A 57671-nucleotide genomic window follows, 5' to 3' on the forward strand; every position below is an offset into this window, starting at 1 on the left:
TTGGAGCAAATCGTGTCTTCCCTTTGGTCTGATTGTCTTAATCATTTACAAACGAAAGTATCGCCGACTGATTACAGCACTTGGCTACGCCCTTTGCAGGCAAGTTTTGCAAACGGGGAGCTCACGCTTTACGCTCAAAACCAATTTGTTGAAAATTGGGTAAAAGATAAATTTTTGGCGGAGATCGTCGATCTTGCCCGTTTTTTATCGAAAAATAACGATTTAGCGGTTTCGATTCGCGTCGGGATTAAACCGGCGGAACATAGACCTGTCTCTCCAAGTACGACAAGCAGCAATTCAAAAGAAGAAGTACCAGAAACCAATAAAAATTTCAGAACGGGTTTAAACGAATCGCTTACTTTTGAGAATTTCGTACAAGGTAAATCCAACCAATTAGCCAAAGCGGTCGCCCAGCAGGTGGCGGACAATCCGGGCGAAAGCCACTGTAATCCATTTTCACTTTACGGCGGAACCGGTTTGGGTAAAACCCACTTATTACATGCGGTCGGTAATGAAATTCTAAAACGTAACCCGCAAGCGAGAGTGGTCTATATTCACTCCGAGCGTTTTGTGCAAGATATGGTAAAAGCGTTGAAAGGCAATACGATTGAGAATTTTAAGAAATTCTACCGTTCGCTTGATGTGCTGATGATTGACGATATTCAATTCTTTGCCAATAAAGAAGCATCGCAAGAAGAGTTTTTCCACACGTTTAATTCGTTATTCGAACGTAATAAACAGATTATTTTGGCTTCGGATAACTTCCCGAAAAATATTGAAAATATCGAAGAACGCATTAAATCTCGACTAAGTTGGGGCGTAAGTACCGCGATTGAACCACCTGAATTGGAAACCCGCGTGGCGATTCTGATGAAAAAAGCGGAAGAACGTGGGGTAGAGTTGCCGGAAGAAGTGGCATTTTTCATCGGGCAAAAATTGCGTACCAATGTACGAGAATTAGAAGGTGCGTTAAACCGTGTGATTGCGTGGCGTAACTTTACCAAGCGTCAAATTACGATTGATGCGGTGCGTGAAGCGTTAAAAGATCTGATCGCGTCTTATGATCACTTAATTACGATTGAAAATATTCAAAAAACGGTTGCCGAATATTACAACATTAAAATGTCTGACTTAAAGTCAAAGAGTCGTACCCGTTCGGTCGCTCGCCCTCGCCAAATGGCGATGGCATTGGCAAAAGAATTAACCAATCACAGTTTACCGGAAATCGGGCGAGAATTCGGCGGACGTGATCACACTACCGTGATGCACGCTTGCAAAACGATTAATGAATTACGTGATACCGATAGCGGTATTCAAGAAGACTATACCAACTTAACCAGAAAATTATCGTCATAGGCGATAAGGGATTTTTATGCAATTTACGATTACCAGAGAACAGTTACTTAAGCCTTTACAACAGGTCTGTGGCGTATTAAGCAGTCGCCCGACTTTGCCTGTGATTAATAATATTCTGCTTGAAATCGAAGGCGACCGCTTATCCTTAACCGGAACGGACTTAGAAGTGGAATTAACCACAGTAGCAACCCTTGAAAAAGCGGTCGATTTTACCGGAAAATTTACCATTCCTGCGAAAAAATTTCTCGATATTTGTCGCAGTTTGCCGGAAGATAGCAGTATTTCGGTGCAATTCGAAGAAGATCGTGCTTTAGTTAGAGTGGCTCGTAGTAAATTTAATTTAGCCACATTACCGGCAAGCGATTATCCGAATTTAATGGATTGGAAGCCGGAAGTAGATTTTTCGATTGAACAATCCACCCTTGCTCGTTTGATTGATGCGACCCAATTCTCAATGGCGAACCAAGATGCGCGTTATTTCTTAAACGGTATGAAGTTTGAAACCGAAGGCAATTTATTGCGTACCGTAGCAACGGACGGACACCGTCTAGCAGTTTGTACCATGGCATTAAATCAAGAGTTATTAACCCATTCGGTTATTGTGCCTCGCAAAGCGGTATTGGAATTATCTCGTCTTGTTGCCGTGAGTGATGAAACGGTACGTTTAGAAATCGGCACTAGCAATTTACGTGTATCAATGAACGGCGTAGTGTTTACTTCTAAATTGATTGACGGGCGTTTCCCAGACTATCGCCGTGTATTACCACGCAATGCGGATCGTATTTTAGAAGCGGAAACCGAAGTGTTAAAACGTGCATTAATGCGTGCGGCAATTTTATCGAATGAAAAATTCCGCGGCGTGCGTTTAGCGTTAAGTGAAAATTTATTGAAAATTACCGCAAATAACCCGGAACAAGAAGAAGCGGAAGAGATCATTGACGTGGCATATCAAAGCCCGGAAATGGAAGTCGGCTTTAACGTGAGTTATTTGTTAGACGTGCTGAACACCTTAAAATGTGAGCGTGTGCGTTTCAATTTGGTCGATGCAAGTTCAAGCTGCTTAATTGAAGATTGTGATAATAGCACCGCCGAATATGTGATTATGCCGATGCGTCTTTAATTTGAATGTCACTTTCTTTGCTTCTCCAAAGAAAGTAACCAAAGAAAGGCGACCCCAGATTTTCCTTTTTCTTCCGCTTATTGCTAACTTTTGGGACGAACTTTCCAAACTCGCTTGCAAGCAAGCTCAAACAAGGAAAGTTATCCTCAAAAGTTTACGCAATCGCTCCAGCGGAAAATAGGGGAACAAAACAACATTCCAATTTTGCAAAAAACGGTATAAAAATGACCGCTTGTGAGAGCGATTTTATCAGCGGTCATTTGTGAATTATTGTATCAATCAGAATTGCTTTAGAACACTCGATCTTAGAGAGTCCATGTATGCCCCTATCCAGATTAATTATCAATAATTTCCGAAATCTCCAATCTCTCGATCTTGAACTCAGTCCGAATTTTAATTTTATCGTAGGGCATAACGGCAGCGGTAAAACCAGTCTGTTGGAAGCAATTTTTTACTTAGGGCACGGTCGGTCATTTAAAAGCCATATCAGTAATCGCATCATTCACTATCAAGCGGAAGATTTTGTGTTACACGGTCGTATTGATGAAGGGCAACATCAATGGTCGGTCGGAATTCAGAAAAAACGTTCGGGCGATACGCTGTTAAAAATTAACGGCGAAGACGGTAATAAAATTTCTGATTTGGCGCATCTACTGCCGATGCAAGTCATTACGCCGGAAGGGCTAACCTTATTGAACGGCGGGCCGACTTTCCGTCGAGCGTTTTTAGACTGGGGGCTATTCCATCAATATACCGAATTTTATAGTTACTGGGCGAATTTAAAACGTTTACTCAAGCAACGTAATGCCGCATTGCATCAAGTTCGTAGTTATGCCGAATTAAAGCCGTGGGATATTGAATTGGCGAAATTGGCGGAGATTGTCAGCCAAATGCGTGCGAACTATGCGGAAGCGTTACGACCGGAAATTGAGAAAACCTGTCAGTTTTTCTTACCTGAATTGGAAATAGGGGTGAGTTTCCATCAAGGCTGGGAGAAAGGGACGGATTATGCCGAGATTCTTGCTCAAGGTTTTGAGCGAGATAAAGCCATGGGCTATACCATGATTGGTCCGCAAAAGGCGGATTTTCGTTTTCGGGCAAACGGTTTACCGGTGGAAGACGTACTTTCTCGCGGGCAATTAAAATTACTGATGTGTGCGTTGCGTTTGGCACAAGGCGAATATTTAGTGGCGCAAAAAGAACGTCAGTGTTTATTCCTGATCGATGATTTTGCTTCCGAGTTGGATCCGACTAAACGAGAGCTGTTAGCACATCGTTTACGAGAAAGCGGTTCGCAAGTATTTGTGACGGCGATTACCAAAGATCAGTTAAATCAAATGCAATGGCAAGAGAGCGAACAAGATAGTCTGTTCCAAGTTCAACAAGGTATGCTGACTAAATAAAAAAGGGATGTGTTACACATCCCTTTTTTCATCGGTTTAAATTTATTTAATTATGTTATTTGATGACGCCGCAAGCCATACGCGGACCGCCACCGCCTAATGGAGCCGGGTGATCAGAGTGGTTATCGCCGCCTTCGTGAATCATTAAAGAGTGACCTTTAACTTCATCAAGTTTTTTCAAACGCGGAGCAAGAACCGGATTGGTTGCAGAACCGTCGTGTGCGATGGTTAATGCCGGTAAATCACCTAAGTGCGCATCGTCCGACCACGGATAGCCGTGTTGTTTGGTATCTTTCGGATCCCAGTGACCGCCCGCGCCTAAACCGGCAACCAGTTTACCGTCTTTTTCTTTCGGCTCACAGCTTGGGTTTTGGTGAATATGGAAGCCGTGTAAACCTTGAGCTAAACCGTGTAAGTGCGGAGTAAACACTAAACCGTATGCAGATTCGGTAATTTCTACCGTACCGACATCCTTGTTTCCTTTTACAGGATCAAGTTGTTGTACTTGTACGACAAGTTTTTCCACTGCGCTGTTATCCGCTTTTTTATGATCATGATCCGCATGTGCAAAGGCAACTGCCGATGCGCCGAATAATGTAAAAGCGAGAGCTAGATTTGTGAGTTTCATAGAACATCCTTTTATTTTGGTTAATGGACTGTGTGTATTGTACACTATAGTAAAGAATTTAAATAATATTATTTAAATAGTCTAAAACTAATTGCATTTTAGTAGAAAATCCTGTATTTATCAGATTCTATTTCTCAAAATAAATTCAAACACAACTTAGTAAATTTAATTAGGAGCATAAAATGCAAAATGTAGGTTTTATCGGTTGGCGCGGTATGGTTGGCTCGGTTTTAATGGATCGTATGGTTCAAGAAAACGACTTTGCGAACATTAACCCGATTTTCTTCACTACCTCGCAAGCGGGTCAAAAAGCGCCGGTTTTTGCGGGTAAAGATGCGGGCGAGTTAAAGAATGCCTTTGATATCGAAGAATTAAAAAAATTAGATATTATCGTAACCTGCCAAGGCGGTGACTACACGAACGAAGTGTATCCTAAATTAAAAGCAACGGGTTGGAACGGTTACTGGATCGATGCCGCATCGACACTACGTATGGAAAAAGATGCGATTATCGTATTGGATCCGGTAAACCAACACGTCATCTCAGAAGGTTTAAAAAACGGCATTAAAACTTTTGTCGGCGGTAACTGTACCGTAAGTTTAATGTTAATGGCAATCGGCGGTTTATTTGAAAAAGATTTGGTCGAATGGGTTTCGGTTGCAACTTACCAAGCGGCTTCAGGTGCGGGTGCGAAAAATATGCGTGAGTTACTCTCACAAATGGGCGAATTGGAAGCTTCCGTAAAAGCGGAATTGGCGAATCCGGCATCATCTATTTTGGAGATTGAGCGCAAAGTAACGGCGAAAATGCGCGAAGACAGCTTCCCGACCGATAACTTCGGTGCGCCGCTTGCAGGTAGCTTAATCCCTTGGATCGATAAATTATTAGAAAGCGGTCAAACCAAAGAAGAATGGAAAGGTTATGCGGAAACCAACAAAATTTTAGGTTTAAGCGATAACCCGATTCCGGTGGACGGTTTATGTGTGCGTATCGGTGCATTACGTTGCCATAGCCAAGCGTTTACGATCAAACTTAAGAAAGATCTGCCGTTAGCGGAAATCGAGCAAATTATTGCGGCGCATAACGAATGGGTGAAAGTGATTCCAAACGATAAAGAAACTACTTTACGTGAATTAACACCGGCGAAAGTAACCGGTACGTTAAGCGTTCCGGTCGGTCGTTTACGTAAATTAGCGATGGGTCCGGAATATCTTGCGGCATTTACCGTAGGTGACCAATTATTATGGGGTGCGGCAGAGCCGGTACGCCGTATTTTAGTTCAATTAACCAAATAATTCGGCTGAATTAAAGGCTAACAAGCGGTTGAATTTTACAAAAAAATTGCAAATTTCGACCGCTTATTTATTGCAATAAAAAGGCCCAAGCAATGCTTGGGCTTTGTTGTTTACTATGTCAAATTACCAATAAGCACGGAAACCGACAACCGTCGTATAGTCGCGTGATTTGTTCACGCCGCGAGCTACTTTAGCTTCCGGATGTTTGGTACGAGTCGCTTGCCATTCTACAAAAAGTTTGGTTTTTAACTGATCAACCACTTTTGGTAAATAGTATTCGGTACCCACCATAAATTGGTGTTTTCTCTCGTTATTATCTCGACCGATTGCACGTTCAAGTCTATTGGTTTTATAAGCGTACATACCGTATGCACGCCAATCATCGGTTAAACGATGGTACACAAGGGTACGCACTTCTTTTTCGGTACGTTCGTTGCCCTGTACAGATTGGTTTTCGGTTTTACGGCGTTCTAAATCGACACCGAATGTGGTTTTATCGTAAGTATATGCCGCACCGACCGAATAAGCATTACGGTCATAAGCCGGTGCCGAACCGATACGCTCAAAACGCTCGCGAGAGAAACCGGTCGCCACTTGTACGCTTTGTACGTCGTCAAATTTATGGTTATAAATTGAACCGAAACCCCATACGTCTTTACGATCTTGGCTTAAATCCATATTCGTATTTGAGCGTTGGTTATGACCGCCGTAGTATGCACCGACTTTTAAGCCTTCAATACCTTTATACACATATTGTACTGAACGGCGTGCGCTGGAAACTAATAAACCGTCCGATAAACTTAAAGTATTTGGGATATCGGTTTGTTTTACTTCATCGGTAATTACCGTTTGGTTACCGTAAGTCACTTCACCGTATTGCTTATGACCGAAACCGGCGTAAAGTTGATGAGCATAAATATGATCAAAATCGTGTTGAGAACTTGACACGCCACGCTCATCGGCACCGCGTAAACGCCATTCGACACGGCCTAAAGCGTAAACACCGCTGCCGAGTTGTTGAGTTAAGCGGAAACCGAAACGTGAACCGTTATTTTGTACCGGTTTATTTACGTGATTACGAACCGCCGAACCGTTTTGGTAAGTATCTTTAGTTGAAGTACTTGTCCATTTCACACGTGCAGAACCGATAAATTCCGCTTTAGTGCCGGTTGAATCTAAGTTAAATAATTCAACCGCTGATGCTGAGTTTGCCACAAAAGCAGACGCTAAAAGGGCTAATGCTGTTTTTTTCATTTTCACTCCAAATGAAATATAAATCTGAATTTATAGTTTACTTTGCATAAGGTTTTCAATCAATCTGATTTTATTAGTTTATATTGTGATTAGTTATAATCCGCCTATAATAAAAAGTAACGAATAACGTATGAGAGTTAAATTATGGTAGAAAAAGAAGCACCTTTAATTGCGCTTGTCGCCGGTGAAATTTCAGGCGATATTCTCGGTGCGGGACTGATTAATGCATTGAAATTACACTATCCCAACGCCCGTTTTATCGGAGTTGCAGGCCCTCGAATGATACAAGCCGGTTGTGAAACGCTCTTCGATATGGAAGAACTGGCGGTCATGGGATTGGCGGAAGTGGTCAAACATTTGCCTCGTTTGCTTAAGCGTCGTAAACAAGTGATTGAAACAATGCTGGCGGAAAAGCCGGATATTTTTATCGGTATTGATGCGCCGGATTTTAATTTAACCGTTGAAGAAAAACTCAAAGCGAGCGGAATTAAAACCATTCATTATGTCAGTCCGTCGGTGTGGGCGTGGCGACAAAATCGAGTACATAAAATCGCACGGGCAACCAACTTAGTGTTGGCTTTTTTACCGTTTGAAAAAGCGTTTTATGATCGCTTTAATGTGCCTTGTCGTTTTATCGGACATACGATGGCGGATACGATTGCGCTTAAGCCGAATCGTGCGGAAGCCTGTGTCGGTTTAAATTTGGACGAAGCACAACGTTACTTGGCGATTTTAGTCGGCAGTCGGGCGAGCGAAGTCGGCTTTTTAGCGGAGCCTTTCTTAAAAGCGGCGCAGATTCTGAAGCAAAAATATCCGGACTTACAATTTTTAGTACCGTTGGTAAATGACAAACGAATCGCTCAATTCGAGCAAATTAAAGCGCAAGTTGCCCCCGAGTTGGATGTGCATATTCTAAAAGGTAATGCCCGCCAAGCGATGATTGCGGCGGAAGCGACATTACTTGCTTCCGGTACGGCGGCATTAGAGGGAATGTTATGCAAATCACCGATGGTAGTCGGTTATAAAATGAAAGCGACGACTTACTGGCTGGCAAAACGTTTGGTAAAAACCAAATATATTTCCCTACCGAATTTATTAGCGGATGAAATGCTCGTTCCCGAATTGATTCAAGACGAATGTAATCCAGAAAATTTAGCTTGGTATTTGGGTAATTATTTGGCGGACGATGCAGACCATATAAAACAGCGAAACGAATTAAAACAGCGTTTTACTGAGCTACATAAACTGATCCAATGTGATGCGGACGCTCAAGCCGCTCAAGCGGTTGTCGATGTATTGGAAGCGGACACAAGCGGTCAAAATTAATTTTATTTTTACAAAAGGAACCTTACGGAATGTGGAAAGAAATTCTACTTAATTACGGTATTTTCTTATTGGAATTACTGACGTTGTTCGGCATTGTTGCGGTGGTAGTGATGCTGATTTTGGAAGCTAGAAAACAGCCTGAAAGCGGTGCGATTTCGATTACGAATCTGACTGAAAAATATCAGGAGCAACAAAAGTCTTTAGCGAATTTTTTCTTGAGTGAAGAAGCACAAAAACAAGCGGAAAAAGCGGAGAAAAAAGCGGCGAAAGAGAAAGCGAAGGCGGAGAAAAAACGTCTGAAAGAAGCCGGAGAGCATTCGGAGGAAGTGCAAAAGCCGCGCTTGTTTGTACTTAATTTTATCGGAGACGTTCAAGCGCATGCAGTGAGTTCTCTACGACGTGAAATTGATGCGGTTATTTCTTTAGCGAATAAAGAAGATGAAGTGTTATTAAGATTGGAAAGTCCGGGCGGCGTGGTACACGGTTACGGTTTGGCGGCTTCACAATTACAGCGTTTGCGTGATCATAATATCCCGCTGACGGTGGCGGTCGATAAAGTGGCGGCAAGCGGCGGTTATATGATGGCGTGCGTAGCGAATAAAATCGTATCCGCACCGTTTGCCATTATCGGCTCGGTCGGTGTGGTGGCTCAAGTGCCGAATATTCACCGTTTACTGAAAAAACACGAAATTGATGTGGACGTGATGACCGCTGGCGAATATAAACGCACGGTAACCTTAGTCGGCGAGAATACCGAGAAAGGCAAACAAAAATTCCAACAAGAATTGGAAGAAACTCACCAATTATTTAAACAATTCGTAGCGCAGAACCGCCCGCAATTGGATATTGAAAAAATCGCCACCGGCGAGCATTGGTTCGGTAAACAGGCGTTGGCACTCGACTTGGTTGATGAAATCAATACCAGCGATGATTTATTGCTTAATGCGATCAAAGAAAAAGAGGTGATCGAATTGAAATTTAAACAGAAGAAAAACCTCACGCAACGTTTAGGCGAGCAAGTGGAACTTTCCGTAGAAAACGTGATCGCCAAGTTACTGCATAAGCAACGTTCAAATATGATGTAATCGAGTGTTAAGCAAGCGGTTCGATTTTGTGAAATTTTTGCAAAATCGAACCGCTTATTTTTTTGGTTATGATCTTTACCAAACAAAACGCTAAAACAGCTTGCCCGATTAACAACTAATCTATAAAATTTGATCTCTTAAGTGGGAAAAAGTGGTGTTTTGTGGAATTTTTAGGAACTTTCCCTAAATTAACGAATCTTTTAAATGTATCAATAAGCTTGGCTAGGTTGGCAAAATGTTTCGCGGCGTAACTTCAATCAGTATCGATAATAAAGGACGGATCGCTATTCCGACTCGTTATCGTGCCGAATTGCGTGAACAACACGAGGGCGTTTTGGTTTGCACCGTTGATATTCGCCAGCCGTGTTTATTGCTTTATCCGTTACATGAATGGGAAACGGTGGAACAAAAACTACTTGCGCTTTCCAATTTTGATCCGATGCAGCGCCGTATTCAGCGCGTAATGCAAGGTTTTGCAACCGAATGTGAAATGGATGCTGCGGGCAGAATTTTACTTAGCCCCACACTCAGACAGCACGCACAGCTCGAGCAACAAATTATGTTGGTCGGGCAATTAAATAAATTTGAAATTTGGCAAGATAAACAGTGGCAATCACAAATTGCGGAAGATCTTGCCTTGGGCGGTTCGGCGGAAATGCTGAATTGCGAAGCCTTAAAAAACCTTTCTTTATAAGATAAATAAGTGAGTTGGAAAAATAATGAACGACACAGTCCATAAGCATATTACCGTATTGCTGCATGAAGCCGTTGACGGTTTGGCGATTAAGCCGAACGGTATTTACATAGACGGTACTTTCGGACGAGGCGGTCATTCTCGACTCATTCTCTCAAAACTTTCCGAACAAGGTCGCTTAATTGCGACGGATCGTGACCCACGTGCAATTGCCGAAGCGAATACGATTAATGATGCTCGTTTTCAAATTGTACATACCGCTTTTTCTGCAATTCCCGAAGTATGCGAACAATTAGGCTTAACCGGCAAAATTGACGGTATTTTGCTTGATCTCGGCGTTTCTTCGCCGCAGCTTGATGATTCGGAACGCGGCTTCAGTTTTATGCGTGACGGGCCGCTTGATATGCGTATGGATACCACTAAAGGTTTATCGGCTGCCGAATGGTTGGCACAAGTTTCAGCGGACGATTTGGCGTGGGTGCTAAAAACCTTCGGTGAAGAACGTTTTGCCAAACGCATTGCACAAGCGGTCGTTTCTTACAATAAATCTGCAACGGAAAAAATTTCTCGTACGCTTCAATTAGCGCAAATTATTGCTGATGCCGTGCCTTTCAAAGATAAGCATAAACATCCGGCAACCCGTTCGTTTCAGGCTATCCGTATCTTTATTAACAGCGAGTTGGACGAGCTGGAGAAAGCGTTACAGTCGGCATTAAGCGTATTGGCGCCGGAAGGACGTTTATCGATTATCAGTTTCCATTCGTTAGAAGATCGAATGGTTAAACAATTTATGAAGAAAAACAGTAAGGGCATGGACGTGCCGAAAGGTTTACCTATTTTGGAGGCGGAATTAAATAAAAATATTCCGCTCAAAACCATCGGTAAAGCGATTATGCCGAGTGAGGCGGAAATCGAAGCAAACCCTCGCTCACGTAGTGCCGTATTACGTATTGCGGAAAAAAGATAGAGGATTTAGCGAATGGCAAGTAATGAACGTTATCCGCTCCATCAAATTATTTTGGACGATTTAACCGGACATAATAAGGTCGCTTTACTATTGATTATCGCAGTAGTGGTAACCGCAATCGGTACGATTTGGATTACCCATCAAACCCGTTTATTGACGGCGGAACAAGGGAAGCTCGTACAAGCGCAACGTAAACTTGAAAATCAATATATTCACTTACAATTAGAAGAAAATGCGAAAAGCCAGAAATCTCGAGTAGAAGCGGCGGCGGCAAGTTTCGGTTTACAGTCGATTAAAAAAGAGCAAGAAGTTATTTTGGTTGAATAAAGCATGGCAAAGTCAGTTAAATTAAAGCGTAAACCTGCGGTAATAGAGCTGGTTATAGAGACAAAAAAGCAAACCGCTACGAAAAATGAGCCGAGTTACCTCCCGATTCGTTTCGGTATCGTCGGCGCTCTCATTTTCGTAATGGCGGCGATGCTGATTGCTAAAGCCGCACATATTCAATTATTTGATTCCGAACGTCTTATCAATGAAGCGAATAACCGTTCGTTGCGTACTAAAGAGCTGCCTTTTACCCGAGGACGTATTCTTGATCGTAACGGTCGATTCTTATCCATCAGTGTACCGATGTACTCTCTAACGCTTGACCCTCGCGAATATTTCGACAGCAAATTGCGCCGTACGCCGGAACGTTGGAAGCTGCTTGCGATGGAAATGGGTGCATCCAAAAGTAAAATCGAAAAAAGCGTTAATGATTTCATTGAGAAAAAGAACATCTCGAAAGAAAAAGTAGCCTTTGATCCTCGTTCCATCCTTAACACGAAAAGTGAAGATTACTGGACGCTTTTAGCGCAATCGACCGGGCTGGATTACAATACGTTAATCCAATCGGTGAGAAATAATCCGAGTTCCGCATTCTTAATGCAGGAAATTTCCGCCTCGCAACTCGAACGTTCTAAACTTGAAGCGATTGCCAAAGCAACCGGCGAAAAATATAACGACCTGATGGCGCGTTTATATAAAGCGGCGCGCCAGCGTTTTATCTACATCGCACGCCACGAGCCGGAGAGTATCGCCAATTATGCGCAAGAACTGAAAATCGACGGTATGGTATTGAAAGCCGAATCACGCCGTTTTTATCCGCTGGCGGAAGAAGCTTCGCAATTAATCGGTTTTACCGATATTGATGACGTACACGGTACGGAAGGTTTAGAGCGTAGTTTCGATTCTTTATTAATCGGTAAAAACGGTCGCCAAGTGATTCGTAAAGATGCGCGCGGTAATGTGATTGAAAATATTCGCGATGAAAAACAATACGATCCGCAAGACGTTATGTTGAGTATTGATGAAGAATTACAATCCGAAGTGTATAAAAAAATTAAAGAGGCGGTTATTGCCAATAATGCCGAATCCGGCACGGCGGTGTTAGTTGATGTGCAAACCGGCGAAATTTTGGCGATGGCGAATGCGCCTTCGTTTAACCCGAACAAACGGGACAGCTTTAAGCCGGAATTAATGCGTAACCGAGCGATTACCGATACTTTCGAGCCTGGTTCGACGGTTAAGCCGTTAGTGGTTTTAACCGCATTGCAAAACGGGGCGACTTATCGCGACGAAGTGATTAATACGCGTCCGTTTGTGGTAAACGGGCATACGATTAAAGACGTTGCGCCGCGTGAAAGTTTATCGCTGACCGGTATCTTACAGAAATCGAGTAATATCGGGGTGAGCCGTTTGGCGTTACGTATGCCGTCCACCGCACTGGTCGATACCTATAGCAAGGTCGGTTTCGGTAAAGATACCGGTTTAGGCTTGGGCGAACAAAAAGGGACGAACGGCGATCGTAAACGTTGGTCGGATATTGAACGAGCAACCATGGCGTACGGTTACGGTTTAAATATTACACCGTTACAGCTTGCGCGAGCTTATGCGACCTTGGGAAGTTTCGGTATTTATCGACCGCTTTCGATTACCAAAGTGGATCCGCCGGTTATCGGCGAACGAGTATTACCGGAAAAAATTACTCGTGACGTAGTGCATATGATGGAAAGTGTGGCGCAAAAAGGCGAAGGCGGTCAGAAAGCGATGGTGGAAGGTTATCGTGTGGCGGTGAAAACCGGTACGGCTCGTAAACTTGAAAAAGGGCAATACGTCGAAAAATATATTGCCTATACCGCAGGTGTTGCGCCGGCAAGCGATCCCCGCTTTGCCTTGGTTGTGTTGATTAACGAACCGAAAGCCGGACAATACTACGGCGGTTCGGTTTCCGCGCCGTTATTCTCGAGTATTATGGGCTATACCCTGAAAACGAGAAATATCAAACCGGATAACCTCACCGACACCGAAAGTGCCGTACGAGAAATTAAATTAGAACAAAAAGTAAATTAGAACAGAATAAATTAGGTAACAATATGAAACGTTTACTTCCCTTTCTCACCGAACTTGATGCTTGGGTGACGGAATTAAAACCGCTTAAGCAAATGACGTTGGATTCTCGCCAAGTTGATGAAGGCGATCTGTTTGTGGCGTTAAAAGGGCATCAAGTGGATGGTCGCCGATTTATTCAAAAAGCGATTGAGCAAGGCGCAGCTTTAGTCTTGGCGGAAGCGGACGAAGGGCAGGACGAAATTGAGTTAGATGCGAAATTTGCAAAATATAACTTAGATCGTACCGCTTGTAAGGTGGTTTCAGTGCCGAATTTGGCGCGTATTTTGTCGGAAATTGCCGGTGCGTTTTATGCCAATCCGTCTGAAAAACTCACTCTCGTAGGTGTAACCGGCACGAACGGCAAGACCACAAGCGCTCAATTACTTGCCCAATGGCACAATCTATTAGGCGGAAAATCGGCGGTAATGGGGACGATCGGTAACGGTTTATACGGCAAAGTACAAGAAGCGGCAAATACCACCGGTTCGGCGATTGAAGTACAGCGTAATTTAGCTAGCTTTGTGGAAATGGGCGCTGATTTTTGTGCGATGGAAGTGTCTTCGCACGGCTTGGCTCAATATCGTGCGGAAGCGTTAAGCTATGATTTAGCGGTGTTCACTAATTTAAGCCGTGATCATCTCGATTACCACAAGACAATGGAAGAATATGCACAAGCAAAATTCCGTTTGTTTAGCGAATTAGATACCAAAGCACAAGTATTAAACGCTGATGATGAAGTCGGGCGTGAATGGTTGGCAAAATTGCCGAATGCGGTTGCCGTCAGTACCGATGCGAGCTTTAGTAGCGAGCATAAATTCGTTAAAGCGACCGATGTGAGCTTTAGCTTACAAGGTGTAAAAATTGCGTTTGAATCAAGTTGGGGCAACGGCGAGTTGGATAGCCGTTTAATCGGTGCATTTAACGTCAATAATTTACTCACAGCATTAGCCGGCTTATTAGTGCTTGGTCACGATTTACAAAAATTAATTGAAACTGCACCGCTTCTGCAAGGGGTTGCGGGACGTATGGAATGTGTCGTTTCGCAAAAAAATCCGCAAAATAGGCCGCTTGTATTAGTCGATTACGCTCATACGCCGGATGCGTTGGAAAAAGCCTTGCAAGCGGCACGATTGCATACCGAAGGCGAGCTTTATTGTATTTTCGGTTGCGGTGGTGATCGTGATGCGGGTAAACGCCCGATGATGGCGGCGATTGCCGAAGAACTTGCGGATAAAGTGATTGCGACTGATGACAACCCGAGAACCGAAGATAATGCCAAAATTATGGCGGATATTCTCAAAGGTTTCGTTCAAGTGGAGAAAGTACAAGTAATCCACGATCGTGAACAAGCAATTAAAACCGCAATTGAACAAGCGAATGGAAAAGATGTGATTTTAATTGCCGGTAAAGGGCATGAGGACTACCAGATTATCGGCACGACTAAGCATCATTTTTCGGATCAGGAGACAGCGGCTAAATACCTGTAACTTGTCACTTTCTTTGCTTCGCCAAAGAAAGTAACCAAAGAAAGGCGACCCCAGATTTTCCTTTTTCCTCTGTTTATTGCTAACTTTTGGGACGAATTTTTCAAACTCGCTTGACACGAAAAATTGTCCTCAAAAGTTTACGCAACCGCTTCGGAGGAAAATAGGGGGAATGCAATAAATAGACTGAAGATAGATATTCAATGATAAAACTAACAACAAATGAAATTGCCGGCATTCTTAATGCGCAGTTGATTGGTGATGGCAATGTGGTGGTGGAAACCACCAGTACCGATACCCGACAAGCGGTCGAAAACGGACTGTTTTTTGCATTAAAAGGTGCGAATTTTGATGCGCATCATTACTTAGCTAATGCGGTGGAACAAGGCAGTGTGGCAGTAGTGGTTGAGCGTGAATGTGAGATTTCCGTACCGCAAATTGTGGTGAAAGATACACGCCTTGCGTTAGGCGAGTTAGCCAAATGGTTAAAAGCGAAACTTAATCCGAAAACCGTGGCGATGACCGGTTCTTCAGGCAAAACCACCGTAAAAGAAATGACGGCAAAAATTTTGCAAAAAATGACCGCTTGTGAAGATGAAGTGCTTTATACCTTTGGCAACCTAAATAACGACCTCGGTGTGCCGATGACCTTGTTACGTTTAACGCCGCAACATAAATTTGCGGTGGTGGAACTCGGGGCAAACCATATCGGCGAAATCGCTTATACCACAGCAATCACTCAACCGGACGCTTGTTTAGTGAATAACGTTGCCGCGGCGCATTTAGAAGGTTTCGGCTCACTCGAAGGTGTAGCGCAAGCAAAAGGCGAAATTTATCGAGGCTTAAAAGCCGGCGGTAAAGCGATTGTGAATCAAGCCTTTTATTATCCGCAATGGCAAAAAGAAATCGGTGAGCATGAGCTACAATCCTTCAGCTACACCGGTTCGGATCAAGATTCGTATGCAGATTTTTGGGCGGAAAACGTGGAATTAGGCTTATCCGGTTCTCATTTCACGCTACATTCTCCGCAAGGCGAAATTGAAATTAATTTGCCTTATTTAGGCGCGCATAATGTCAGTAATGCTTTAGCAGCAACTTCGCTCGCTATGGCGGTCGGTGCGGATTTAAATGCGGTCAAAGCCGGATTGGAGCAACGTTCGCAAGTGAAAGGTCGTTTGTATCCGGTTGAAGTTAATCCGCATTGTTTATTGATTGATGATACCTATAACGCCAATGTCGATTCGATGAAATCAGCGGTGGCGGTGTTAAAAAATTATCCGGCGTTCCGTATTTTTGCGGTCGGCGATATGGCGGAACTCGGTGACGAAAGTGCGGCTTGTCACCAACAAGTGGCGGATTTCGTACGCGAGGCAAATTTAGATTTAGTGGTGAGTTTCGGTAAGCAAAGTGCGGTAATCAGTCATGATACGGCACATCATTTTACCGATAAACAAGAGATGCACGATTTCTTATTGCCGATTATTTCGCAAAAAATTGCGGAAAAACAACCGCTTGTGTTATTGGCAAAAGGCTCTCGCAGCCAAAAAATGGAAACGTTGATTTCCGCTTTATGCCTTTCTTTGGGCGTTTCTTTTTAATGTTAAGGTAGATAGCGGTGCGAGCGTTTGCTCGTCGCTATTTAAATATGAATAAAATTTGCGGGTGATTTACCTGCTTAAAATAATTTAACAAGGGTTTTGTTATGTTAGTTTGGCTTGCTGAGTATTTAGTCCAATACAATACGGCATTTAACGTTGTATCTTATATTACTTTCCGTGCGATTATGGCGTTGCTTACCGCAATGGGAATCGGTTTATGGATTGGTCCCGAAGTGATTCGTCGCTTACAGCTCTTAAAATTCGGTCAAGAAGTACGTAATGACGGCCCGGAAAGCCACTTCAAAAAACGTGGTACGCCGACTATGGGTGGGATTATGATTTTAATCGCTATCGGTGTGAGTACCTTACTTTGGGCGGATTTACGTAACAGCTATATTTGGTTTGTGCTATTTGTGTTATTCGGTTACGGTGCGGTTGGTTTTGTCGATGATTACTGGAAAATCAAACGCAAAAATACCGACGGTTTAATTGCGCGTTGGAAATATTTCTGGTTGTCGGTGATTGCGCTGATTGCGGTATTCGGCATTTATGCGGTCGGTAAAGATACGGCGGCAACGCAGTTAGTCGTACCGTTCTTTAAAGACTTTATGCCACAGCTCGGTATTTTCTTTATCATTCTGTCTTACTTTGTGATTGTTGGTACTTCAAATGCGGTAAACCTAACAGACGGTTTAGATGGTTTAGCGATTGTACCGACCATTATGGTCGCATCGGCTTTTGCATTAATCGCCTGGGCGACCGGTAACTTCAATTTTGCACAATATTTACATATTCCGTTTGTTCCGAATGCCGGTGAATTAGTGATTCTATGTACTGCGATTGTCGGTGCCGGTTTAGGCTTCTTATGGTACAACACCTATCCGGCACAAGTATTTATGGGCGATGTCGGTTCACTTTCATTAGGCGGTGCGTTAGGTACGATTGCGGTATTGGTTCGCCAAGAATTATTACTCGTGATTATGGGCGGTGTATTCGTGGTGGAAGCGCTCTCGGTAATCTTACAAGTCGGTTCATACAAACTTCGCCAAAAACGTATTTTCCGTATGGCACCGATTCATCATCACTTCGAATTAAAAGGTTGGCCGGAACCTCGCGTTATCGTACGATTCTGGATCATTACCTTGATGCTGGTGTTAATCGGTTTAGTCACATTAAAACTTCGTTAATTCTAGGTGGGCTTGTCCCACCTTTTTCGCTTGCAAGCGGTCCGATTTATCCAAATTTTTACCTATTATAAAGAGATTCAATTATGCAAAACCAATATAAAAATAAGGTCGTTACCATTATCGGCTTAGGCAAAACAGGTTTATCTTGTGTCGAATTTTTTGCGGATAAGCAAGCAAAAGTACAAGTAATTGATACCCGTGAAAAACCGGCTGGTGCTGATCAGCTTCCGGCGGATGTGCCGTTGCATACCGGCGGTTTAAACAGCGAGTGGCTGTTAGCCTCCGATTTAATTGTAATTAGTCCGGGGCTTGCATTGGCTACACCGGAAATTCAACAAGCGATCAACGCCGGTGTGGAAGTGGTTGGCGATATCGAATTATTTGTACGTGAGGCGAAAGCGCCGATTATTGCGATTACCGGTGCAAACGGCAAAAGCACGGTCACGACCTTAGTGGCCGAAATGGCGAAACAAGCTGGTATAAAAGTCGGTATGGGCGGCAATATCGGGGTGCCGGTATTAAGTCTGTTAAACGATGAATATGAATTGTTTGTGTTGGAATTGTCCAGCTTCCAATTAGAAACCACTTCTTCTTTAAAAGCGGCGGCGGCGACCATTTTAAATATCAGTGAAGATCATATGGATCGTTACAATAACTCGGTGGAAGAATATCGTTTAGCGAAATTGCGTATTTATGACAATGCCGAGAATGTGATTGTAAACGGTGAAGATAGCCTGACTTATCCGCTTGAAACGCAAGCGGTTAAAAAATTGATTCGTTTTGCAGAGCATAATGCCGAATATACTATGCGCAACGGCATTCTATATTCGGGTGATGATGCGATTATCCCTACCAAAGAAATGCTGATTTCGGGTCGTCATAACGAAATGAATGCACTGGCAGCGATGGCATTAGCCGAAGCGGCAGGCATTTCGCGTGAAGGAATTGTAAAAGCATTGCAAGTGTACGGCGGTTTGGATCACCGTTTCCAAGCGGTTAAAACCAATGACGGCGTGCGTTGGGTAAACGACTCAAAAGCAACCAATGTCGGCAGTACGGTAGCGGCACTCAACGGCTTACAAGTAGCGGGAACGCTTTATTTGTTATTAGGCGGTGACGGTAAAGCCGCTGATTTTTCCGAGTTAAAACCGCTTATTAATAAACCGAATATTGTTTGTTATTGCTTCGGTCAGGACGGCGCGCAATTAGCCGCATTATCAAGCCAAAGCGTATTGGTGGAGACTATGCAACAAGCGATTGAGCAAATTCGCCCGCAACTGAAAAAAGGCGATATGGTGTTATTGTCACCGGCTTGCGCAAGCCTCGATCAATTTAAGAACTTTGAAGAACGTGGACAGGTTTTTGTCAAATTAGCTCAGGAAGTAACCGCTTAATATGTTAGAAAGATTGAAGACAGAATGGGATAAATGGGTTCGATTAACACCGGCGAATTCGTTATACGATCGTACTTTGCTTTGGCTGTTTTTCGGCTTACTGGTTATCGGCTTCATTATGGTTACCTCGGCATCAATTCCGGTCAGTACCCGTTTAAACAATGATCCGTTTTATTTTGCGGTGCGTGACGGCGTCTATTTAGCGGCGGCATTGTTTGCCTTTGTCACGATCGTGCAAATTCCGACCGAAAGCTGGGAAAAGCGAAACGTGCTGTTTTTCCTCGTATCGCTGGCTTTTTTGGTTATCGTATTGATTTTCGGACGCAGTATTAACGGTGCGGTGCGTTGGATCCCATTAGGACCGATTAATTTCCAACCGGCAGAATTGGCGAAATTAGCGATTATTTGTTATTTTTCCAGCTTCTACGTACGAAAATACGATGAGATGCGAACTAAGCGATTAAGTTTTATTCGCCCTATGGTAATTCTCAGCATTTTCGGTTTCCTATTGCTGTTACAACCGGATTTAGGTAGTACCTTCGTACTCTTTATGCTCACTTTTGCGATGTTGTTTATTATGGGCGCAAGAGTAATGCAGTTCCTATTTTTAGGGGTAACGGGTATTTTACTGTTTGCCTTTTTGGTACTGACGTCAGAATATCGTTTAAAACGAGTGACCTCGTTTATGGATCCGTTCGCCGATGCTTACGGGGACGGTTTCCAACTTTCAAATTCACAAATGGCATTCGGTCAGGGCGAATTTTGGGGACAGGGGTTAGGTAACTCAATCCAAAAATTAGAATACCTTCCCGAAGCGCATACTGACTTTGTTATGGCGGTAGTCGGTGAAGAATTCGGTTTTATCGGGATTGTCGCCATCGTGATTTTATTATCGGTGTTATCGTTACGCGCACTTAAAATCAGTCGAGACGCGTTAAAACTGGAAGCGCGTTTCAGAGGCTTTTTCGCCTTCGGTATTGCGATTTGGATTTTTATTCAAGGCTTTGTGAACTTAGGCGTTGCCTCAGGTTTATTGCCAACCAAAGGTTTGACTTTCCCGCTCGTAAGTTACGGCGGATCCAGTTTAGTGATTATGTCGATCGCGATTGCGGTACTTTTACGCATAGACTATGAAAATCGCCTAGAACTGGTTGGACACGCTCAAATTAAAGAGAGTTAAGATCAACAAGCGGTCGGAATTTGCAAAAAATTTGCAAAAACTGACCGCTTTCTTTTTCCGTAAATTGTCAATTTCCTGTACAATAACAACAATTTGTCTAAAAAAAGTTTCACAAGCGGTCGATTCCGCTCAAAAGTTTGTAAAAGAGATCAAAATGGCTAAAAAACTTCTTGTTATGGCAGGCGGAACCGGCGGTCATGTCTTTCCGGCAATTGCCGTAGCGCGCGAGTTGCAAAAACAAGGCTGGGAGATCCGTTGGTTAGGTACCAAAGATCGAATGGAAGCCGACCTTGTGCCGAAGCACGGTATTCCGATTGAGTTTATTCAAATTTCCGGATTAAAAGGAAAGGGAATCGGAGCATTATTGAAAGCGCCGTTTGCGATTTTTAAAGCGGTTATGCAGGCGCGTAAAATCATTAAAAATTACCAGCCTGATGCGGTACTCGGTATGGGCGGTTATGTGTCCGGGCCGGGCGGTATTGCTGCGAAATTGTGCGGTGTGCCGGTTATTTTACATGAACAAAATGCGGTTGCCGGTTTAACTAATGTTTGGTTATCAAAAATCGCTCGCCGTGTGTTACAAGCATTCCCGACCGCATTCCCAAATGCGGAAGTGGTGGGGAATCCGGTGCGTGAAGATCTCGCTCGGCTAGAAGCGCCAGAAATTCGTTTTGCCGAACGCGGTTATCCGATCAATATTTTAGTAATGGGCGGCAGCCAAGGCGCAAGAGTGATTAACCAAACCGTACCTGAAGTGGCGAAACAACTCGGTAACAATGTTTTTATTAGTCATCAAGTAGGGAAAGGTAACCTCGGCGGGGTAGAAGAAATTTATCAAGCGACCGGCAACGGTATCGCCGCCGAATTTATTGACGATATGGCGCAGGCTTATAGCTGGGCGGACTTAGTGATTTGCCGTTCGGGAGCTTTGACCGTCTGCGAAATCGCCGCGGCAGGCTTACCGGCAATTTTTGTGCCGTATCAACATAAAGACCGCCAACAATATTTGAATGCGACTTATTTGGCGGATGACGGTGCGGCAATCATTATCGAGCAACAAGATTTTACGCCGCAGACTTTATTAAACGCACTTCAGCCGTTAATTGCCGATCGCCGAAAACTTACCGAAATGGCGGTAAAAGCCAGAGCGAAAGCAACGCCAACCGCCGCTCAACGTGTGGCGGAAGTGATTATTGAACAGGCGAAATAATGAGACTGCTACGAAGAAAAGTATTTGCAAAGTCGTAGCAAAGATAGGAAAAGAATAGATGAATAATTACCAAGATAAAATTAAAAAATTAGTGCCGGAAATGCGCCGTGTAAATCAGATCCATTTTATCGGTATCGGCGGTGCCGGTATGAGCGGTATTGCCGAAGTGCTGTTAAATGAAGGCTATCAAATTTCCGGTTCGGATATTGCCGAAGGTCCGGTAACTAAACGTTTAGCTGAAGCCGGTGCGAAAGTGTTTATCGGTCATCAAGCGGAGAATGTTGCCGGTGCAAGCGTAGTGGTTGCTTCCAGTGCGATTGACGACAGCAATCCGGAAGTGCGTGCGGCAAAAGAAGCGCGTATTCCGGTGATTCAGCGTGCGCAAATGTTGGCGGAAATTATGCGTTTTCGTCACGGTATTGCGGTTGCGGGAACGCATGGTAAAACAACGACTACCGCAATGATTTCGATGATCTATACCGAAGCGAAATTAGACCCGACTTTTGTAAACGGCGGTTTGGTTAAATCGGCGGGGAAAAATGCGCATTTGGGCGCCAGTCGCTATTTAATTGCGGAAGCGGATGAAAGTGATGCGTCGTTCTTACACTTACAACCGATGGTTTCGGTCGTAACTAATATCGAACCGGATCATATGGACACTTACGGCGGCGATTTCGAGCAGATGAAAGCGACTTACGTAAAATTCCTACGCAACTTACCGTTCTACGGTTTAGCGGTGATGTGTGCCGATGATGAAACGGTAATGGAAATTGCGCCGCAAGTCGGTCGTCAAGTATTAACTTACGGCTTTAGTGAAAAAGCGGATTACCGTATCGAAGATTATCAACAAACCGGTTTCCAAGGTCATTACACTGTGGTTTGTCCGAACGGCGAGCGTATTGACGTATTGTTGAATGTGCCGGGTAAACACAATGCACTGAATGCAACAGCCGCACTGGCGGTCGCAAAAGAAGAAGGGATTGCCAACGAAGCGATTTTAGCCGCACTTGCCGATTTCCAAGGTGCAGGTCGTCGTTTTGACCAATTAGGCTCATTTATTCGTCCGAACGGTAAAGTGATGTTGGTTGATGACTACGGTCATCACCCGACCGAAGTGGATGTAACGATTAAAGCGGCTCGCTCAGGTTGGGAAAACAAACGTGTTGTGATGATTTTCCAACCGCACCGTTATTCGCGTACCCGTGATTTATTTGATGATTTCGTACAAGTGTTATCGCAAGTCGATGCGTTAATTATGCTTGAAGTGTATGCGGCGGGCGAAGCGCCGATTGTCGGTGCGGATAGTAAAGCGCTATGCCGTTCAATCCGTAATTTGGGTAAAGTGGATCCGATTTTGGTTTCGGATACCGATCAGCTCGGTGAAGTATTAGATCAAATTATCCAAGACGGCGATTTAATTCTTGCACAAGGTGCCGGTAGTGTAAGCCGCATTTCTCGTGGCTTGGCGGAAAGCTGGAAAGCCTAACAAGCGGTAAGATTTGCAAAAAATTTTGTAAAATTGACCGCTTGTGAATCTCCAATCGGTCAGTAGGGATACGAGGCCTCGTGTCCACAATAAGAAAGGATAAAAAGATGAGCATTAAAGACGAAAAAATTGCGGTGTTATTCGGCGGTGTTTCTCAAGAACGCGAAGTATCGCTAAATTCGGGCGCAGCGGTAACCGAAGCGTTAAAATCGCTTGGCTATAATGTGGAAGGTTTTGATACCAAAGATTTCCCGATTGAAAAATTAAAAGAAAAAGGCATTCAACGCGTTTTCAACATTTTACACGGCGGTATCGGTGAAAACGGTGTGTTACAAGGCGCATTGGAGCAAATGGGTATTCCTTATACCGGTTGTGGGGTAATGGCGTCTGCGGTGACCTTAGATAAATTCCGTACCAAATTAATGTGGCAAGCAGTCGGCTTGCCAACGGCAGAAATGGTGGTTATTCGTCGCGGAGAAACGGTCGATTCCGAACAAATTATTGCAAAATTAGGTTTACCGGTTTTCGTTAAACCTTCAAGCGAAGGTTCAAGTGTCGGCGTAACCAAAGTAAAAACGGTTGAGCAATTATTGCCGGCGGTGGAAGAAGCGTTAAAATTCGATTCAATCGTCTTAGTAGAAGCTTTCTTGGCGGGTAAGGAGTATTCTGTTCCGGTGCTAGACGGTCAAGTATTACCGGCGGTACAAATCATTCCCGAAGGGGAGTTTTATGATTACCACGCCAAATATATCTCGGATAATACGCAATATCTCGTACCGGCGTTAAGTGACGATCGTCAGGCGGAAGTAGCGGAACTGGTCAAAGCGGCGTATGAGGTGGTCGGATGCCGTGGTTGGAGCCGTATTGATGTGATGGAAGATGCGAACGGCAATTTCAATTTGGTTGAAGTGAATACTTGTCCGGGTATGACAAGCCATAGTATTTTCCCTAAATCGGCGGCAACGGTCGGCATTCCGTTTGAAAAATTAGTCGAACGTGTATTGGAGTTAAGTGCCTAATGGTTTCTGTGTTACGGAAAAAAACGGCTGCGTCCGTCCGTTTCAAACCGCTAAAAGTGAGATCTTCGCTAAATCCATTCAATCGGATAGTATTAATTAAACCGTTGATTGTGTTATTATGCGTAATCTTTGCGTTTCTTGTGTATAGTAATTGGCATAGTTGGTTGGAAAGTCTGGATCGGAACCCGATTCGGGCTTATGCACTTACTCATAAGACAAGATTTACGACAAATGCGGATATCCGGGAAACTTTATCGCAAAAACCGGCTCTAAAAGGATATTTCGGTCAAGATATTCAAGACGTTAAAGCAAAATTATTAGCGATTTCTTGGGTGAGAGACGTCGTGGTTCGAAAAGTTTATCCGGATCGTTTAAGTATCACATTGATTGAACACAATCCTGTTGCCGTATGGAATGACGTGAATTTTTTATCCGAGCAAGGCATTGTATTCAGTTTACCGCCGGATAGGATCGATAAAACCGGATTCCCGATGCTGTACGGACCTGATACCGAAGGTAAAGTGGTTTTAGAGGCGTGGAGTAAAATCAAAGCGGATTTAAAAGCGCGTAATTTGGATTTATCTTCCGTTTCCGTAGATAATCGAGGTTCTTGGACGATAACTTTGTCGAACAATGTCGAACTCAGATTAGGTCGTGGCGAATGGACGCCTAAAATCGATCGCTTCGTGACGATTTTCCCTGAAATTGATGTACCGGAAGGAAAAAAACTTGCTTATGTCGATTTGCGCTACGAACATGGCGCGGCGGTCGGTTTTAGTCCTTTACCTAAATAATTTTTTGCAAGCATAATATAACGATATGACAAAAATAGCAGAATCCAAAATCATTGTCGGTCTAGATATCGGCACATCAAAAGTTGTCGCCGTAGTCGGTGAAGTATTGCCTGACGGCGTGATTAATGTTATCGGTTCGGGTAGTTGCCCAGCTAAAGGCGTTGATCGCGGCGGTGTTATCGACTTAGATGCAGCGGTAAATTCGATTCAACGTGCGATAGAACAAGCCGAATCTGTTTCCGATTGTCAAATTATCGGCGTAACGCTTGCGATTTCCGGTCAGCATATTACTGCGTTGAACGAAAGCGGTACCGTACCGCTTTCAGGTACGGTAACAAACGAAGATATTGATGCGGCTATTCATATAGCACGTTCGATTAAGTTACCTGACGGATTGGAGACCTTACATATTATTCCGCAGGAATATAAAGTGGACAGATTACCGGCAACCAAAAACCCGGTCGGTTTATCCGGTATGCGCTTGCAAGCACAAGCACATATTATCACTTGTCACCAAGATTGGTTACGTAACCTGAAAAATGCGGTAGAGCGAGCGAAATTAAAAGTGGATCAAGTGGTCTTTTCCGGACTTGCATCAAGTTATTCGGTTTTAACCGAAGACGAGAAAGAATTAGGCGTATGCTTGATCGACATCGGCGGCGGTACAATGGATATTCTTGTTTATACCGACGGTGCGTTACGTTTTAGTAAAGTGATTCCTTTTGCCGGTAATAATGTTACCGATTATATTGCGCAAGTCTTCACTACTTCTCGCAATGAAGCCGAGAGTATTAAAATCAATTACGGTAGCGCAGTTAATCCGCCTACGCATAATGCGGATAAGAAAATTGAAGTTGCAGGGCTTGGCGGTCGTATGCCTAGAACCTTTACTAAAGCGCAAGTTGCTACCGTGACTTCACAATGTTATAGTGATTTGTTAAAAGTCGTAGAAAACGAATTGGTACAATTACGTCATGAATTGCTGCAAAAAGGCATAAAACAGGAATTAATTGCAGGTTTTGTGCTTACGGGTGGTGGTTCGCAAATCGAAGATATTGTAGAATGTGCGAGAGAAATTTTCGGCTCTCAGGTAAGAGTCGGATATCCGTTGAATATTACAGGATTGACGGATTACGTAAATAAGCCGCAATATGCGACAGTACTCGGTCTTTTACAATATAGCCATTATAACTCGGATGAAAAGGGGAAGGGCGAAATCAGCGAGAAAGTAGATAGTATCCTTGATATTCTGAGTCGAGGGCTGAAAAAAGTAGTTAATGTGGCAAGATCGAATTTTTAAATGTGTTGAGTTGCAAATCAGCACGAGGGAGATAAAAAATGTTTGAACCTATTTATGAAACAACGCAAGATGCGGTAATTAAGGTAGTCGGCGTTGGTGGCGGTGGTGGTAACGCACTAAACCATATGGTGGACGGAAACCTGAATAACGAAGGTGTCGGCGGCGTTGAGTTTTTCTCGGTAAATACCGATGCGCAAGTATTGCGTACAAGTTCCGTGCGCCAAACGATTCAAATCGGTGCGAATATCACTAAAGGTTTAGGTGCCGGTGCAAATCCGAATGTAGGTCGTCAAGCAGCGGAAGAAGACCGCGAAGCGTTATCGAATATGCTTGCGGGTGCGGATATGGTATTTATCTCTGCCGGTATGGGCGGCGGTACGGGTACCGGTGCGGCGCCGGTTATTGCCGATATCGCAAAATCGCAAGGTTCATTAACGGTTGCCATCGTAACCAAACCGTTCCGTTTCGAAGGTAACAAACGTATGAATTACGCGGAGCAAGGTATCCAAGAGTTATCTAAGCACGTAGATTCATTAATTATCATCCCTAACGATAAATTATTAAAGGTATTACCTAAAAATACGAAAATGATGGATGCTTTCAAAGCGGCGAATGATATTTTACGTAACGCCGTTTTAGGTATCACCGATATGATTACCTCTCCGGGGTTAATTAACGTGGACTTTGCCGACGTGAAAACCGTTATGTCGGAAATGGGACGTGCGATGATGGGTACCGGTATTGCCGAAGGCGAAGACCGTGCAGAACATGCGGCGCATGATGCGGTAGCCAGCCCGTTATTGGAAGATGTCGATTTATCCGGTGCGAAAGGTATCTTAGTAAGTATCTCTTCAGGTTTAGATATTGAGTTAAACGAAGTCGATGTGATTATGGATTATATCCACAGTTTTGCCGCTCCGGATGCGACGATTGTATTCGGTACTTCGGTTTATCCGGAAATGGAAGGTAAACTTCGCGTAACATTAGTGGCGACAGGTATCGGTCAAGCGGAAGAATTAACGTTACCGAGAGCGACTGTCGTTCCGCAACCAATGCAACAACCTATGCAACAGCAAGGCTATCAACAACAAGCGCAACAGCCTCAACAACCTGCTTTTGCACAACAGGGTTACGCTCAGCCGGCGCAATTCGCTCAACCGCAACAAGCGGCTCCGAAACCTCAGCAAGTGGATTCTTCCCAAGTTTGGTCTCCTAATTCGATTCCGGGATTTATGAGAAACGGTCAATAACGCCGTTACCCAAACGGGAATAAGGATAGAATATGATTAAACAAAGAACATTAAAACAAGCGACTAAAGTCACCGGTATCGGTTTGCACAGCGGTAAAAAAGTAACGCTAACGTTACGTCCCGCACCGGCTAATACGGGGATTGTTTATGCTCGTACGGATTTAGAACCGGCGGTGTATTTTCCTGCAAGTGCGGAATCTATTCGTGATACGCAGCTTTGTACTTGTATGATTAATGATGACGGTGTACGTATTTCAACGGTTGAACACTTAAATGCGGCAATGGCTTCATTAGGTTTGGATAACTTAATCGTTGAAGTTGATGCGCCTGAAATTCCGATTATGGATGGCAGTGCGAGTCCGTTCATCTATTTATTATTAGATGCCGGTATTGAAGAGCAAGACGCACCGAAGAAATTTATTCGTATCAGAGAAACGGTACGTGTGGAAGAAGGCGATAAATGGGCGGAAATGAAGCCTTATAGCAAAGGCTTAAAACTAGATTTCACCATTGATTTTAGCCATCCGATGATCAGTAAGGATGTGCGTAATTTCAAAATGGAATTATCTGCCGAAAACTTTATTCACAAAATCAGCCGTGCAAGAACTTTCACCTTTATGAAAGATGTTGAATATCTTCAATCAATCGGCTTAGCATTAGGCGGTAGCCTTGATAATGCGATCGTATTAGATGAATATCGTATCTTGAATGAAGAAGGCTTACGCTATAAAGACGAATTGGTTAAGCATAAAATGTTAGACTCAATCGGCGACTTATTTATGTGCGGTTATAATATCCTTGGTGATTTCAGTGCATATAAATCGGGACACGGTTTAAATAACAAATTATTACGTGCAATCCTTGCTAACGAAAATGCTTGGGAATTTGTAACCTTTGAAGATAAAGAACAAGCGCCGCAAGGTTATCGTATCGGTGAACAAGTCTTTATCTAGTATCAAGATTAATTAATTTAAAAATCCTCGTTGATGAAAATCGGCGAGGATTTTTTTATGGCAAGCGGTCGGATTCAGCAAAAATTTTGCAAAAATACTTTACTGTTCAAAAAAACAGTAATAGTATATATCCATACAGGATATATTTTTACAGGTGTTTTATGCTTACTCATTTAACGGTTAATAATTTTGCAATTGTTCGTCACTTAACATTAGAGCTGAATGAAGGTATGTCCGTGATTACCGGCGAAACCGGGGCGGGTAAGTCCATTGCGATTGATGCGTTAAGCCTTTGTCTCGGCTATCGTTCGGAAAGCAGTATGATTCGTCATGGTGCGGATAAAGCGGATATTACCGCAACCTTTAGTATGCAAGCGACTAGCCCGGCTTATTTATGGTTGAAACAACATGAATTACTGGATGAAGATAATCCGCAAGAATGCATTTTACGCCGTATGATTAACCAAGAGGGACGTTCTAAGGCATTTGTAAACAATCGTCCGTTACCGATTTCTCATCTACGAGAGTTAGGCCAATATCTGATTCATTTGAACGGTCAGCACGCACCGCAATTATTATTAAAAAGTGAGTATCAGTTGGAGGTATTAGATAACTATGCCGGTATCTATAGTTTGTTAAATGAAATGAGTAGCCAATACCAGCGTTGGAAGAAATTACATCAGCAAGTGAAAAATTTCCGCCAACAGTGCCAAGAGAATGAGGCTCGTAAACAGCTGCTGCAATATCAAGTAGATGAGCTAGATGAGTTTGCGATTAAGCAAGGTGAATTTGAGGAAATGGAAGAAACGCATAGCCGGTTATCCAATTCCGAAGCATTAACCGCATTATCCCAAGAGGTGACTGATTTACTGAGCGAAAGTGAACTAAATGTCGATTCAATGTTATATAAGGCGATTCGTCATTTAGAAGATTTAGTCGAGGTTGATTCACGTTATCAATCGGCACTAAATATGTTAAATGAAGCACTTATTCAGGTTCAGGAAGCCAGTTCCGAGGTGAGTGATTTAGCCGGCAAAATAGAGCAAGATCCGGATTTACTCAATGAGTTGGATATACGTATTAGTAAGACGCTTCAATTAGCCCGTAAGCACCATGTATTGCCGGAGAATTTATGGCAACATCACGAATTTATTCAGCAAGAATTACAAAAACTGGAGGATTTTGCCGGAAATGAAGAACAGTTAATTGCGGATGAGCAAGCGGCTCATCAACAGTCTATTAAGCTGGCTGAGCAAATTTATCAAAAGCGTCTTGAGGCAGGTAAAAAATTAGCTGAGCAAGTGACGGCACAAATTAAACGTCTTTCAATGGAAAACGGCGAGTTCTTTATTGATGTTCAGCATGATGCAAAAAGATTATCAAGTAACGGGGCTGATGTTGTTGAATTTAATTTGCGCAGTAATTTAGGGCAACAGGCTCAGCCGTTAGCTAAAATCGCTTCCGGCGGTGAGTTATCACGTATTTCCTTGGCTGTACAGGTGTTGACGGCAAATAAATTATCCACACCGACAATTATTTTTGATGAGGTGGATGTTGGGATTAGCGGCCCGACAGCCACCATAGTCGGTAAGCTGTTACGCCAATTAGGTAAGAAATGTCAGGTGCTTTGCGTGACACATTTACCGCAGGTAGCAAGCTATGGGCATCACCATTTTAATGTGCAAAAGTATGTGGAAAATAATCAGACGGAAACTCAAATGTCGTTATTAACCCAAGCGGAACGCGTTCAGGTCTTAGCAAGATTATTAGGTGGAAGTAAGATTACCGATACGGTGCTTGCTAATGCACAGGAAATGCTAGATTTAGTTGAATAACATCACTGAGTAACATAGTCAAATTAAACGAAATAAGCGGTCGTTTTTTTAGAGAGCAACGCAATTTTTGCAAAGTTTTCCTAAAAAAAACGACCGCTTGTTGTTATGATTCGTCAGTATGAATCAGCTATTTTCTGAAGCGCTAAACAAACTGAGTTAAATCAATTACTTTATCGCAGCTTTTCTCAATCAAATAGGGATCATGACTCACAATCACTAATGCACATTTACGTTGGCGACATTGATTGATTAATAACTCAATCGTTTCTTTTTGCGTGATCGGATCTAAGCGAGAAGTGACTTCATCGGCAAAAAGTAATACCGGCTCAAGCAATAATGCACGTAAGATCGCAACCCGTTGTAATTCTCCGCCTGAGACGTTTTCCGCATTACGGGCGAGAATTTCCGGAGCAAGTGCTAGCTGTTGCAGTAAAGTTGGAATTTGCGAACGATCTAACTTATGTTTATTAATCACATCATCCAAAAGTGTTTGTAAGCTGACGGTCGGCGCAAATGCTTCCGGTGGATCTTGGTATAGTTTTAGCACCTGATGTTTTTTATGTTGCCGGCTGTGCCAGATTACCTCGCCCGATTTAGGCTTAAGCAAACCGCATAACACATCAGCGAGCGTACTTTTGCCGATACCGCTGTGTCCGACAACGCCTAGGATTTCGCCTTGGTGTAAGTCAAATGAAAGTCCGCTGAAAAGTGTGCGTTTACCTCGTGCAACACTCAGGTTTTTCACCGAAACAAGCGGTTGATTTTTTGCAAAATTTTGCGAATTTTCGACCGCTTGCCAATGTATCGGATCGGCGGAAATCAAGGCTTTTGTATATGGATGCTGCGGGTCGGCAAGCAATGTCTCTGCTGCACCTTTTTCTAGTAATTGGCCCTTTTTCATCACTAAGATTTCGCCGCCTAATTGTTCGGCAACGTCAATATCGTGCGTGATGGTAAGCAAACCGCCTTGTTGCTGATAAGCCTGTTTGAGTAATTGAATCACATTTGCCTTGCTTTTCGGATCAAGCCCTTTGGTCGGTTCATCTGCTAACAAAATTTTACCGCCGGCAGCGGTAGCGATAGCAAAAGAAGCGCGTTGAGCCATACCGCCGGAGAGTTGGTGCGGATAGGCGGTTTCCCATGCTTTTAAACCTAAATGCTCAAGGGTTTTTTTACCCTCATTTTTTGCCGCTTGTTTATCTTTTTTAGCAACAAAAGTAAAACTTTCCCAAAGCTGTTTACCTATCGTCATAATCGGGTCAAGAGAACGACGAGGTTCTTGCGGCAACATTACCAACGTTTTACCCCAAAGCGATTCGAGCTGTGTGTTCTCGGTTTTGCCATTTTCTACAAAAATTTGACCGCTTGCTTCCAACTCTTTCGGTAAAGCACCCATAATCGCTTGAATCAGCAGGCTTTTCCCTGAGCCGGTTTCACCGAGAATCGTGATATTTTTACCTTGTTCTAGCGTTAAACTTATCGGCTCAACTAAAGTTAAACCTGTAGTGGTTTTTACCCCAACATTTTCAATTCGTAGCAGTGCCATTATTTTACTCTCCCGGATAACAGTTGAAGGCTAAGTACCATTAAAAAGACTGCAATGACCGGCTGCATAAAGACCCAAGGGGCTTCATAGTAGTAAGGAAATAATTCGGTCATCATTAAACCTAATTCGGCTGTAGGTGGACGTAGGCCCACATTTACAAATCCGAGAGTGGCTAATGCCAGAATTGCATTACCGAGCGAGAAGGCACTTAAGGTTACAATAAGCGGTAGCAAACGGGGTAAAAGATGACGTTTAAAGCTATAAACTAATCCCATGCCCATTAAGCGAGAAGATTCGATTTCAGCACTGGAAGCAAGTGTTTGGCTGACTGCTCGAATTACACGGAAAAACTCTACCCACATTACCAAAGCGATACCTAAATAGAGTGTCCAAAATGATCCCGGTGATAATGAGGCAAAGAGTAGAATCAATAACAATCCGGGTAACGCCATCACCAAATCGCAGATAAAGCTAAATAGTCGGTCAAGCCATCCACCGAAAAAGCCGGCTAGAATACCAAATACTAGTCCGGCAATTAATGCACAAAATACACTAAATAGCGATAGACCGAATGATAAACGAATCGCCGAAGCAAGGCGAGCAAGCATATCTCTACCGAGATGATCGGTGCCGAGCCAAGCAAACTCATCAGGTTTAGCAAGCATATTACCAAGATCTTGGAAGCCAATATCCATCGGGTAAAAATAAGGCTGTAAAAAGGCAAAAGCGAGTAATATAGTAAGAATTATCGCCCCTATTTTTTGGCTAAATGTCATTTTATTCATTGTTATTCTCCATGACGTTTATGGGTAATTCGCGGGTCAATCCACGTACTCAGCATATCTGCGCACATATTTAACAGTACGAATAAACCGCCCATCACCAGAGATGTACCTTGGATCATCGGCACATCTCGAGCAATAATGGCGTGTACTAAAGCGTGTCCGCTGCCCGGCCAAGCGAAGAGACTTTCTACCACGACCACACCTTCAATCAGATAAACCAGCTGTACCGCATGGTAAGCAATGACCGGAATCGCAATATTGCGGATACCGTGGCGGGTAAAAGTTTGCCATTTTGAAAGCCCCTTTAAGCGCGCAAATTGGTAATATTCGGATTGTTTTACCTGTAACATTGCGGCACGTGTCACACGAACAGAAACCGCACTTAAACCTAATGCCAAAGTAAAAGCCGGTAAAACAAAATGTTGCCATTTACCGTAACCGCCGGCAGGCAGCCAACGTAATGTCGCCGAAAAGAGCGTAATCAGTCCGATAGCGATAATAAATGCCGGTACGGAGCGAAACAGCGTGCTGAATACCAAGGTAAAGCGGTCAAAAAAGCCGTTTTCTTTGCGAGCGGCAAGTACACCAAGAATCGGACCAATCATAATTGCCATAACGAGCGCAACCAGAGCAAGACTAAGTGTATGCCCGAATTGATGGGCAATTTCACTCCAAACCGAATCGCCGGTAACTAAAGATTTACCTAAATTAAGTTGTAAAAGATCAAGTAGCCAGTTGCCGTAGCTTTGCCACCAAGGTTGATCTAGTCCTAATTCGGTACGAACTAAATCGGCGGCGGCACTATCGACTTGATCATAACCGTAACGACTTGCCGCAATACGATAAGCCATATCGCCGGAGAGTTGTCGTGTCAAAATAAAAGTAAGCGTGCCGACCGACCAAATCACTAAAATAATTTGCAGTAGGCGTCTGAAAATAATCTTAAGCATATTTTTAACCGTGAGAATTCATATAAAAAACACGGAAAGCGGCTTAAATTTGTATGCTGTTTTCCGTGTTTTTAATGCTAAATTTTTATCATGTTATTTTGTGAGTTTTTCTAAAAAGAATCTTCTTTCGAATGTATCTAGCGTAACGCCTTTCATCTCATTATGTGTTGCGACATTTTGCTGATAATACACAATTGGAATAATCGGTAATTCATCATGAATGATTCGGCTAACCGTTTGTTTTAACTGCTTAGCTTTTTGCGGATCACGTTCCGTTTCGATTTTCTCTAACGTTTGTGCTAATTGTTCATTGCTCCAGTTCATTACACCCCAGTCGCTGCCGCCTTTGGCATAATCCTGTACGATTACACCGAACGGATCGATGGTTTTACCATAGTTCAACGCATAGAGTGCCATTTCTAAGCTACCGTCTTTATGACCGGCAGGAATTTCACTCGAATTGCCGACAGAAACATTGACATCAATACCAATCTCTCGCCATTGTGCTTGGAGAATAGTCGCAATAATCGGTAATTCCGGACGATCCGAGAAGGTTCTTAAGGTAAAGCTGAACGGCTTTCCTTCTTTATCGGTTAATTTGCCTTCGCTATTGAATTGATATCCGGCAGCGGTTAAATTTTGTTTGATTTTTGCAATATCAACGCTTTCGTCTTTATTTTCCACACGCCAATCGGCAAAGGCTTTCGGTAAGATTTGATCCGCCGCACCGTCTTTAATTTTTAACACTTGTTCGGCAATCGCCTTACGGTTAATTGCCTGTGAAAGTGCTTGGCGAATTGTTAAATCTTTAAAGAACGGTTTAGCCGCATCCATCTTCATTTGAATCGTACGAGCGATAGAACCGCTGGTAACAGTTAAATTCGGATCGGTTTTTAAACGTGCGACACTGGCGGTATCTAAATTAAATACTAATGAACTTGCATCGCTTTGTGCCATTAATACACGAGTTTCACTACGGCTGCTGGCTAAATAATTTGCATGAAGGACCTTCGGTTTTTCTCCCCAGTATTGCTCAAAACGAACCGCTTCAATTTTTTGCGGTGCTTCGACTTTGGTCGCTTTAAAAGCACCGGTACCGATTAATTTTACCACTTCGTTTTTTTCATTAAATGCTTCGTCCGCTAAAATAATGGTGGAATAGTGCGTTAAAAAAGATGGGAAGGGTACGAACGATTTCGTGAGTTTAAATTTAACTTGGTTGTCCCCTAATGCACTGATCTCTTGGATAAAGGCTTTTTGTAGAATGCTCGGTTGCGCCATTAATAAATTGAGATTTTTGGCTACGGTTTGCGCATTTACTTTTTCACCGTTATGGAAGGTTGCATCACGTAGAGTAAAAGTCCACTCGGTTGCGTCTTCATTACTTTGCCATTCTGTTGCCAATCCCGGAATCAATTCGCCTTTTTCATTCGCTTCAACTAAAGTTTCGGCTAAGTTCATTCGTTGGAAAATAACGCCGGATTGAGTCGGATGCAAACTGTTTAGCTCCCAAGGCGCAATTACGGTGACTTGAGTTAATTCGTTGTTTTTTAAGTTTTTAACTTCGCTTTCTTTATTATTTTGCGGATTGTTTTGTGTAACGGATTTATCTTCGCAACCTACGATAAATAATGTGGTTGCCAGTAACGGAAGTAGCCATTTTTTCATTAGAAATTCCCTTGTTTTTAGTCAAGTATTTAATAGCGCGGCAATTCTAGCATAAAACCATAAAAAAATAATAGCTATTAATCTATTAAATCAATAAAAAAATAATGGAATAAGAAAAGAGGAGAATTAGAAGGATAAAAAAGCGGTCATTTTGTCGAATTTCTCTACAAAATGACCGCTTGTTTAGCAAAGATTAATGTTCGCGTGTTTTAAAGAAGTTTACATCCGGATAACGCTCTTGCGCCAGATTTAAGTTCACCATTGTCGGCGCGATATAAGTTAAGTTATCGCCGCCGTCTAATGCGAGGTTCTGCTCGTTTTTGCGTTTAAATTCCTCGAATTTTTTCGTATCGGTACACTCGACCCAGCGAGCGGTTGCAACGTTTACCGCTTCGTAAATCGCTTCCACGTTATATTCGGTTTTCAGACGAGAAACTACCACGTCAAACTGGAGTACACCGACCGCACCGACGATCAAGTCATTGTTCATTAACGGACGGAACACCTGTACCGCACCTTCTTCCGAAAGCTGAACTAAACCTTTTAACAATTGTTTTTGCTTGAGCGGGTCTTTCAAACGAATACGGCGGAATAGTTCCGGCGCAAAGTTCGGAATACCGGTAAATTTCATCACTTCACCTTGGGTGAAAGTATCGCCGATTTGGATCGTGCCGTGGTTATGTAAACCGATAATATCGCCGGCGTAAGCTTCTTCAGCGTGTGAACGGTCGCCCGCCATAAAGGTTAAGGCATCGGAAATCACCACATCTTTACCGATACGCACGTGTTTTAGTTTCATACCTTTTTCGTATTTGCCTGAAACAACGCGCATAAATGCCACTCGGTCACGGTGTTTTGGATCCATATTCGCTTGGATCTTAAATACGAAACCTGAGAATTTTTCTTCACTCGATTCGACCGTACGCACATCGGTTTGACGTGCTTGCGGTTTTGGCGCCCATTCGGTTAAACCGTCTAAGAAATGATCGACACCGAAGTTACCTAATGCAGTACCAAAAAATACCGGTGTGAGTTCGCCGTTAATAAATGCGTCGTGATCAAACTCGTTTGACGCACCTTGCACTAATTCTAATTCTTCACGTAACTGGTTTGCTAAATCATCGCCGACTGCGGCATCAAGTTCAGGGCTATTTAAGCCTTTAACAATACGTACTTCTTGAATGGTTGAGCCTTGACCGGATTGGTAAAGATAGGTTTCGTCTTTGGCAATATGATAGACGCCTTTAAATAATTTTCCGCAGCCGATCGGCCATGTAATCGGCGCACAACGAATTTTTAATACGCTTTCAACTTCATCTAGTAACTCCATCGGATCACGGATATCACGGTCGAGTTTGTTCATAAAAGTTAAGATCGGCGTATCACGCAGACGAGTCACTTCCATTAATTTGATCGTACGTTCCTCAACACCTTTTGCACTGTCGATAACCATTAAGCAGCTATCTACCGCAGTCAATGTGCGGTAAGTATCTTCGGAGAAGTCCTCGTGTCCGGGGGTATCTAATAAATTAACCAAACAATCATTGTAAGGAAATTGCATTACGGACGTTGTAATAGAGATACCACGTTGTTTTTCCATTTCCATCCAGTCGGATTTTGCGTGTGCGCTCGAGCCTTTGCCTTTTACCGAACCGGCGGTTTGGATCGCATTTCCGTAAAGTAAAACTTTTTCGGTAATCGTGGTTTTACCCGCATCGGGGTGAGAAATAATCGCAAAGGTGCGACGTTTATTGACTTCTTGTGGATATGACATGCTTTTCTCTAGGTTAAAATTAAAACAAAAAGGGTGGACGTGCCACCTTAAAAATATTGTTCTATTTTCGCTGATTTATGCCTTCAGAACAACCTAAGTACGCAAATTTATTCAAATTACGTGACAAGCGGTTCGATTTATTTCAAAATTTGTAAAAAGATTAAAAAATGTTCATTAAAAATAAGGGAGAGACCAATGGAGTGGTGTATTTATGCGGTACGTAATACCTTTAATTATCAGGGGAGAGCGAAACGAACCGAGTTTATTTGGTTTATTTTAATTTACGAATTAAGCGATTGGGTTATTGCATTGATTGCCAAGCTTGCTTTTGCTTTACGTTTAGCGCACCTTTCCGACGATTTGCATATTTTAAATAGTCTTTTAGATATTTTATTATTGCTGCCGATGTCCAGCGTAACGGTAAGACGGCTTCATGATTTAGGCTATTCCGGCTGGTGGCAATCCTATTTATTGACGATGAATATCGTAGCTATGATACTAACTTATCTCATACCTAAACATAGCTTGAATGCTATGTTAGATACCAAATTCGGTACGTTTTGGTCACTGCTTTTGGTCATTTATTTTATACAAATCATTTTCTTAATATTTAAGCGAGGCCAAGCGTTTACCAATCGCTACGGCAAGCAATCGCATAGTTAAAATAATAAACAATTTTCATCATTTTAAATAAGGAGTCAGCGTAAAAATGAATTGGTTTTTATTAGTCTTGAAGAAAACGTTTAATTTTAAAGATCGCGCCAGACGTAGAGAATACGGTTGGTTCTATTTAATTAATATTTTGATTGTGATTACGTTCAATATTTTAGTGAGCGTATGTGTCGCTATCGGATTAGAAGATCTCGGTATCGGCTTAAATTCTCTCTCGTATTTATATCAGCTGCTTACCGCCGTTACGGCAATTAGTCTTACCACGCGCCGTTTACACGATTTGGGCTGGTCGGGATGGTGGCAGTTATTGCCCTATGCCGTTGCAGTCATGTTCGGAATTGCGACAATCTTCTCTTTAGAGAAAGAATTGGGCGGTGCAATTATCGGAACGGAGTATGCGCTTTACGGTTCAACCGTTTTCGGCGGCATCGCAGTTATTGTTTTTTCGTTGTTACTTTTATTTAAAGACGGGCAACGCTTTAGCAACAAATATGGCGAAGATCCGAAAGCGGTTAAAAATAGCAATGAAGTTACAAATTCCTTAACCGTATAAATTCGGCGAAATCAGGGCATTTTCCTTGTGGAAAATGCCCTTTTTGCCTACAATAATAACTTTTCATTTTAGGTTAGGGCTTTTTCCCGTTAATCGAGTAGGACAGATAATTAAATAGGACAGAAAATGTCGCAAATTAAACTTATCGTTGGATTAGCTAACCCGGGGGCGAAATACGAAGATACTCGCCATAACGCCGGTGAATGGCTAATTAATGAAATTGCCCGTCAATTTAATGTCAGCTTAAAAGAAGAAGCGAAATTCTTCGGAAAAGTCGCAAAAATTAATGCGGCAGGCGGTGAAGTTCGTTTACTTGTACCGACGACCTTTATGAATTTAAGCGGTAAAGCGGTCGGCGCTTTAGCAAATTTCTATCGTATTAAATCGGAAGAAATCTTAGTCGCTCACGATGAATTGGATTTACCGCCCGGTGTGGCAAAAATTAAGCAGGGTGGTGGTCACGGCGGTCATAACGGTCTGAAAGATATTATTGCCAGCCTTGGCAACAGTAATAATTTTTACCGTGTGCGTATCGGTATCGGGCATCCGGGCAGTAAAGAATTGGTTGCCGGTTATGTATTGGGTAAACCAAGTCCGCAAGATCAAGAAAAAATTAATGCGGCGGTGGATGAAGCCGGCCGCTGTGTTGATCTTTTACTGAAAGATGGTATTACAAAAGCGACTAATCGATTAAATGCGTTTAAAGCTTGAAACTTTTAGCTATCTGACAGAATTATGATAAGCGGTCAAATTTAGACCGTTTTTTACCAATTTATTTCGAGGTAAAATTGTGACCTCGTATCTTTAATAGGAAAAATTATGGGATTTAAATGTGGTATTGTGGGTTTACCGAACGTTGGTAAATCAACTCTTTTCAATGCACTTACTAAAGCCGGTATTGAAGCGGCTAACTATCCGTTCTGTACTATCGAACCGAACACGGGTGTGGTACCGATGCCGGATCCGCGCTTAGACGCATTAGCGGAAATCGTTAAACCTGAGCGTGTACTTCCAACCACAATGGAATTTGTGGACATTGCGGGTTTAGTTGCCGGTGCAAGTAAAGGAGAAGGTTTAGGCAATAAATTCTTAGCCAATATTCGTGAAACCGATGCGATCGGTCACGTAGTGCGTTGTTTTGAAAATGACGATATCGTACACGTTGCCGGTAAAATAGATCCGGCGGATGATATTGAAATCATCAATACCGAACTGGCGTTAGCGGATTTAGACAGCTGCGAACGTGCGATTCAACGTTTACAAAAACGTGCGAAAGGCGGCGATAAAGACGCGAAATTCGAATTATCAATTATGGAAAAAATCTTACCGGTGCTTGAAAATGCCGGAATGATTCGTTCCGTTGATTTAGATAAAGACGAATTACACGCAATCAAAGGTTATAACTTCTTAACCTTAAAACCGACTATGTACATTGCGAACGTGAATGAAGACGGTTTTGAAAACAACCCGTATTTAGATCGTGTGCGTGAAATCGCCGAGAAAGAAGGTGCTGTAGTGGTGCCGGTATGTGCTGCGATTGAATCGGAAATCGCCGAGTTGGATGATGAAGAAAAAGTCGAGTTTTTACAAGATTTAGGCATTGAAGAACCGGGTTTAAACCGTGTTATTCGTGCCGGTTACCGTTTATTAAACCTGCAAACTTACTTTACCGCAGGTGTGAAAGAAGTGCGTGCTTGGACGGTTTCCGTCGGTGCAACCGCACCGAAAGCGGCGGCGGTTATTCATACCGACTTCGAAAAAGGTTTTATTCGTGCGGAAGTGATCGCCTATGACGATTTTATTCAGTTTAAAGGTGAAAACGGTGCGAAAGACGCCGGTAAATGGCGTTTGGAAGGTAAAGATTATATCGTACAAGACGGCGATGTAATGCACTTCCGCTTTAACGTATAATTTGCAAAAATAACCGAAATTTGACCGCTTGTGAAAGAGTACAAGCGGTTATTTTTTAGGAGAAATTGACCATGGAACTCAAACTTCCCCCGCCGCTTTTATTTATTCTGTCCGCTATATTGATTTACTTTTTGCCTCAAGCCGAAGTTTATTTTATTCCTAAAGCATTCGGTTATTTGTTTCTGTTACTGAGCGCTATTGTCGGCTTGATGAGTGTTTATGCGTTTTTTAAAGAGAAAACGGCATTTACGCCGCTAGATCCGACTCAAACAAATAAACTTGTGGTACAAGGTATTTATCGCGTAAGTCGTAATCCGATGTATTTATCGCTGGTGTTAGCGCTGATGGCATGGGGAATTTGGCTGAACAGCTATTTTGCTATTCTAGTGATTGCCGGATTTATGTGGTATGTCGATCGCTTTCAAATTATTCCCGAAGAACGTGTTTTAGTACAGAAATTTGGCAAGGATTTTACGGATTATCAAACGAAAGTTCGTAAGTGGCTGTGAGAAAGATAAAAAAACCTCGATTGCTCGAGGTTTTATATAATTTCAACCGTTATTTGAATTCATAACGACGAATAGTCGTTAAATCGGAATCTTTTTGTTCGGTTTTTTCTGATAGATTCACGCGAGCTCCGACAGCGGCATGAGGGTCATTCTTACGAGTAAGCGTAACAATTTCGCCACTATCTTTTTGCACGGTTAATTCAACAGTATCTTGAGATAAATTTTTGCTGTTTAATACTGTTGCATTTCCCTTATCGGCATAGAAATCTTGAGTACAAGCTGCAAGTGTTACAGCCGCCAATAGAGCAAGAGAAAATTTTTTCATTATGTATGTATCCTTAGGAGGTAAACGAAGTTACAGCACAGACACGTTCAAGTCTGAATTGGATCCGACAATTCTAACACGTTTGCCGGGTACGAAACCATCTTCTTTTTTCTGAACGACCACGATTTCTTTACCGTCGTCTTTACGAATTACCATCTCTAACGAAGAAACTTGGCTGACTTTTTCTTCAACCGTGCTACCGATTACCGCACCGGCAATCGCACCGACCGCCGTCGCTACCGCACGACCGCTACCGCCACCGATAGTCGAACCGGTAATACCGCCGAGCGCACCGCCGCCAAGCGTTCCTAATACACCTTGGTTATCCGCCTGAATTTTTACATCACGAACAGAAACGATGGTACCGTAGCTGATTGAACGCGCTTCTTTCGCTTGGCTTGAGCTGTAAACACTACCGCTATAAATATCGGTATTTGCACAACCGACAAGGGTTAAACTTGCAAATAAAGCCGCTGCTAAACTAAATTTTTTCATATTTTTCTTCTCCAATGAAAAATTGCTCAGAAATTACTCTCTGAATGAATAATTTCAGTTATACCATAAGGGTGGAGCTTTAGACAACAAGGATTACAATAAGTTTTATTTTTTAACGAAATCGCAATACTCGGATTCGGTAAACGTTCGCCTGCTACTTTAGGCTGACTGATCTTAAGATCAAGATTGGCATTAATTTTTAAATGAAATTGTTTTAAGGTACGTTCAACCCATTGCTCAACCGTTTCGTTTTTCTTCATTGGGTAAATTATTTCAATATGTTCCCAACCTTGTTGCGGATAAACTTTATCTTTCGGGAACGGTAACTCGATAATCGAAACCGTTTGTCCTAAAAAAGACAACGGCTGATTGAGTTTGATAAGGGCTATCGGCCGTCCGTTTACTTCGCTTTCTTTCAATAATTCACCGTTTTCTAGCAAGATCGAACGCCACCGTTCGGCGGTTTGCCACTCATTCATTCTGACCGCTAAATGGTCAATTTCAAATTGACTCAAATCCAACATTGCCAAATGAGCTATTTGCTGAATTTTTTGTTGAAATTCAGAAAAATCGCCAAAACAAGCGGTCGTTTTCTCGTAAAATTTTGCATTTTCTTGTATCATAGAGCGTTTTCCCTTTTAGGTGCGATTTGACGCACTCTTCGGATTTTTTAAATTAAATGTCGTGCAAAAATAGCACGTTGAAAAAGGTTATAGATTCGTGAATATTCAACAGATTTTATCAGACAAAATTAAACAAGCAATGATTGCGGCAGGGGCGGACAGCAATGTCGAGCCGCTAGTGCGCCAATCGGGTAAACCGGAATTCGGCGATTATCAAGCAAACGGCGCAATGGGCGCAGCAAAAAAATTAGGTATGAACCCACGTGAGTTTGCACAGAAAATTTTGGATAACGCAGATTTAAACGGCATTGCCGATAAATTAGAAGTTGCCGGTCCGGGCTTTATCAATATTTTCTTGAACCAAGCATGGTTAGCAAATCAAGCAAGTGAAGCATTACAAGCGGTCAATTTCGGGATTAAAACTGCAAATCCGCAAACGATCGTGATCGACTATTCTTCGCCGAACGTAGCGAAAGAAATGCACGTAGGTCACTTACGTTCAACCATTATCGGTGATGCGGTGGTGCGTACTTTAGAATTTTTAGGTAATAAAGTGATTCGTGCCAACCACGTTGGCGACTGGGGTACGCAATTCGGTATGTTAATTGCTTACTTGGAGAAAATGGAAAACGAACACGCCAGCCAAATGGAATTAAGCGATTTGGAAGCGTTCTACCGTGCGGCAAAAGAGCATTACGATAGTGATGAAGTATTTGCCGAAAAAGCACGTAACTATGTGGTGAAACTCCAAGGCGGTGATGAATATTGCCGTACGATGTGGAAAAAATTAGTCGATATTACCATGCACCACAACCAAGAAAACTACGATCGTTTAAATGTGACGCTTTCGGAAAAAGATGTGATGGGCGAAAGCCTCTACAACCCGATGTTGCCGGAAATCGTGGCGGATCTCAAAGCAAAAGGTTTAGCGGTAGAAGACGACGGTGCGTTGGTGGTGTTCTTAGAAGAATTTAAGAACAAAGACGGTGACCCGATGGGTGTTATCGTACAGAAAAAAGACGGTGGTTTCTTATATACCACGACGGATATTGCCGCAGCGAAATATCGCTATGAAACCTTAAATGCGGATCGTGTGTTAGTGTTCTCGGATTCTCGCCAAGCACAACATATGCAACAAGCGTGGTTAATTACTCGTAAAGCGGGTTATGTGCCGGAAAGTTTCAGCCTTGAACATCCGTTCTTCGGAATGATGTTAGGCAAAGACGGCAAGCCGTTTAAAACTCGTTCGGGCGGTACGGTTAAATTAAAAGATTTATTAGATGAAGCGGTTGAGCGTGCGGATAAATTAATTTCAGAGCGTTCAACGGATTTAACCGCAGCAGAAAAAGCGGCGGTGGTGGAAGCGGTTGCTATCGGTTCGGTTAAATATTCGGATCTCTCGAAAAACCGTACTACAGACTACGTATTCGACTGGGATAATATGCTGACCTTCGAAGGCAACACCGCACCGTATATGCAGTACGCTTATACGCGTATTCGTTCAATCTTCAACCGTGCCGGCATTGATGTAAAAGGCCTAAACGGCGCAATTAATTTAACTGAAGATAAAGAACGTGCGTTAGCGGTTAAACTTTTACAGTTTGAAGAAGCATTAAACGGTGTAGCAAAAGACGGTATGCCGCATATTCTTTGCCAATACTTATACGAATTAGCCGGCGCATTCTCAAGTTTCTACGAAGCTTGCCCGATGCTGAATGCGGAAGAAAACGTGAAAAACAGCCGCTTACGTTTAGCCGCATTAACGGCGAAAACGCTAAAACAAGGTTTAGAACTCTTGGGTATTAAGACGATTGAAAAAATGTAATGAAACGTCCCCCTCTTTTGTAAAGAGGGGTTAGGGGAAATTTTACAAGCGGTGAAATTTCTCCAATATTTTGCAAATTTTAGATCTAACAAATCTCCCCCTGCCCCTCTTTGCTTAAAGAGGGGAGTAAAAAAGGAATAACAATGAAATTTATTGATGAAGCCCTGATTCGTGTCGAAGCAGGCGATGGCGGTAACGGTTGTGTAAGTTTCCGCCGTGAAAAATATATCCCGAAAGGCGGGCCGGACGGCGGTGACGGCGGTGACGGCGGCGATGTGTATTTAATCGCTGACGAAAACTTAAATACGCTTATCGACTACCGTTTTGAAAAACGTTATGCCGCAGGTCGTGGCGAGAACGGTCGTAGTGCCGGTTGTACCGGTCACCGTGGTAACGATATTACTTTACGTGTGCCGGTTGGTACGCGAGCAATCGACAATGACACTCAAGAAGTGATCGGCGACTTAACTAAACACGGTATGAAAATGTTGGTGGCAAAAGGTGGTTATCACGGTTTAGGGAATACCCGTTTTAAATCGTCGGTAAACCGTGCGCCTCGCCAAAAAACGAACGGTACACCGGGCGAGAAACGTGATTTATTACTTGAGTTAATGCTACTTGCCGATGTCGGTATGCTTGGCTTACCGAATGCCGGTAAATCAACCTTTATCCGTGCGGTATCGGCTGCAAAACCGAAAGTCGCGGATTATCCGTTTACCACGCTTGTGCCAAGTTTGGGCGTAGCGCGTGTCGGAGCGGATCGCAGTTTCGTGGTGGCGGATATTCCGGGCTTAATTGAAGGTGCGGCGGACGGTGCCGGTTTAGGTATTCGCTTCTTAAAACACCTTGAACGTTGCCGTGTGTTAATTCATTTAGTCGATATTATGCCGATTGACGAAAGCGATCCGGCACAAAATATTTCGGTGATTGAAAGCGAGCTTTACCAATATAGCGAAAAATTATCGGAAAAACCGACTTGGTTAGTGTTCAATAAGATTGACACGATTGGCGAAGAAGAAGCACAAGAGCGAGCAAAAGAAATTGCAGAACAAATCGGTTGGGAAGGCGATTATTACCTAATTTCTGCTGCAACCGGTCAAAATGTACAAAATCTTACCCGTGACATTATGGACTTTATCGAAGCGAATCCTCGTGAAGTGGTGGAAGAAAATACAGAAGCGGATGAAGTGAAATTCAAGTGGGATGATTACCATCAACAAGCAATGCAAAACCCTATCGAAGAAGATTGGGATGACTTTGATGATGATTGGTCGGAAGAAGATGAAGAAGGTGTGGAATTTGTTTACACCCGTAGCTAATCCCAGCTAATGACAAGCGGTTGAATTTGCGAAAAAATTTGCAAATTCGACCGCTTTTTATTTGAGGAACCAAAATGCTAAATGCCAAAAGTTGTGAATTATTCGAAATCCCGTTTTTTCAATTTGCGCAAATGAAAAAATATTGTCCGGAAGATATTCCGTTGATAAAAGCAAATTACAAAGCGGAGTGGCAAAAATGGAAAGCGTTGCATTTAGAAGTGGCACGTCAGCTCGGTATGCCGTTTGCCGAACCGCATATTGAAAAATGGTGTAACGGTTGGCAGGTGAGGTCGCACTTTTTTGCGTATTACAAATATGAATTTAACCGCAATTCTGCGGCAATCTTATCGGTGATTTTAAATCGCCGCCGTTTACAGGTGTGTTTGGATTGGCATTGTTACCGAGCGGATCGTTCGCAGATTTCATTGGCTCAATATAACCAATGGCTGGAAAAATTAGACCGCTTGCAATACCAAGATTTTGAGGTGTGGCACGGTGCGGAAAGTGAATATGCCGATTTTAAAACACTTAAAGAAACTGATTCGTTGTTACTTGAAAATGAAGAGGATTTTTGGTGCATCGGGCGCAATATTGAAAAAGCCGATTTGGATCAGATTGATGTAGCGGAATTTATTTACCAAACGATTCGAAAATTATTACCTCTGTATGAAGCGTGTCATCAGTAGAGAAAATATGGAAGAGACAAGCGGTTAAATTTTTAGCAAACTTTGCAAATGCCCAGTGACTTAAGATGAAACTTTATCATCTTCCATATTTGAAGAAATTAGCGCTTATTGTGCGTCTAGTTTTTGGCGTACGATTTCAAATAAACATACGCCGGTTGCCACTGAAACGTTTAATGAAGAAACCGAACCCGCCATTGGGATACTAATTAACTGGTCACAATGCTCACGGGTTAAACGACGCATACCGTTACCTTCCGCTCCCATCACTAAAGCGATCGCACCGGTTAATTTCGCCTGATAAATACCGGAAGTCGCTTCGCCTGCCGTGCCGACAATCCAGATATTATGTTGTTCTTGTAGCTCTCGCATGGTGCGAGCAAGATTGGTAACACGAATTAACGGCACGGTTTCCGCCGCACCGCAAGCCACTTTACGAGCAGTTGAGGTCAGTTGCGCCGATTTATCTTTCGGTACGATAACCGCATCCACACCAGCCGCATCAGCGGTACGCAAACAAGCACCAAGGTTATGCGGATCGGTCACACCGTCTAAGATTAATAAAAACGGGTTTTGTTTTTGCGCCAGAATAGCATCCAGATCATGTTCGTTCAGCTCTTTTTGTGGCACGACTTTCGCAATAATCCCTTGGTGAACTTCACCTTGCGCTTTGTTATCCAATGTTTGGCGGTTTACTTGCTGAACGGAAATACCTAAACGTTGTAATTCATTCAATAATGGGTTTAGACGTTTATCTTCACGTCCTTTTAGCACTAACACTTCAATTAAGCGTTCCGGTGCGTTATCTAAGAAAGCTTTTACGGCATGAATACCATAAATTTGTTCGCTCATTTTTATTCCTTTGTAAATAAAAAAGACGGATAACAAAGTTTTATACAAATCTATGTTATCCGTGATAAATCAAATAATTTATAACAACATTTTGACGACTTTATCCAACTTCACTCGACCGAAACGTTTTAACAGTTTTCGTACCGCTTCGGGATAATCGTTAATTTGCTCTAAGTCACTATAGTGTTTTAAAACCGTCGTATGAGTACGAATCTGCATTAATTCGGTTTCTGCCTTTGCGCTTAGTTCGGCTTTCGGGTCATAAATTAATACCGCATTTTCCGCGTCTAAAGCCCAAGCTCGAGGATTGAGATTATTACCGGTTAATAAGATATAACGATCGTCAATCCATACTCCTTTCAGATGGTAACTATTATCGCCGTGTTTCCATAGACGTACGGTTAATTGTCCGTTTTGGATATAACGATCAAAACGTTTGGTAAAAGCACGCAAATTTTTCTCATACAAATAAGGTAATGCCGATGCCATCGTAAATTTTTCTTCCGGTGGCGTATAGAAATCGTTAGCGGTTTTGTCACCGACAATAATTTCCGCTTTTTTGCCGTGATCCAATAGCCAATTTAAACGTTTATAAAGCGAAAGCGGAAAATTAAAATACGGCGTACATATCGTTAATTTATCTTCCACCTGATAAAACAAGGCTTCAATCGTTTTATTTAACGCATTTTTACGTCCTAAACCGACTAACGGCGATAAGCTCAATTGATCACTTTGCGGCTGTCCGTTAAATATATAACTTTGTGCGGATAAATATTTACGAAACGCTTTGATAAGCGGTCGAATTTCGTGCGTTTTCGGACGACTTGAATTATCTAAACGATTTACCGCATCATGCTGCAAAATATGCGTATCGGCAAACTCGACTATGGCATCGGTTAAGGCTTTATTTTCAATCACATGATAACGGTCGTAACGATAACGCTCAAATTGTTGCAGATAGACGTTATTAATACTTGCGCCGCTATAGAGTAACGTATCATCGAAGATAAAGCCTTTTAAATGCAATACACCGAATAACTCTTTGCGATTAACCGGCACGCCCCAAAACTGAATTTCTTGATCAGTCGGTAAATTATATTGTTGTTTGATTTTTACATACCAATCGGCATTTGAACTTGTCGTTTCTTCTCCGATACGACCTCGTTGCGCTCTGTGCCAATCGACGAGGACTTTAATATCGAGCGTAGGATTATCTCGTTTCGCTTGATATAAAGCGGTTAAAACTTCTTGCCCCGCTTCATCTTGTTCAAAATATAAAGCGGTTAAATAAATGCGCTTTTTTGCATTTTTGATTAGCGTTAAAATGCGCTCTTTGAACTCACGACTATCGGATAGAAATTCCACTTTATCCGCCGTTTGCGGGATAAAACGTAATGCTTCCAGCTGTTTTTTGGCGTGATTAGGTTTATTGAGAATGAGCATTTTACGATCCTATATGATAGACCCGATAGTAATATATCGGGTTAGTATATCGTTGTCGCTCTGCGACAGAATTTACGGAAGCTATTGATTAAAAATAACTTTGTAATGTAAAACCTCGCACATTGTGCGAGGTTATGTTACTTAAGCAATTTTAAGCAAACGAACGTTTCTCGCCTTCACCGGCTACGTTTTCTACGCAACGTCCGCACACCGAACTATGTTCCGTATGTGTACCGATGTCGGTTGCGAAGTGCCAGCAGCGTGGGCATTTTTCGCCTTCGGCACGTTCCACTTTCACCGCTAAACCTGCCATTTCGCCTTCCGCTACGTCCGCTTCGCTTAACGGCTTGATAATCGCTTGTGAAGTGATGAGTACGAAACGAAGTTCATTGCCAAGTTGCTCTAACATTGCACGGATTTCATCATTTGCATAAAGCGTTACTTTTGCTTCTAAACCCGAACCGATAACTTTGTCTTTACGCGCTTGTTCTAACACGCGGTTTGATTCGGCACGTACTTTTAAGATTTGTTGCCAGTAAGCATCGTCCAATTTATCCGCTTCGGTTAAACCGAATAAGCCTTCGTAGAATTCTTCGGTAAAGACGAATTCCGAACGACCTTCCACTTGCGGTAAATAGCTCCAAATTTCATCTGCTGTGAACGATAGAATCGGTGCCATCCAACGAACTAACGCTTCTGCGATATGCCATAATGCGGTTTGGCAGCTACGACGTGCAAGACTGTCCGCTTTCGTTGTGTATTGACGGTCTTTGATAATATCTAAATAGAATGAACCCATTTCGATAGAGCAGAAACGCATTAAACGTTGTACTACAGTATGGAATTGATAGTTGTCATACGCTTCTTTAATATCGTTTTGCGCTTCTAAAGCACAGCTTACTGCCCAACGGTCTAATGCGATCATTTCTTCCGGTTTGACTAAATCACGTTTCGGATCAAAACCGTTTAAGTTTGCCAATAAGAAACGAGCCGTGTTACGGATACGACGGTAAGATTCGCCCGCACTATTTAAGATATTGTGCGAAACGGCGATTTCACCGGTATAGTCGGTTGATGCCACCCATAAACGTAAAATATCCGCACCGTTTTTATTCCAAACTTCCGAAGGCACGATGACGTTACCTAACGATTTTGACATCTTACGGCCTTTTTCATCAACCACGAAACCGTGAGTTAATACTTGTTTATACGGTGCTTTACCGTTTGTTGCTGTTGAAAGCATTAATGAGGACATAAACCAACCGCGGTGTTGGTCCGAACCTTCCAAGTACATATCGGTACTATTGCCGTGATATTCCGGACGAGCTTCTACAACCGAAGCGTAAGTTGATCCCGAATCGAACCATACGTCTAAGGTGTCAGGTACTTTACGATATGTTTTTGCATCTTCACCCAGTAATTCCGCAGGATCTAAATCCCACCACGCTTGAATACCGGCTTTTTCTACACGTTTTGCAACTTCTTCTAATAACTCTAATGTACGAGGATGTAGTTCTTCGGTTTCATGATGAACGAACATCGTCATCGGCACACCCCACGTACGCTGACGCGAGATACACCAGTCAGGACGGTTTGCTACCATGGTATCAATACGTGCTTCCCCCCAGCTTGGGATCCAACGTACCGATTTGATTTCGCCTAATGCTTGTTTACGTAAGCCTTGCGTTTCCATACCGATAAACCATTGCGGCGTCGCACGGAAAATAATCGGTGTTTTGTGACGCCAGCAATGTGGGTAACTATGTTTGATACGTTCTAATTTTAATAAGGCACCGACTTCTTTTAATTTTTCTACGACTTTTTCGTTTGATTCGAATACGCCTAAGCCGGCAAAGAACGGTGTGCTTGAAATAAACTTACCGTCATTCGCCACTAAGCCTGCCATTTCGATGTTATATTTTTTCGATACGACAAAGTCGTCTTGACCGTGATCCGGTGCGGTGTGTACTAAACCTGTACCGCCGTCAGTCGTTACGTGATCACCTAAAATTAACGGCACGCTGTAGTCATAGAACGGGTGTTGGAATTGTATTAACTCTAATGCGTCGCCTTTTACTTCACCTAATACTTCAACTGATTCTACGCCGACCGCTTTTTGTACGCTTTCCACTAAATCTTTGACTAAAACAACACGTTCATCACCAAATTGAACTAATTGATAGTCGAATTCAGGATTGATTGAGATCGCTTTGTTTGAAGGTAAAGTCCAAGGTGTTGTGGTCCAAATTACTGCGGAAATTTGACCGCTTCCTTTACCTACCGCATTGAATTTCGCTTCCACCGCTGCAGCATCAACCGCTTTAAAGCGAACATAAATAGACGGAGACACTTTGTCTTCGTATTCTACTTCCGCTTCCGCTAATGACGAGCCGCAGTCTAAACACCAGTGAACCGGTTTAGAACCTTTGTATAAGTGACCGTTCGCAATCACTTTGCCTAAGGTACGGATAATGTGTGCTTCCGTATCGAAATTCATCGTAAGGTACGGATTATCCCAGTCGCCTAAAATACCCATACGGATAAAGTCTGCTTTTTGTCCTTCGACTTGCTCTTTTGCATAATCACGGCAAGCTTGACGGAATTCCGCCGCAGAAATTTTTTCGTTCGGTTTGCCGACGATGCCTTCTACTTTTAATTCAATCGGTAAACCGTGGCAGTCCCAACCCGGAACATAAGGCGTATCGAAACCTAAAGCGGTTTTCGATTTCATAATAATATCTTTTAAAATTTTATTAACTGCGTGACCAATGTGAATATTACCGTTCGCATACGGAGGACCGTCGTGCAGAATGAAAGATTTTTTCCCTTTCGAACTTTCACGTACTTTTTGGTATAGGTTTTTGTCATACCAATTTTTTAACATATCGGGTTCACGTTTAGCGAGATCCCCACGCATAGGAAAGCCTGTTTCAGGCAAATTTAAAGTGTTTTTGTAATCAATCATGTTTGTTTTCCAGTTAATAAAATTGTAGTTTGAATTCGGTTTAATTATTCGATTACTTGCTAGTTTGCAAAATGTTTAAAAAATTCGACCGCTTGTTCTCTGTCTTTTTCGATTTGTGCTTTCAGTGCTTCAAAGTCGGGAAATTTGACTTCATTACGAATTTTACGAATAAAAAATACTTCTATCGCTTCGCCGTAAATCGAACGGTTAAAATCAAAAATATGCACTTCAAGCAACGGTTTCGTGCCGTTAATGGTCGGTCGGTTTCCGACATTAGCGATCCCGTTATGTCTGCCCGTTTGGGTTTGAATTTGTACGGCAAATACGCCTTGCAACGGCGTAACCAATCGATTCAGCATAATATTGGCGGTCGGAAAACCGATCGTTCTCCCGAGCTTATTACCATGCGCCACTCTGCCGCAAATAGAATAAGGCTTGCCTAATAATTTTTCGGCTAAAACGAGATCATCTTGTTGTAATGCCGTTCGAATTAAAGAACTGCTGACACGTTGTTCCGCATGACTTAATGTCTGACTGTCTTCAACGGCAAAGCGATATTTCAATCCGGCATTACGTAACAAGGCAAAATCACCGGTTCGGTTTGCACCGAAGCGGAAATCGTCGCCTACGCTTAAGTAACGCACTCGCAATTGTTTAACTAATAACTCGCTGATAAAAGTGTCAGCCGATAAATTGGCGAATCGTTCATTAAATCTTACGCAAAGGACGAAATCAACGCCGGCTTGTTCAAGATATTTTAATTTATCCCGTAAACGCATCAGGCGAGCGGGAGCGATACAAGCGGTTGAATTTGCTTGTTTATTTGCAAAAAACTCTCTCGGCTGCGGTTCAAACAACATCACGACCGAAGGTAAGTTACGCTCAAGCGCTTGATCACATAGGCGAGCGAGAATATTTTGGTGTCCCAAGTGAACACCGTCAAAATTACCGATACTGACAACGCTGCCTTTTGCGAGGTCTTTGTGATTTGCCAAATTGTATAAGCCGCGAATGAGTTGCATTTTTTCCGCTTTTAATGTCCGTTTTTTTAAGAAAATTCCGTTGATTATACGGTTATCGGCCAAAAATGAAAAGTCAAATGCAGTGCAGAGTTTACCATTTTATGTCTAGGGTTGCGTCCCGAAAAATTTTCGCTGTAACGTTTGGCATAAAATAGTATATGGATAAGCGGCTATTTTTTATTTAAACGAAGAATTCGCTTTGTCTTATATAAAATACGGAACGGAAAAATATGCCGAAAAATAGCGCATCCATATAATATTTTTTAGATAAATCAATACTCAAATGCTACATTTTGTTTTATTATAACAAAAGTTATTTTGAGGAAAAAATTATGACAAATTTTGCTTACCTTCAACAAAAACGCAAACAATTAAAAATGAAAGTAAATGATGTTTGTGAGCAAGCCGGCGTAACTCGCGCTTATTTTAATCAATTGGTGAGCGGGAAAATTAAAAATCCGAGCGCAAATAAATTAAAAGCGTTACATCAAGTGTTAAATATCGTGGAAGATATGAATCAGCGTGTCGGGGTCATTTTCGGTAAATTTTATCCGGTTCATACCGGTCATATTCATATGATCTACGAAGCCTTCAGTAAGGTGGACGTTTTACACGTGGTGGTTTGTACCGATGCGGAGCGTGATCTGCAACTTTTCAAAGACAGTAAGATGAAGCGTATGCCGACCAATGAAGACAGACTTCGTTGGATGCAACAAATCTTTAAATATCAGCAAAAGCAAATTTTTATTCATCACCTCAAAGAAGACGGCATTCCGAGCTATCCGAACGGATGGCAAGGTTGGGCGGATCGCGTAAAAGAATTATTCAATGAGAAGAATATTCGTCCGTCGCTTGTGTTTAGCAGTGAGGTTCAAGATAAAGAACCGTATGAAAAATATTTGGATTTGGAAGTTCATCTGGTTGATCCTAAACGAGAGTCTTTCAATGTGTCCGCCACTAAAATTCGTAATAATCCGTTCCAATATTGGCGATTTATCCCGAAAGAAGTACGTCCTTTCTTTGTAAAAACCATTGCGATTTTAGGCGGGGAAAGTAGCGGTAAATCGGTCTTGGTCAGCAAACTTGCCAACGTATTTAATACCACTTCCGCTTGGGAATACGGACGAGAATTCGTGTTTGAGCGTTTGGGCGGTAATGAGCAGGCGATGCAATATTCCGATTATCCGCTCATGGCGTTAGGTCATCAGCGATATATCGACTATGCGATGAAACACGCGCATAAAGTGGCATTGATTGATACCGACTATATTACTACGCAGGCGTTTTGTATTCAGTACGAAGGTAAATCACATCCTTTCTTAGATTCGATGATCAAGGAATATCCTTTTGACGTCACGATTTTATTGTCCAATAACACCAAGTGGGTGGACGACGGAATGCGTAGTCTTGGCTCGGTCAAGCAACGTCAGCGTTTTCAACAGTTATTGAAGAAACTGCTCGAAAAATACAATGTGCCTTATATCGAAATTGAGTCGCCGAGTTACTTGGATCGATATAATCAAGCGAAAGAAGTGGTGGAAGCCATTTTGAAAGAAGAAGAAATTCCATTGCAATTTAAACAGTATAATCATACGACGGAAGATAAAGAATGATACTTTTTGCGGGCGATCCTCACGGTAGTTATCGGCATCTTTACCCTGTACTACAGGAATATAAAGGTGAGGAAATCGCATTGGTCATTTTAGGTGATCTACAACTTACGACGCCGGATGAACTGGATAAACTTTCACAATATTGTGACATTTGGTTTATTCACGGTAATCACGACAGTAAAACCGTCGCCGCATTTGATTCGATTTGGAATAGCGAGTGGAAAACGCGCAGTTTGCACGGCAAAGTCGTAGATATTCAAGGGGTAAAAATCGCCGGCTTGGGCGGTGTGTTCAGAGGGCATATTTGGATGCCGCCGAATCGCCCGATGTTTTTTGACCCGATTCATTATTGCCAATATTGTCCGCAAGAACGTATTTGGCGCGGCGGCTTGCCGTTACGTCACAGAACGTCGATTTTTCCATCGGATGTCGAAATACTGGAAGGGCTGCAAGCGGATATTTTAATTACCCACGAAGCGCCCCGTCCGCATCCGCAAGGGTTTGCCGTGATTAATCAACTGGCGAAAAAGATGGGAGTTAATAAAATTTTTCATGGACATCATCATGATAATTTCGATTATCGCCCGATAAATCGTAATAAACATTGCGATATTTTTAATATCGGCTTTCGTAGTTTAGCGGACATTAACGGAAATTATTTGATTGTCGGGGTGGATGATCGGGAGAATCGCTAACAATTTTTTAATATCAGTATAGCAAGAGTGTAAAGATATTTGACTTCACATAACAAAAGTATAATTAACTCTTTCTAGTAAGTCGGAAGATAGGTAAAATTGCCACAATTTTACAACAATAATTCAACAGATTGTAATAACGGATTTTTAAAATTAACAGAAGGCTTATACAATGCAGAACCCACAAATCTTGATTGTCGAAGATGAACTTGTTACGCGCAATACGCTCAAAAGTATATTCGAGGCGGAAGGTTATGAAGTTTTTGAGGCGACGGACGGCACGGAAATGAACGCCATTCTTGCGCAACAAGAAATTAATCTTGTGATTATGGATATCAATCTTCCGGGTAAAAACGGTTTAATGTTGGCGCGCGAATTAAGAGAGAACACTAAAATTGCATTAATGTTCTTAACCGGACGCGATAATGAAGTGGATAAAATTCTCGGTTTGGAAATCGGTGCGGACGATTATATTACTAAACCGTTTAACCCTCGTGAATTAACCATTCGTGCGCGTAATCTTTTACATCGTACGATGAATGAAAAAGAGAAAACGACGAAAGACATCGTACAGACGGACAGCTATCGTTTTAACGGCTGGGAGCTTGATGTTAATAGCCGTAGTCTAATTACACCGGAAGGTGTGGTAAATAAATTACCTCGTAGCGAATTTAGAGCGTTACTCCATTTCTGTGAGAACCCGGGTAAAATTCAAACTCGAGAAGATTTATTACTGAAAATGACCGGTCGTGAATTAAAACCTCATGATCGTACTGTGGATGTGACGATTCGTCGTATTCGTAAACATTTTGAAGATCACCCTAACACACCGGAAATTATCGTAACCATCCATGGTGAAGGTTACCGTTTTTGCGGTGAATTAGAGTAGCATTAAACGTTTAATCCGAGCGTTTAGGATCTTCTTTTCTAAAAAGGTACATTTTTATGAAAAATTTAACAGTTTTAGCACTAGCGGGTTTATTCTCCGCATCGGCATTTGCGGCACCGGTCGGAAATACCTTTACCGGTGTAGGCGTAGGCGTTGATCTCACCACGGTAAAATATAAAGTGGACGGCGTAAAAGGTAAACAATCAACCAGTCCCGCGTTAGTGGTCGATTACGGTATGGACTACGGCGATAATTTTGTCGGCGTAGTACAAGGTAAAGTAAAAGTAGGTAGCACAAAGGTATTTAGTGACGTAAAACAGAAAACTAAATATACCGTAGCTTATCAACAAGGTTATCGTGTCGCTTCGGATTTATTACCGTATGTGAAAGTAGATGTTGCGCAAAGCAAAGTCGGCGATACTAATTTCCGTGGTTACGGTTATGGTGCGGGTGCTAAATATGCCGTATCAAGTAATGTAGAACTCGGTGCGGAATATACTCGTAGCAACTTGAGAAAAAGCGGTACTAAATTAAAAGGTAATGAATTTACTGCGAATTTAGGTTACCGTTTCTAATTATTTTTCCCTTATGACAAGCGGTTGTTTCTTGCAAAAAATTTGCGAAAAACGACCGCTTATTTTTTTATTAATACTTTATTTTACTGAGCCATTTTTTCAGCTACGGTTAGAAAGCCGTCTGCAGTCGCGTAGATTTCTTCAAATCCTTGCGCTTGTAGAATACGGTCAGATACTTCACGAAAAGCCCCTTCGCCACCGGCTTTTTCTAATACCCAATCCGCTTTTGCTTTTACATAGTCGTGCGCATTACGGGTAGCAATTGCCAGTCCGCAAACCTCAAACGCCGGTAAATCTAACGTATCATCACCAATAAAAGCGGTTTGTTCCGCTGTTACGCCTGCTTCTTGCATCAATTCAAAACACGCGGAACGTTTTTCCATTTTACCTAATTTAAACAGAGGCACTTTGAGTACATCAATACGTTTACGTAACAATGCCGAATCGCCGCCGGATAAAATCGCCACTTGGATACCACAGGTTTGTAGCATTTTCATACCCAAGCCGTCATGGACGTGAAAGCGTTTCATTACCTCGCCTTCGGCGGTGTAGTACATTCCGCCGTCGGTAAGCACGCCGTCCACATCGGTAATCACTAATTTAATCTTGGTTAAATCCATCATTCTGTTCCTCAATATGTTATGATTTATCCATTATAGTTTTTGGAGTAAAAAATGTCGATTTCTCACAATTTATCTGAAATTCAGCAACAGATTCAGCAAATTTCCCAACAATGCGGGCGAGATAATGTTCGTTTACTGGCGGTTTCTAAAACCAAACCGGTGGAAGCGATTGAAGAAGCGATTGTTGCAGGACAAACCGCATTCGGTGAAAACTATGTGCAGGAAGGGGTAGAAAAAATTACTTATTTTGCTCAGCAACCGAATTTAGAATGGCATTTTATTGGGCCGCTACAGTCGAATAAAACCCGTTTGGTGGCGGAAAATTTTGATTGGATTCAAACCGTTGACCGTTTAAAAATCGCGGAGCGATTGAATGCACAGCGTCCGGCAAATAAAGCACCGCTTAATGTGCTGATTCAAATTAATATTAGTGACGAACAGTCTAAATCAGGTATTCAACCGGAAGAATTAGACGAGTTGGCAAAAGCGATTAGCCAACTACCAAATTTACGTTTGCGTGGTTTGATGGCAATTCCAAAACCGGAAAGTGAAGCTGAACAGCAAAAAATTGCATTACGTAAAATGCAGCAACTTTTTGACCGCTTGCAAGACGAGTTTGAAGGGATAGATACGCTTTCAATGGGAATGAGTGATGATATGCAAAGTGCGATTGAATGCGGCTCAACGATGGTGCGTATCGGCACGGCGATTTTTGGTGCGAGGGATTATTCCGCTAAAAGCGTTTAATTGCAAAAAATTTAGTAAATCGGACCGCTTAAATCATAGCCAATAAATAAAAATTTCTGTATAATCTCGCCCCTTGATGAATTGTGATCTTGATCACATTAGGTCACAAGAATGGGGCGATTTCCCCCCGATAAAGATTTCCACGGTACGTGTAAACGTACCCTATATTCAACTCAATAAAGACATTTCAATGCAAAATTTAGATATCAATAAATTGCGTAATATCGCAATTATCGCGCACGTTGACCACGGTAAAACAACACTTGTAGATAAACTTTTACAACAATCAGGCACATTAGGCGAAACGCGTGGCGATGCTGACGAGCGTGTAATGGACTCAAACGATCTTGAAAAAGAACGT

Annotated in this window: 52 protein-coding genes (1 of these 52 running past the window's edge); 37 read left to right on the forward strand and 15 right to left on the reverse strand. The window is 42.5% G+C overall.

The features are described from left to right. From dnaA to recF, 3 genes are all read left to right on the forward strand, one after another. On the forward strand, positions 1–1356 hold a 1356-nt coding region (gene dnaA, locus DY200_RS00005), incomplete at its 5' end, for a chromosomal replication initiator protein DnaA (RefSeq protein ID WP_425320814.1). A 16-nt stretch (positions 1357–1372) separates the two neighbouring features. After that, a complete protein-coding gene (gene dnaN / locus DY200_RS00010) occupies positions 1373–2476 on the forward strand; it encodes a DNA polymerase III subunit beta (RefSeq protein ID WP_115586432.1) in 1104 nt (367 codons plus the stop codon). A 320-nt stretch (positions 2477–2796) separates the two neighbouring features. Then, positions 2797–3879: a DNA replication/repair protein RecF gene (gene recF, locus DY200_RS00020; protein ID WP_115586434.1), complete on the forward strand. Its 1083-nt coding sequence runs from the start codon at positions 2797–2799 to the stop codon at positions 3877–3879. A gap of 55 nt (positions 3880–3934) precedes the next feature. Here the strand turns inward: recF and sodC are convergent, their stop codons facing one another. Continuing rightward, entirely contained in the window at positions 3935–4507 is a 573-nt protein-coding gene (gene sodC / locus DY200_RS00025) for a superoxide dismutase family protein (RefSeq protein ID WP_115586435.1), read from the reverse strand. Between the two features lie 182 nt (positions 4508–4689). On the opposite strand from sodC, the gene asd reads away from it, so the two are divergent. Beyond that, positions 4690–5802, forward strand: a complete 1113-nt coding sequence (gene asd / locus DY200_RS00030; protein ID WP_005603169.1) for an aspartate-semialdehyde dehydrogenase — start codon at positions 4690–4692, stop codon at positions 5800–5802. Between the two features lie 123 nt (positions 5803–5925). Here the strand turns inward: asd and DY200_RS00035 are convergent, their stop codons facing one another. Continuing rightward, entirely contained in the window at positions 5926–7056 is a 1131-nt protein-coding gene (locus tag DY200_RS00035; protein WP_115586436.1) for a porin, read from the reverse strand. A 144-nt stretch (positions 7057–7200) separates the two neighbouring features. Here DY200_RS00035 and lpxB point away from each other — a divergent pair, with 144 nt between their 5' ends. From lpxB to recN, 19 genes are all read left to right on the forward strand, one after another. Continuing rightward, positions 7201–8382 carry a lipid-A-disaccharide synthase gene (gene lpxB, locus DY200_RS00040; protein ID WP_115586437.1) on the forward strand — a complete coding sequence of 394 codons (1182 nt, stop codon included), beginning with the start codon at positions 7201–7203 and terminating at the stop codon, positions 8380–8382. 29 nt (positions 8383–8411) lie between these two features. Then, positions 8412–9467 carry a protease SohB gene (gene sohB / locus DY200_RS00045; RefSeq protein WP_115586438.1) on the forward strand — a complete coding sequence of 352 codons (1056 nt, stop codon included), beginning with the start codon at positions 8412–8414 and terminating at the stop codon, positions 9465–9467. A gap of 235 nt (positions 9468–9702) precedes the next feature. Continuing rightward, positions 9703–10161, forward strand: coding sequence for a division/cell wall cluster transcriptional repressor MraZ (gene mraZ, locus DY200_RS00050; RefSeq protein ID WP_005595596.1), 459 nt, complete (start codon positions 9703–9705; stop codon positions 10159–10161). A gap of 25 nt (positions 10162–10186) precedes the next feature. Beyond that, the gene (gene rsmH / locus DY200_RS00055; protein ID WP_115586439.1) at positions 10187–11128 is read left to right on the forward strand and encodes a 16S rRNA (cytosine(1402)-N(4))-methyltransferase RsmH; all 942 of its coding nucleotides are present in this window, start codon (positions 10187–10189) and stop codon (positions 11126–11128) included. A gap of 12 nt (positions 11129–11140) precedes the next feature. Beyond that, a complete protein-coding gene (gene ftsL, locus DY200_RS00060) occupies positions 11141–11455 on the forward strand; it encodes a cell division protein FtsL (RefSeq protein ID WP_115586440.1) in 315 nt (104 codons plus the stop codon). 3 nt (positions 11456–11458) lie between these two features. Next, on the forward strand, positions 11459–13519 hold the full coding sequence (locus tag DY200_RS00065) for a penicillin-binding transpeptidase domain-containing protein (RefSeq protein ID WP_115586441.1): 2061 nt from the start codon (positions 11459–11461) through the stop codon (positions 13517–13519). A 23-nt stretch (positions 13520–13542) separates the two neighbouring features. Continuing rightward, the gene (gene murE, locus DY200_RS00070) at positions 13543–15045 is read left to right on the forward strand and encodes a UDP-N-acetylmuramoyl-L-alanyl-D-glutamate--2,6-diaminopimelate ligase (protein ID WP_115586442.1); all 1503 of its coding nucleotides are present in this window, start codon (positions 13543–13545) and stop codon (positions 15043–15045) included. Between the two features lie 200 nt (positions 15046–15245). After that, entirely contained in the window at positions 15246–16640 is a 1395-nt protein-coding gene (gene murF / locus DY200_RS00075; protein ID WP_115586443.1) for a UDP-N-acetylmuramoyl-tripeptide--D-alanyl-D-alanine ligase, read from the forward strand. Between the two features lie 104 nt (positions 16641–16744). Further along, entirely contained in the window at positions 16745–17827 is a 1083-nt protein-coding gene (mraY, locus tag DY200_RS00080; protein ID WP_115586444.1) for a phospho-N-acetylmuramoyl-pentapeptide-transferase, read from the forward strand. A gap of 83 nt (positions 17828–17910) precedes the next feature. Then, positions 17911–19221: a UDP-N-acetylmuramoyl-L-alanine--D-glutamate ligase gene (murD, locus tag DY200_RS00085; RefSeq protein WP_115586445.1), complete on the forward strand. Its 1311-nt coding sequence runs from the start codon at positions 17911–17913 to the stop codon at positions 19219–19221. Between the two features lies 1 nt (position 19222). Next, complete coding sequence (gene ftsW, locus DY200_RS00090; RefSeq protein WP_005603027.1) at positions 19223–20401, forward strand: putative lipid II flippase FtsW; 1179 nt, start codon at positions 19223–19225, stop codon at positions 20399–20401. Between the two features lie 154 nt (positions 20402–20555). Then, entirely contained in the window at positions 20556–21611 is a 1056-nt protein-coding gene (gene murG / locus DY200_RS00095) for an undecaprenyldiphospho-muramoylpentapeptide beta-N-acetylglucosaminyltransferase (protein ID WP_115586446.1), read from the forward strand. A 58-nt stretch (positions 21612–21669) separates the two neighbouring features. Then, on the forward strand, positions 21670–23097 hold the full coding sequence (gene murC / locus DY200_RS00100; protein WP_115586447.1) for a UDP-N-acetylmuramate--L-alanine ligase: 1428 nt from the start codon (positions 21670–21672) through the stop codon (positions 23095–23097). Between the two features lie 107 nt (positions 23098–23204). Beyond that, a complete protein-coding gene (locus DY200_RS00105) occupies positions 23205–24116 on the forward strand; it encodes a D-alanine--D-alanine ligase (protein WP_115586448.1) in 912 nt (303 codons plus the stop codon). A 140-nt stretch (positions 24117–24256) separates the two neighbouring features. Further along, complete coding sequence (locus DY200_RS00110) at positions 24257–24910, forward strand: cell division protein FtsQ/DivIB (protein WP_172539902.1); 654 nt, start codon at positions 24257–24259, stop codon at positions 24908–24910. 25 nt (positions 24911–24935) lie between these two features. After that, entirely contained in the window at positions 24936–26210 is a 1275-nt protein-coding gene (gene ftsA / locus DY200_RS00115; protein WP_115586450.1) for a cell division protein FtsA, read from the forward strand. A 38-nt stretch (positions 26211–26248) separates the two neighbouring features. Further along, positions 26249–27460, forward strand: a complete 1212-nt coding sequence (ftsZ, locus tag DY200_RS00120) for a cell division protein FtsZ (RefSeq protein ID WP_005595620.1) — start codon at positions 26249–26251, stop codon at positions 27458–27460. A 32-nt stretch (positions 27461–27492) separates the two neighbouring features. Further along, a complete protein-coding gene (gene lpxC / locus DY200_RS00125; protein ID WP_005595622.1) occupies positions 27493–28413 on the forward strand; it encodes a UDP-3-O-acyl-N-acetylglucosamine deacetylase in 921 nt (306 codons plus the stop codon). A 161-nt stretch (positions 28414–28574) separates the two neighbouring features. Then, on the forward strand, positions 28575–30248 hold the full coding sequence (gene recN, locus DY200_RS00130) for a DNA repair protein RecN (protein WP_115586451.1): 1674 nt from the start codon (positions 28575–28577) through the stop codon (positions 30246–30248). Positions 30249–30390: 142 nt separating this feature from the next. Here recN and DY200_RS00135 read toward each other — a convergent pair whose 3' ends face one another. From DY200_RS00135 to prfC, 5 genes are all read right to left on the reverse strand, one after another. Then, positions 30391–31794: an ABC transporter ATP-binding protein gene (locus DY200_RS00135; RefSeq protein WP_115586452.1), complete on the reverse strand. Its 1404-nt coding sequence runs from the start codon at positions 31792–31794 to the stop codon at positions 30391–30393. Then, on the reverse strand, positions 31794–32579 hold the full coding sequence (locus DY200_RS00140) for an ABC transporter permease (protein ID WP_115586453.1): 786 nt from the start codon (positions 32577–32579) through the stop codon (positions 31794–31796). Before DY200_RS00140 ends, DY200_RS00135 begins: the two co-directional genes overlap by 1 nt. A 2-nt stretch (positions 32580–32581) precedes the next feature. Continuing rightward, positions 32582–33529 (reverse strand): ABC transporter permease, encoded by a 948-nt coding sequence (locus tag DY200_RS00145; RefSeq protein WP_115586454.1) that lies wholly within the window; start codon positions 33527–33529, stop codon positions 32582–32584. A gap of 93 nt (positions 33530–33622) precedes the next feature. Further along, positions 33623–35197 carry an ABC transporter substrate-binding protein gene (locus DY200_RS00150; RefSeq protein ID WP_115586455.1) on the reverse strand — a complete coding sequence of 525 codons (1575 nt, stop codon included), beginning with the start codon at positions 35195–35197 and terminating at the stop codon, positions 33623–33625. A 193-nt stretch (positions 35198–35390) separates the two neighbouring features. Continuing rightward, positions 35391–36971, reverse strand: a complete 1581-nt coding sequence (gene prfC, locus DY200_RS00155) for a peptide chain release factor 3 (protein WP_115586456.1) — start codon at positions 36969–36971, stop codon at positions 35391–35393. 195 nt (positions 36972–37166) lie between these two features. Here prfC and DY200_RS00160 point away from each other — a divergent pair, with 195 nt between their 5' ends. The 5 genes from DY200_RS00160 to DY200_RS00180 all read left to right on the forward strand — a co-directional run bounded on the left by DY200_RS00160 (position 37167) and on the right by DY200_RS00180 (position 40616). Further along, positions 37167–37634 carry a DUF805 domain-containing protein gene (locus DY200_RS00160; protein ID WP_115586457.1) on the forward strand — a complete coding sequence of 156 codons (468 nt, stop codon included), beginning with the start codon at positions 37167–37169 and terminating at the stop codon, positions 37632–37634. A 46-nt stretch (positions 37635–37680) separates the two neighbouring features. Beyond that, on the forward strand, positions 37681–38196 hold the full coding sequence (locus tag DY200_RS00165) for a DUF805 domain-containing protein (protein WP_115586458.1): 516 nt from the start codon (positions 37681–37683) through the stop codon (positions 38194–38196). Between the two features lie 126 nt (positions 38197–38322). After that, positions 38323–38907 carry an aminoacyl-tRNA hydrolase gene (pth, locus tag DY200_RS00170; RefSeq protein ID WP_115586459.1) on the forward strand — a complete coding sequence of 195 codons (585 nt, stop codon included), beginning with the start codon at positions 38323–38325 and terminating at the stop codon, positions 38905–38907. 108 nt (positions 38908–39015) lie between these two features. Beyond that, positions 39016–40107 carry a redox-regulated ATPase YchF gene (gene ychF, locus DY200_RS00175; RefSeq protein ID WP_005618681.1) on the forward strand — a complete coding sequence of 364 codons (1092 nt, stop codon included), beginning with the start codon at positions 39016–39018 and terminating at the stop codon, positions 40105–40107. A gap of 71 nt (positions 40108–40178) precedes the next feature. Then, positions 40179–40616, forward strand: a complete 438-nt coding sequence (locus tag DY200_RS00180; RefSeq protein ID WP_115586460.1) for a methyltransferase family protein — start codon at positions 40179–40181, stop codon at positions 40614–40616. Positions 40617–40665: 49 nt separating this feature from the next. Here the strand turns inward: DY200_RS00180 and DY200_RS00185 are convergent, their stop codons facing one another. Genes DY200_RS00185 through DY200_RS00195 form a run of 3 tightly spaced genes read right to left on the reverse strand, consistent with a single transcriptional unit; the run spans position 40666 to position 42059 of the window. Beyond that, a complete protein-coding gene (locus DY200_RS00185; RefSeq protein WP_005595646.1) occupies positions 40666–40941 on the reverse strand; it encodes a hypothetical protein in 276 nt (91 codons plus the stop codon). Positions 40942–40971: 30 nt separating this feature from the next. Continuing rightward, complete coding sequence (locus DY200_RS00190; protein ID WP_115586461.1) at positions 40972–41436, reverse strand: outer membrane lipoprotein; 465 nt, start codon at positions 41434–41436, stop codon at positions 40972–40974. A 26-nt stretch (positions 41437–41462) separates the two neighbouring features. Then, a complete protein-coding gene (locus DY200_RS00195; RefSeq protein WP_115586462.1) occupies positions 41463–42059 on the reverse strand; it encodes a VOC family protein in 597 nt (198 codons plus the stop codon). Between the two features lie 97 nt (positions 42060–42156). On the opposite strand from DY200_RS00195, the gene argS reads away from it, so the two are divergent. From argS to DY200_RS00210, 3 genes are all read left to right on the forward strand, one after another. Continuing rightward, a complete protein-coding gene (gene argS, locus DY200_RS00200; RefSeq protein ID WP_115586463.1) occupies positions 42157–43884 on the forward strand; it encodes an arginine--tRNA ligase in 1728 nt (575 codons plus the stop codon). Between the two features lie 143 nt (positions 43885–44027). After that, positions 44028–45203, forward strand: coding sequence for an Obg family GTPase CgtA (gene cgtA, locus DY200_RS00205; protein ID WP_115586464.1), 1176 nt, complete (start codon positions 44028–44030; stop codon positions 45201–45203). 74 nt (positions 45204–45277) lie between these two features. Then, positions 45278–45889 (forward strand): HI_0552 family protein, encoded by a 612-nt coding sequence (locus DY200_RS00210; protein WP_115586465.1) that lies wholly within the window; start codon positions 45278–45280, stop codon positions 45887–45889. A gap of 105 nt (positions 45890–45994) precedes the next feature. Here DY200_RS00210 and rlmB read toward each other — a convergent pair whose 3' ends face one another. From rlmB to ribF, 4 genes are all read right to left on the reverse strand, one after another. Then, positions 45995–46738 carry a 23S rRNA (guanosine(2251)-2'-O)-methyltransferase RlmB gene (gene rlmB / locus DY200_RS00215; protein ID WP_115586466.1) on the reverse strand — a complete coding sequence of 248 codons (744 nt, stop codon included), beginning with the start codon at positions 46736–46738 and terminating at the stop codon, positions 45995–45997. Positions 46739–46816: 78 nt separating this feature from the next. After that, entirely contained in the window at positions 46817–48181 is a 1365-nt protein-coding gene (gene pssA / locus DY200_RS00220) for a CDP-diacylglycerol--serine O-phosphatidyltransferase (protein WP_115586467.1), read from the reverse strand. 151 nt (positions 48182–48332) lie between these two features. Further along, positions 48333–51146, reverse strand: a complete 2814-nt coding sequence (gene ileS / locus DY200_RS00225; RefSeq protein WP_115586468.1) for an isoleucine--tRNA ligase — start codon at positions 51144–51146, stop codon at positions 48333–48335. Between the two features lie 59 nt (positions 51147–51205). Then, positions 51206–52168 (reverse strand): bifunctional riboflavin kinase/FAD synthetase, encoded by a 963-nt coding sequence (gene ribF, locus DY200_RS00230; RefSeq protein WP_115586469.1) that lies wholly within the window; start codon positions 52166–52168, stop codon positions 51206–51208. A 332-nt stretch (positions 52169–52500) separates the two neighbouring features. Between ribF and nadR the strand changes: the two genes are divergently transcribed. From nadR to DY200_RS00250, 4 genes are all read left to right on the forward strand, one after another. Next, a complete protein-coding gene (gene nadR, locus DY200_RS00235) occupies positions 52501–53781 on the forward strand; it encodes a multifunctional transcriptional regulator/nicotinamide-nucleotide adenylyltransferase/ribosylnicotinamide kinase NadR (RefSeq protein ID WP_115586470.1) in 1281 nt (426 codons plus the stop codon). Beyond that, positions 53778–54476, forward strand: coding sequence for a metallophosphoesterase family protein (locus DY200_RS00240; protein ID WP_115586471.1), 699 nt, complete (start codon positions 53778–53780; stop codon positions 54474–54476). Before nadR ends, DY200_RS00240 begins: the two co-directional genes overlap by 4 nt. Positions 54477–54648: 172 nt before the next feature. Continuing rightward, complete coding sequence (gene arcA, locus DY200_RS00245) at positions 54649–55365, forward strand: two-component system response regulator ArcA (protein ID WP_005595668.1); 717 nt, start codon at positions 54649–54651, stop codon at positions 55363–55365. 56 nt (positions 55366–55421) lie between these two features. After that, entirely contained in the window at positions 55422–55940 is a 519-nt protein-coding gene (locus tag DY200_RS00250; RefSeq protein WP_115586472.1) for a porin family protein, read from the forward strand. Between the two features lie 83 nt (positions 55941–56023). Here DY200_RS00250 and DY200_RS00255 read toward each other — a convergent pair whose 3' ends face one another. Next, positions 56024–56560 (reverse strand): KdsC family phosphatase, encoded by a 537-nt coding sequence (locus DY200_RS00255; RefSeq protein ID WP_014992086.1) that lies wholly within the window; start codon positions 56558–56560, stop codon positions 56024–56026. A gap of 54 nt (positions 56561–56614) precedes the next feature. On the opposite strand from DY200_RS00255, the gene DY200_RS00260 reads away from it, so the two are divergent. Both DY200_RS00260 and typA read left to right on the forward strand, forming a co-directional pair. Next, a complete protein-coding gene (locus DY200_RS00260; protein WP_115586473.1) occupies positions 56615–57310 on the forward strand; it encodes a YggS family pyridoxal phosphate-dependent enzyme in 696 nt (231 codons plus the stop codon). A 190-nt stretch (positions 57311–57500) separates the two neighbouring features. Further along, positions 57501–57671: the start of a translational GTPase TypA gene (gene typA, locus DY200_RS00265; RefSeq protein WP_005603219.1), read on the forward strand. It continues 1677 nt past the right edge of the window; 171 of the gene's 1848 nt are visible here — the first part of the coding sequence; the start codon lies at positions 57501–57503; the stop codon falls past the right edge of the window.

The organism is Actinobacillus lignieresii, from assembly GCF_900444945.1.
GTDB lineage: Bacteria > Pseudomonadota > Gammaproteobacteria > Enterobacterales > Pasteurellaceae > Actinobacillus > Actinobacillus lignieresii.

Coding starts and splice junctions, on each gene's coding strand:
- DY200_RS00250 (WP_115586472.1), top strand. CDS start 55,422: ATGAAAAATTTAACAGTTTTAGCACTAGCGGGTTTATTCTCCGCATCG.
- ftsL (WP_115586440.1), top strand. CDS start 11,141: ATGGCAAGTAATGAACGTTATCCGCTCCATCAAATTATTTTGGACGAT.
- murD (WP_115586445.1), top strand. CDS start 17,911: ATGCAAAACCAATATAAAAATAAGGTCGTTACCATTATCGGCTTAGGC.
- arcA (WP_005595668.1), top strand. CDS start 54,649: ATGCAGAACCCACAAATCTTGATTGTCGAAGATGAACTTGTTACGCGC.
- DY200_RS00035 (WP_115586436.1), bottom strand. CDS start 7,056: ATGAAAAAAACAGCATTAGCCCTTTTAGCGTCTGCTTTTGTGGCAAAC.
- ribF (WP_115586469.1), bottom strand. CDS start 52,168: ATGCAACTCATTCGCGGCTTATACAATTTGGCAAATCACAAAGACCTC.
- pssA (WP_115586467.1), bottom strand. CDS start 48,181: ATGCTCATTCTCAATAAACCTAATCACGCCAAAAAACAGCTGGAAGCA.
- ftsZ (WP_005595620.1), top strand. CDS start 26,249: ATGTTTGAACCTATTTATGAAACAACGCAAGATGCGGTAATTAAGGTA.
- mraY (WP_115586444.1), top strand. CDS start 16,745: ATGTTAGTTTGGCTTGCTGAGTATTTAGTCCAATACAATACGGCATTT.
- lpxB (WP_115586437.1), top strand. CDS start 7,201: ATGGTAGAAAAAGAAGCACCTTTAATTGCGCTTGTCGCCGGTGAAATT.
- murF (WP_115586443.1), top strand. CDS start 15,246: ATGATAAAACTAACAACAAATGAAATTGCCGGCATTCTTAATGCGCAG.
- DY200_RS00140 (WP_115586453.1), bottom strand. CDS start 32,579: ATGAATAAAATGACATTTAGCCAAAAAATAGGGGCGATAATTCTTACT.
- DY200_RS00105 (WP_115586448.1), top strand. CDS start 23,205: ATGAGCATTAAAGACGAAAAAATTGCGGTGTTATTCGGCGGTGTTTCT.
- cgtA (WP_115586464.1), top strand. CDS start 44,028: ATGAAATTTATTGATGAAGCCCTGATTCGTGTCGAAGCAGGCGATGGC.
- murG (WP_115586446.1), top strand. CDS start 20,556: ATGGCTAAAAAACTTCTTGTTATGGCAGGCGGAACCGGCGGTCATGTC.
- DY200_RS00145 (WP_115586454.1), bottom strand. CDS start 33,529: ATGCTTAAGATTATTTTCAGACGCCTACTGCAAATTATTTTAGTGATT.
- rlmB (WP_115586466.1), bottom strand. CDS start 46,738: ATGAGCGAACAAATTTATGGTATTCATGCCGTAAAAGCTTTCTTAGAT.
- DY200_RS00255 (WP_014992086.1), bottom strand. CDS start 56,560: ATGGATTTAACCAAGATTAAATTAGTGATTACCGATGTGGACGGCGTG.
- prfC (WP_115586456.1), bottom strand. CDS start 36,971: ATGTCATATCCACAAGAAGTCAATAAACGTCGCACCTTTGCGATTATT.
- pth (WP_115586459.1), top strand. CDS start 38,323: ATGTCGCAAATTAAACTTATCGTTGGATTAGCTAACCCGGGGGCGAAA.
- rsmH (WP_115586439.1), top strand. CDS start 10,187: ATGAACGACACAGTCCATAAGCATATTACCGTATTGCTGCATGAAGCC.
- DY200_RS00150 (WP_115586455.1), bottom strand. CDS start 35,197: ATGAAAAAATGGCTACTTCCGTTACTGGCAACCACATTATTTATCGTA.
- murC (WP_115586447.1), top strand. CDS start 21,670: ATGAATAATTACCAAGATAAAATTAAAAAATTAGTGCCGGAAATGCGC.
- dnaN (WP_115586432.1), top strand. CDS start 1,373: ATGCAATTTACGATTACCAGAGAACAGTTACTTAAGCCTTTACAACAG.
- DY200_RS00180 (WP_115586460.1), top strand. CDS start 40,179: ATGGAACTCAAACTTCCCCCGCCGCTTTTATTTATTCTGTCCGCTATA.
- DY200_RS00190 (WP_115586461.1), bottom strand. CDS start 41,436: ATGAAAAAATTTAGTTTAGCAGCGGCTTTATTTGCAAGTTTAACCCTT.
- DY200_RS00160 (WP_115586457.1), top strand. CDS start 37,167: ATGGAGTGGTGTATTTATGCGGTACGTAATACCTTTAATTATCAGGGG.
- ftsW (WP_005603027.1), top strand. CDS start 19,223: ATGTTAGAAAGATTGAAGACAGAATGGGATAAATGGGTTCGATTAACA.
- DY200_RS00185 (WP_005595646.1), bottom strand. CDS start 40,941: ATGAAAAAATTTTCTCTTGCTCTATTGGCGGCTGTAACACTTGCAGCT.
- lpxC (WP_005595622.1), top strand. CDS start 27,493: ATGATTAAACAAAGAACATTAAAACAAGCGACTAAAGTCACCGGTATC.
- ftsA (WP_115586450.1), top strand. CDS start 24,936: ATGACAAAAATAGCAGAATCCAAAATCATTGTCGGTCTAGATATCGGC.
- asd (WP_005603169.1), top strand. CDS start 4,690: ATGCAAAATGTAGGTTTTATCGGTTGGCGCGGTATGGTTGGCTCGGTT.
- DY200_RS00135 (WP_115586452.1), bottom strand. CDS start 31,794: ATGGCACTGCTACGAATTGAAAATGTTGGGGTAAAAACCACTACAGGT.
- DY200_RS00210 (WP_115586465.1), top strand. CDS start 45,278: ATGCTAAATGCCAAAAGTTGTGAATTATTCGAAATCCCGTTTTTTCAA.
- DY200_RS00240 (WP_115586471.1), top strand. CDS start 53,778: ATGATACTTTTTGCGGGCGATCCTCACGGTAGTTATCGGCATCTTTAC.
- sohB (WP_115586438.1), top strand. CDS start 8,412: ATGTGGAAAGAAATTCTACTTAATTACGGTATTTTCTTATTGGAATTA.
- recN (WP_115586451.1), top strand. CDS start 28,575: ATGCTTACTCATTTAACGGTTAATAATTTTGCAATTGTTCGTCACTTA.
- DY200_RS00165 (WP_115586458.1), top strand. CDS start 37,681: ATGAATTGGTTTTTATTAGTCTTGAAGAAAACGTTTAATTTTAAAGAT.
- murE (WP_115586442.1), top strand. CDS start 13,543: ATGAAACGTTTACTTCCCTTTCTCACCGAACTTGATGCTTGGGTGACG.
- DY200_RS00260 (WP_115586473.1), top strand. CDS start 56,615: ATGTCGATTTCTCACAATTTATCTGAAATTCAGCAACAGATTCAGCAA.
- sodC (WP_115586435.1), bottom strand. CDS start 4,507: ATGAAACTCACAAATCTAGCTCTCGCTTTTACATTATTCGGCGCATCG.
- nadR (WP_115586470.1), top strand. CDS start 52,501: ATGACAAATTTTGCTTACCTTCAACAAAAACGCAAACAATTAAAAATG.
- recF (WP_115586434.1), top strand. CDS start 2,797: ATGCCCCTATCCAGATTAATTATCAATAATTTCCGAAATCTCCAATCT.
- ileS (WP_115586468.1), bottom strand. CDS start 51,146: ATGATTGATTACAAAAACACTTTAAATTTGCCTGAAACAGGCTTTCCT.
- mraZ (WP_005595596.1), top strand. CDS start 9,703: ATGTTTCGCGGCGTAACTTCAATCAGTATCGATAATAAAGGACGGATC.
- DY200_RS00065 (WP_115586441.1), top strand. CDS start 11,459: ATGGCAAAGTCAGTTAAATTAAAGCGTAAACCTGCGGTAATAGAGCTG.
- DY200_RS00195 (WP_115586462.1), bottom strand. CDS start 42,059: ATGATACAAGAAAATGCAAAATTTTACGAGAAAACGACCGCTTGTTTT.
- ychF (WP_005618681.1), top strand. CDS start 39,016: ATGGGATTTAAATGTGGTATTGTGGGTTTACCGAACGTTGGTAAATCA.